Below are 57,671 nucleotides of genomic sequence, written 5' to 3'. Positions count from 1 at the left end.
CGATCGACTATGAGTCCGAGAAAGTCTTGCTGGACATTATCGCCGAGAAATATGACGCTTTGGCGGATACCGAGGATCCTAATATGCGTGCCCATTTGCAGCAAATCATTAACGACCTGAGCGTACGTGCCGCTGAGTATGTAATACCGAATGAGTTCGACCGGTTGATCTCTCGTTTCGGTGGTACGAAGTTGAATGCCGGGACTTCTTACGACTATACATTATATTTCAATACATTCTCTCCGCAATATATCTCCCAATGGGCCGAGATCAATAGTGAGCGTTTGGTAAATCCCGTATTTCGTCTTTTCCAGAGTGAGCTGGAGACGGTCTATGAGGAAAAGAACATGTATGGGGACACGATGGCTAGCGTCGCCATCGAGAAATTGACAGAGCGTTATTTCTATCCGCATCCGTATGCGTATCCGATTATCGGAAGTGCGGAGAACTTGAAGAATCCCCGTCTTTCGGAGATGCGCCGGTTCTTCGAGAAATACTATGTCGCTTCCAATATGGGATTGATCTTAAGCGGGGATTTCGATACGGAGGAGGTCTTGCCAATCTTGGAATCTACTTTTTCACGGATACGAAAAGGGAAGCCGCCCCACCGGGATATCGTTGCGCTTCCACCATTCGAGGGGCGGGAAAAAGTGAGCGTACGTATTCCTATGCCTTTCGTGAAAATTATGGCATTGGGATTCCGGGGAGTTCCTGCGAATCATCCGGATCAAGTTGCGCTCAATATCGCCGTATCTTTATTGAATAACTCCAATGGTACGGGATTTTTGGATAAGCTGACGGTAGATCATAAGGTGATGGGTGCGATGGCGGTTAACCAAAGTATGAATGAGGCTGGAATATTAGGTTTGTTGGTATTTCCGAAGTTCTTTTTCCAGACCTATGCGGCAGCCGAGAAATTAGTATGGAAACAAATCAACCGTATTAAGGAGGGGGATTTTAGCGATGAGATGTTCCAAAGCTTGAAATTGGAACAGAAACGTGAATATGCCTCCAAATTGGAAGACATAAACTCAAGGGCCGAGGTGATGATGCGTATTTTCTCTCAAGGGAAAAGCTGGCAGGATTATTTGGATGAGGTTACCCGTATCGATGCCTTGTCGAGAGAAGACGTGATTGAGGTCGCCAAGAAATATTTTACGGAGAATTATATGTACGTCACGAAGAAGACCGGACGCTATCCAAAAACGATCTTACCCAAGCCGGATTATTCACCGATTATACCGAAGAACTCCGATGCTTCCTCCGCTTATGTGGAACGTCTGGAAAAGATACCCGTACAAGAATTGAAACCGCATTTTCTCGATTTTGAGAAAGACGCCGAGGTCGTATCCTTGCGTCCGCTTGTCACGTTGTATAAGACTCATAATTCCGTAAATGATATATTCTCGCTGACACTATCTTATGGAGTGGGGCAGTTGGAGCTTCGTGATCTTGATAAATTGTCCGCTTATCTACCTTTCGTAGCGACGGAATCGATGTCTTTTGAGGTCTTTCGGGGTAAATTGCAGGAACTTGGTAGTACATTGACTTTTGATTCCACGGATTCTGAGTTTCTGGTGGTGGTGAATGGTTTTGATGGGCATTTTACCCAAACAATGGCTTTGGTCGGCGATTTCTTGCGGCACGCCAAGCCAGATGACAAGAAGTTACGGCAGATTGTGGACGAGGCGAAGGTAACGGAGAAATCGTTGTTCAATTCCAGCGAGAACGTAGCCGATATGCTGTTAGAGAAAGTCAAATTTGGGGAGCAATCCCGTTATTTGACCAAATTATCGTTCGCTGAAATCAAAAAACTAAAAGGAAAGATGTTGCTGGACACCTTCAGTAAGGTACGTTCGGTCGCTTGTAACCTGCATTATTGTGGTACATTGTCTACGGAGGAGGCCGCCCGGCAGATCAAGCAGCATTTACCCTTGGAGGAGGTAAGTATTCCATCGAACTCTCCCTATATCCGTGATCTTATGACGTATGATAAGCCGACTGTCTTTTTCATGGACATGGAGGATGTCACGCAAAGCATAATCTATGCCTATATGTATATCGATCCGTTGAAGGCTAAGGAAGATCGTCCTATTTCCCGGTTGTTTAGCGCTTATTTCGGAGGGGATATGTCATCCTTGATGTTTCAGGAGATCCGTGAGTTTCGTTCGTTCGCTTATCAAGTAAATGCCCGTTTGAAACATCCTCCTTTGAATCGATCGGAGAAGCCTGCTAGTTTCGTGATGAAATTGGCTACACAGACGGATAAGATGATCGATGCGATGGAAGTGTTGGAGAATCTGGTGCATGATATGCCGGAACGTCCGGAACGGGTGGAGTCGGTGAAGCAGACGATTCGTAATTGGGTGAATAATGAATATCCTACTAGTCGCTCCCTTTCCTTGAAGATCGCCGGTTTCCGGCGTGAAGGGTACGAGAGCGATCCGAACAAGGATTATCTGGAGGTTATCGATCGGATGACTATGGAGGATATCCTTCGTTTTTATAGGGAGAATATACAAGATCATTTAATGATATATGCGATAGTCGGTAATTCAAAGAGTATGGATATGGAGAAACTCTCTAAATTCGGACAGATCGTTAAGGTAACAAAGAAAGACATTTATAGGTAATGTATAGTAAGGAGGAACTGAAGAATCTCAAATTGGAGTTTTGGGAAAGCTTCGCCGCTTTTTGTGAGGTGCAACCCTATTTGCGGGGGCGTAAGAAAATTTGGACATTATATGATACGAAGGTAAAGGGCGTTGAGTTGAAATTCGACGCGAACCGCCAAGGGGCTTACGTTATTCTTGAGGTAAACCACCGTAGCGAGGATTTACGTCTGGAAATGTTTGAGCGCCTGACTTGGTATAAAGAGACGTTGGAACAGGATTTTCCCGAAGGCTTGATCTGGGATATTTGTTTTGTCCGTGAGAATGGCCGACAAGTGGCCCGTATCTATGTAGCAAAAGAAGGATTGGATTTGCATCGGAGAGCGCATTGGGGAGATTTTTTCACTTTTATGGCTAGCCAGATGTATTTGTTGGAACGAAATTTTATGGGTATAGCAGAATACTTAAGAGAATAATTACGAGATATGAATCTAAAGGTATTTATCGGAGCTTGCGTACTGTCCGGTCTGGTTGCTTGTAGCTCTGTTAAACAAGATGAGGCCGGTTTGTCCCGGCCCGGTGTGAGCCTTGAGCTAGCTCAATTCCGGAAGGAGCATTTCTCAAATGTCCGTTATAATCTTTTCTTCTCGATCCCGGAATCTCGTGACGAGGCGATCCGGGGAAAAGTGGAGCTATCCTTGCGATTAGACGAGAAACAGCCGCTTATTATTGATTTCCGCGGAGAACCGGAGCAAGTGACCTCCGTAACCTTGAACGGAGGAGATATTCCCTATGAAGTGAAAGATGAGCATATCGTGATTGCCTCAGATTGGGTAGCGGTGGGAGAGAACCGGGTAGCGATCACTTTTACTCCGGCGGATCAATCCTTGAATCGACGGGATGAGTTCCTGTATACGTTATTGGTTCCGGACCGGGCACGTACGGTATTCCCTTGTTTTGACCAGCCGGATATGAAGTCGTTTTTTACCTTGACCTTGGAAGTTCCTTCCACTTGGCAGGCCGTGGCGAATGGCGCTATCACACAAACGGATAGTACGAGCGTCTCCGGTCGGAATCGTATTTCTTTCAAGGAGACGGAACCGCTTAGTACCTACCTGTTCTCATTCGTGGCCGGTGAACTGACTCGGGAGGTTTATTCCCGGAACGGACGGGATATCTCTATTTATCATCGGGAGACGGATCCGAAAAAGATCGCTCAATGCCCAGCCATCGCCGACGAGGTGTTCGATGCGTTGGAATGGCAGGAAGACTTTACTGGTATTCCTTATCCTTTCGCTAAATATGACGTGATTATCTTACCCGGTTTCCAATATGGGGGTATGGAACATACGGGTGCTACTTTATATACGGATCGCCGGATGTTTCTGGATGAGCATCCTACCTTAAATGAGCGATTGAGTCGGAGTTCCTTGATCGCGCATGAAACCTCTCATATGTGGTTTGGCGATTATGTAACGATGAAATGGTTTGATGATGTATGGACAAAAGAGGTTTTCGCTAATTATTTCGCTTCCCGTATCGTAGAACCTTTATATCCGGACGTGAATCACCGGTTGAATTTTATTCGGGATTATATTCCCGCATCTTATTCGGAAGACCGTACGTCAGGTGCGAATCCGATCAAGCAAGATTTGGATAATTTGCGGAACGCCGGTTTGGTATATGGAAATATCATCTATGATAAATCTCCCGTGGTTATGGAAATGTTGGTACGTGTTCTGGGAGAAGAGGCTTTCCAGCAGGGAATCCGTGAGTACTTGACTACTTATGCGTATGGGAACGCTACGTGGGAGGGCTTGATCCGTATCTTGAATAAATATACGGAAGAGGATCTGGCCGCTTGGAGTGAGGTGTGGGTAAATCAGAAGGGTATGCCGGAGATTACGGCTTCGGTTAAGGACGGCGAGTTGGTCGTAGAGCAGCGTGATCCGTTGGGCCGGGGTTTAAAATGGCCGCAAGAATTAACCTATCGGGTGATCTGTGGAACGGATTCGGAAGAAATCCCGGTTTCTCTCGAAGGAAACTCTGATTCCTTCCGAATGAAATTAAGTTTTCTTCCGAATGGAAATTGTGTCATTCTTCCGAATATAAATGGGCGTGGTTATGGCTTCTTTAAAATAACAGAGGGGGAGTCTTCCGGTCTATGGTCTGTGCTTCGCTCATCGGAAGATGAGGTGTTGAAGGGATCTTTGCTGATTACCCTTTATGAGAATCTTCGTTGGAAAACGATTTCTCCGCAAGGGTTCCGTGAAGAGATGTTAGCGTATTTACCGAATGAGTCTAATTCTTTATTGTTCTCGATGGCTTTAAGCTATTTAGGAGATTGCCAGCGGATATTCCCGTCGGATTCTCGTCCGTTGGAACAGGTCTTGTGGAAGATCGTGACAACGAATCCCGTATCCCAACATCGCTTGCAGGCGTTTCGTTTGTATCGTTCGATAGCGGATTCAGAGGAGGCGGTACAACGTCTGTATACGTTATGGCAGGAACGGAAAGCTCCGAAAGATTGTACGTTGAGCGAGAGTGATTATATTGGCTTATCCTATATGTTGGCGATACATTTGCCGGAAAAAGCGGATAAGATTATCGCCACGCAATTGTCCCGCATACAGAATCCGGACCGGAAGAAGGAGTATCAATTTATCTCCCCATCCGTCTCGCCCCGCAAGGCGGAACGTGACAGTGTCTTCGCTTCCTTGTTGATCGCCGGGAATCGTAGGGTGGAGCCATGGGCCTCTTCCGCTCTCGCTAATTTGAACCATCGCCTACGAGAACAAGAGTCGGTCGCTTATATCCGTCCGGCCTTGGAAGCGATGCCGGAAGTACAGCGGACTGGCGATATCTTTTTCCCCACCGCTTGGGTTCGCTCCTTGCTTTCCGCCCATACATCGAAGGAAGCTCGGGAAGAAGTTGATGCGTTTTTTACCGCGCATCCGGACTTCCCCTTGATGCTTTCCAATAAGATTAAGCAGCAAGCGAGTCATTTGTATTAAAGTAAATCATTATCTTTGTCCTTGAGAACGAATTAATAAGAAAGGAGTATTTGTATGACGGCAATGGAACTAAAATGCCTAAAGATGGATTTGGTCGAAGAATTGTTAAGCATCGATGATAAAGACACGCTCAACCGTGTGAAGAACTATCTGAAAAAGCTGAACAATAAAATTAGGACAAAAGCCGAAGAGGAAGAAACGGAATATATTAGCAAGGAAGAAATCTTGGCAGGGATTGATGCCGGGCTGAAAGAGATGCAAGAGCGTAAGCGTAGTGGAAAAAGAGCGAAACACTTAGAAGAACTTATCAATGAATTATAGCATAGTATTTGACAAGTCGTTTGAAAAAGAGGTAAAACGCTTGAGCAAACGTTATCCTTCATTGAAATCGGATTTGATAGAGTTTCAGGAAGAGATCTATGCGAATCCCCAGATCGGGACCGATCTCGGCAACGGCCTTCGTAAAATCCGTATGCGTATCTCTTCCAAAGGACGAGGCAAAAGCGGTGGGGCAAGGGTTATCTCTTTTACGGTAGTGGTAGCCATCGATGAGACAGAGATCAACTTGCTCTACATCTACGACAAAGCAGAACGTGAATCTATAAGCTTGAAAGAGATAGAATAGTTGCTCCGTAAGAACGGATTGAAGTAATATAGATATTGTGATAATATTTTGTCAGAAATATTTGTTCTTTCAATTATTATTGTAACTTTGCGACGTAAATAACAAAAGAAATGAAAATAACGACTACATTACATCACCATCATCATTACAGCGGGCGATAGTTCGGTGGGCTGAATGGTATGTATGTACTCATGATAAAAAGATAAAGGCTTGCCGTTTTGCGGTAAGCCTTTTTTGTTGATATTTATAATATAAAAATAAGATATAGTTATGTTGAGAATTGCGGTACAATCGAAGGGCCGTCTGTACGACGAGACCATGATGTTGCTTGAAGAAGCGGGTATTAAACTAAACAGGGGTAAACGCATTCTGTTATTATCGGCAAAAGGTTTTCCGGTAGAGGTATTATTCCTTCGTGATGATGATATTCCTCAGTCTGTGGCTAACGGTGTGGCGGATATTGGTATTGTCGGAGAGAACGAGTACGTGGAGAAAGGGCAAGAGGCGAAATTGATCAAGCGTCTGGGCTTTAGCAAGTGCCGTCTATCCTTAGCGATCCCCAAAGATGAGGAATATAAGGGGGCTGAGTGGTTTGAGGGAAAAACGATCGCTACTTCCTATCCCGTGATCCTACGGTCTTTCTTAGAGGAGAGAGGCGTGAAGGCGGATATTCATGTAATCAGCGGCTCTGTGGAAATCGCCCCGGGCATTGGTTTGGCGGACGCTATCTTTGATATCGTAAGCTCCGGTAGTACTTTGGTAAGCAATCAATTGAGAGAAGTGGAGGTAGTCCTTCCTTGTGAGGCTTTATTGATCGCTAACAATAATCTATCCAAAGAGAAACTGGAGATCTTGGATGAGCTTCTATTCCGCTTTGAGGCGATTCAAGTCGCCGAGGGCAAGAAGTACGTGTTGCTGAACGCTCCGAAAGAAAAGCTGGATGAGATTATCGAGGTGCTTCCCGGTATGAAGAGCCCGACCATAACGCCTTTGGCAAACGATGAATGGGTCTCTGTTCAATCCGTGATCGCCGAGAAGCATTTCTGGGAAATTATTGGTAAACTAAAATCATTGGGGGCTGAAGGTATCTTAGTGCTTCCGATCGAGAAAATGATTGTATAATATGGAGATTATAAAATATCCCGGACGTGAGGAATGGAGCTCACTAATCAAACGTCCCGCATTAGATGTAACCACCTTGTTCGATACGGTCCGTACGGTATTGGACGAGGTACGCGAGCAGGGTGACACTGCCGTAAAAGCGTATGAGGAAAAGTTTGATAAAGTGCTCCTTTCTTCCCTTCAAGTCTCGGAAGAGGAGATGCGGGAAGCGGATGCCTTGGTCGCTGAGGACTTGAAACAGGCGATTCGTACGGCAAAGGCGAATATCGAGAAGTTCCACGCCTCACAACGTTTCGAGGGAAAGAAAGTGGAGACTACCCCGGGAGTCACTTGTTGGCAGAAAGCGGTAGCGATCGAGAAAGTCGGTTTATATATTCCGGGCGGAACGGCGCCTTTGTTTTCCACGGTATTGATGTTGGCAGTGCCCGCACGTATCGCCGGATGCAAGGAGATCGTATTATGTACGCCACCGAACCGGGAAGGGAAAGTACATCCCGCTATCCTGTTCGCCGCGGAGGTCGCGGGTGTAAGTAAGATATTCAAGGCTGGAGGAATCCAAGCGATAGCGGCGATGGCCTATGGGACGGAATCGGTCCCCAAGGTGTATAAGATCTTTGGCCCCGGTAATCAATACGTGACGGCGGCGAAGCAATTAGTAAGCCTGAAAGAGGTCGCTATCGATATGCCCGCCGGACCATCCGAGGTAGAGGTGATCGCAGACGAGACAGCAAATCCCGATTTTATCGCCGCCGATTTCCTCTCGCAGGCCGAGCATGGGGTGGATAGCCAAGCGATCCTCGTAACCGCTTCGGAAACGATCGTGGAACCCGTGGCCCGTGCCATCCAAGAGCAACTCGATCGTTTGCCCCGAAAGGAGATTACCGAGAAATCGTTAGCGCACAGCCGTATCATCGTATTGAAAGATTCGCGGGAAGTCGTGGACTTCACGAATCAATACGCTCCCGAGCACTTGATTATCCAAACAGCGGATTACACCGCTATCGCGGAGCGAATCGAGAACGCCGGCAGTGTCTTTATGGGTCCATATACTCCGGAAAGCGCTGGTGATTATGCTTCCGGCACGAATCATACCTTGCCGACCAACGGTTATGCCAAGGCATATAGCGGCGTAAACTTGGATAGTTTCATCAAGAAGATCACTTTCCAAGAGATCTCTTCCGATGGTATCCGTGCCTTGGGTAGCACGATCCAAACCATGGCGGCCAACGAGCATCTGGATGCTCACCGCAACGCAGTAACAATTAGATTGAACACGATATGAAAGACCTGAAAGATTTAGTAAGACCGAATGTCTGGAATTTGAAACCGTATTCATCCGCACGTGATGAGTTTCATGGGGATGCCTCCGTTTTTCTGGACGCGAATGAGAATCCGTGGAATGTGCCGTATAACCGTTATCCCGATCCCTTGCAGTGGAAATTGAAGGATCGTCTGGCCGTGCTGAAAGGCGTGGATCGTAACTCGATCTTTTTGGGCAATGGTAGTGACGAGGCCATCGATCTGGTGATCCGTGCCTTTTGCGAGCCGGGGTTGGATAGTGTGGTGACGATCTCGCCGTCGTATGGTATGTATGAGGTGGCAGCGAATGTAAATAACGTGGAATGTCGCAAGGTCTCTTTGGACGAGAATTTCGACTTGGACGCTGACCGAGTGTTGGAATCGGCGGACGAGTGGACTAAAGTGATCTTCCTATGTTCCCCGAATAACCCCAGTGGCAATAGCCTGGATCGTGGCTCGATCTATAAGATATTGAAGAATTATGAAGGAATCGTGGTGATTGATGAGGCTTATATCGACTTCTCCGCTTATCCCTCTTTCTTAAAGGAATTATCGGGATTCCCAAACCTGATCGTTCTTCAAACCTTGTCGAAAGCGTGGGGAGCGGCGGGTATTCGTTTGGGTATGGCATTTGCCTCTCCGGAGATTATCGGTGTCTTGAATAAGATCAAATATCCGTATAACGTCAACCAGCTTACACAGGAGAAAGCTTTGGAGCTCTTGAACGACGAGGCGACCATGAAGCACCAAGTGAACGAGATCCTCACGGAGCGTAACCGGTTGGAGAAGATCCTGTCCGAGCCTCCTTTCTCCTATCAAGTATATCCTTCGGACGCTAATTTCTTGTTGGTGAATGTCGCCAAGGCGGATGCCATGTATAATGGGCTCGTGAAGAAAGGGATCGTAGTGCGTAACCGTAGCAACGTGCAGAAATGCCGGGGTTGCCTTCGTATTACGATCGGTACGCCAAAAGAGAATGATAGCTTATTGAACGCGATGAAAAACATGAAATTATGAGCACGAGGAAAAGAGCGTTGTTTATCGATCGAGACGGCACGCTTGTAAAAGAGCCGCCCGTAGATTATCAATTGGATAGCTTGGATAAACTGGAGTTTGTCCCGAAGGTGATGCGTAACCTCTATTTTATTCGCGAGCGGTTGGATTTCGAGTTCGTGATGGTCTCCAACCAAGACGGGCTGGGTACGCCCTCTTTCCCGGAGGAGACTTTCTGGCCTGCCCATAACTTGATGCTAAAAACGCTGGAAGGCGAGGGGATCGTGTTTGATGATATATTGATCGATCCTTCCTTTCCCGAGGATAATTCCCCGAATCGTAAGCCTCGTACAGGAATGCTTACGAAATATATGACAGGTGAATACGATCTGGAGAATAGTTTCGTGATCGGGGACCGCCTTACGGATATGGAGTTGGCCCATAATCTGGGCGCTAAAGGTATCTGGTTGCGCCCGGAGGAGGGAGCAGAGAGTGAGTTGGCGGCTTACGCTACCTCATTGTCTCCCGCCTATATCACGGATGATTGGGATAAAATCACCGAGTATCTGTTTGCTGGTGAGCGTCGTGCGGTCGTACGGCGTGCCACGAAGGAGACGGATATTTATGTGGACTGGAATCTGGATGGAACCGGAAAGACATCGATCTCTACCGGGCTTGGTTTCTTCGATCATATGTTAGACCAGATCGGTAAGCATTCTGGTACGGACCTGACGGTACGGGTAAAAGGCGACCTGGAAGTCGACGAGCATCATACGATAGAGGACACGGCGATCGCCCTTGGCGAGGCCATGCTGAAAGCGCTGGGTGATAAGCGAGGGATCGAGCGTTATGGGTATTGCCTTCCGATGGACGATTGCTTGTGTAGCGTGGCGCTGGATTTCGGTGGCCGTCCTTGGTTGGTTTGGGACGCTGAGTTCCACCGTGAGAAAGTAGGGGATATGCCTACGGAGATGTTCCTCCATTTCTTCAAGAGCTTGAGCGACGCTGCCCGCATGAATTTGAATATCCGTGCCGAGGGTACGAACGAGCATCATAAGATAGAAGGTATCTTCAAGGCTTTGGCCCGCTCGATCAAGATGGCGATCCGACGAGATATTTATCGGTTTGAGCTACCGAGTACGAAAGGGCTCTTGTAATCTGTAAAAAACACTACTGTATTTGTGCACGAATACAGTAGTGTTTTAGTCTGAATACTATTGTGTTTATCCACAAACACTATAGTGTTTTCGACTCAGATTCTATGACATCAGATAAACCGATAAAAGCCTATAGAGGATATTCCTCGAAAGCATATAGAACCGTGGAGAGATACCTTTCTCCTGTGTCCGGAAGCAACGCCACGATCGTTTTTCCCTCATTCTCCGGAAGTTTAGCTAGTTCCACGGCGGCGTATACAGCGGCGCCGGAAGATATTCCTACCAGCAACCCTTCCTTCCCGGCCAGTTCCCGGCTGGTACGGATAGCGTCATCGTTCGTTACTTGCAGGATCTTGTCAACTACCTCCCCGTTGTAGGTCTTGGGGATAAAGCCGGCTCCGATGCCCTGTATCTTGTGCGGGCCGGGCTTGCCTCCGGAAAGTACCGGTGAATCGCTAGGCTCTACCGCTACGATTTGTACGTTCGGGTTGTGAGCTTTCAATCCGGCACCGACACCGCTGACCGTGCCTCCGGTTCCTACGCCGGCTACAAACAGATCGACTTTACCATCCGTATCACGCCAGATCTCTTCGGCGGTCGTACGGATATGTACGGCCGGGTTAGCGGGATTCTCGAATTGTTGTAGGATGATGGAACCGGGAGTCGCGTCACGCAGTTCCTCCGCTTTGGCGATGGCTCCTTTCATGCCTTCCGCCCCGGGGGTGAGGACGAGTCGGGCACCTAACGCTTTCAATAAATTACGACGCTCGGCACTCATGGTATCCGGCATGGTCAGGATTAATTTGTAGCCTTTCGAGGCGGAGACAAAAGCAAGTCCGACTCCGGTATTACCGCTGGTCGGTTCGATAATGGTAGCGCCGGGTTTCAACAAGCCTTTAGCCTCGGCGTCCTCGATCATCGCCAAGGCGATGCGGTCTTTTACGCTACCAGCCGGGTTGAAATATTCCAGCTTGCCGATTACTTGGGCTTTAAGGCCCTTGCTCGCGTTGAAATTAGAGAACTCCAACAGGGGAGTGTTGCCGACAAGGTCGGTCAGTTGTCTTGCTATTCTTGCCATATACAAATGAATTTTGTTGTTTCTGGATTCTTTTATTTATATGACAAAGATAGTGGATGGATTGTTTACGGCATATACCATAAACCGGGTATTTTTTTACCTCCTTCTATGCGTCACGCACAAAAGGAGGTTACAATCATAATTATATACAAGTCTGAAAGGACTATCTTTAATGTCTGCCTCCTCCTAAGGCTTGGTAGAGGTTTACGGTGGCTTGAAGCTCGTCAAAACGATCCGTTACTTGGGAGAGCTGGGCGCTGAGCAGGGTTTGCTGTGCCGTGAGCACTTCCAGATAAGTGGTGTTTCCATGCGTCATCAGCAATTGGGTGCTACGGACGGCATCTTCAAGCGATTCGATTTGGTGTGTACGCAAGTCGATCTTTCCCTTTGCGGTCTGGGCTTGGGTAAGTGCGTCGTTCACCTCTTTTCCGGCGTTGAGCACGGTTTGTTGGAAAGTGAGCTTGGCCTCTTCTTGCTGCGCTTTCGCTATTTTCAATTGGGCGATATTCGCTCCTTTGTTAAATAGCGGTTGCGTGAGGGAGCCGACCGCCGATAGTAATAGTTTACCCGGATTTACGATGTAACTACCTGCGCTGTTTGTCCACCCCGCGCTGCCGCTAAGACGTAGCGAGGGATAAAAATTGGAGCGTGCGGAGGCTGTCCCGTAGAACGCTTGCGCCAATGCGTACTCGGCGCTACGTACATCCGGACGGTTCGAGAGCATCTGTACCGGGATACCGATAGCCAGATCCGGGGTTAAGGATTGGTCTTCCAACCTTCCTCGCTCAATATCCTGAGGTGTCTCTCCCAATAAGACGGCAAGCGTATTCTCGGTCTCCCGGATGGTCTGTCCCAGATCTTTAACAGAGGTCTCGATGGAGTAGCAAGTAGCCTCGGTTTGCGATACGGCCGCCTCGGTAGTCATGCCGGCTGCCATTAATGCTTGGGTGGTACGAAGGCTTTCTAGCCATTTCACGGCGGTTTCTGTCGTGATCTCGTATTGCCGGTCCAGCATCAATAAGGTGTAATACAGGTTGGCGATATTGGCGATCAGTTGTGTTTGTACGGCTTGGCTATACGCTTGGCTTTGCGACAAGGCGGCTTTCGCTTGTCGTTTGGCGTTTGTCAGCCGGCCGAAGATATCGATCTCCCAACTGGCCGATACCGGGACGTTGTATGTCCACGACGCTTTCGCCTTATCAAAGCTACTTGTCGTGCCCTGTGGATCTAGGGAGAGCGACGGGAGGTCATTAACGCCGCCTCGGCTTCTTGTACCTTTAGATGGGCGATCCGCAGATCTGTATTATTGGCTAATCCTCGTTCGATCAAGGATTGCAAGGCCGGATCGGTGAATAGGTCCCGCCAACTGATATTCCCGATGGAGAAGGTATCTGCCGGGGCTATCTCCTCCCGATATAGATTCTCCGGGAGGGTGGCGACAGGCTCGTATTTCTTGTAAATGCCGCAGCTATTCAACGCTAGCGTCGCTACGGCAAAGAGTATGATGTTATTCTTCATATACATTATATATATACAACTGGATAGATTATTTCTTGCTATCTAAATATTCTTTTCTTTCTTCGGCGGCCTCTTTTACCTCTTCTTGCACCTGCCAATCAAGGGAACGCTCGAATTGGATCGGGCGTAGTTTCTCTTGCAGGTATTGGAACGTGATGAATAAGCAAGGCACGATAAATAACAAAGCCAATGTACCGATCAACATACCGCCAACGGCACCGGTTCCCAACGAGCGGTTTCCATTAGCGCCTACGCCGTTGGAAACGATCAATGGCAGCAAACCGAATATCATCGTAAGAGCGGTCATCAAGATCGGGCGCAGACGAACCTTTGCCGCGCTAAGAGCGGCTGAAGTCAGGCTCATACCGGACAGGCGGCGTTGGGTAGCGTACTCTGTCAATAAGATGGCGGTCTTCGCCAACAATCCGATCAACATGATCAAACCGGTTTGCAGATAAATGTTATTCTCCAATCCCATGAACTTAGCGAACAAGAAACTACCCATCAAACCCATCGGTACGGAAAGAATCACGGCGAAAGGAACAAGGAAACTCTCGTACAAGGCACTTAGGATCAAATAAATCATCAAGATACAGATACCGAAGATGATAATGGTCGTATTACTCTGCTGGTTCTCCTCACGGGTGATACTACCGAAGTCGTAGCCATACCCTTTCGGGAGCGAAGTGGCCGCTGTCTCTTTTACCGCCTTGATAGCATCCCCGGAGCTATATCCATTGGCCGGTACGGCATTGACGGCGATCGAATTATACATGTTGAAACGGGCTAGAGATTCGGCACCGTATACCTTGGTCAAGGTGATAAACTGACTAAGCGGTGCCATCTCGCCGTTCGACATGCGTACGAACGTATTATTCAAGGAGGCCTCATCCAGACGATATTTAGGATCGGACTGTATCATCACCTTATACACCTTCGAGAAACGGTTGATATTCGACACATATTGCCCTCCGTAATAACCGGAAAGGGTTGATAGAACAGCATCCGGAGTGATTCCGGCCCGTTTGCATTTCGCTGCGTCCACATCCACGCGCCATTGCGGGTACTTGATATCGAAGGTAGAGTAAGCCGTAGCGATCTCGGGCCGTTCACGCAAGGCGGCGAGATATTGCTGGGTCGTGTTAAAGAAGGTCGTTAAGTCTCCACCGGCCTTGTCTTGCGTATGCATTTCCAATGCGTTACCCATACCATATCCGGGGATCATGGCCGGGGCGATGGCGAAAATCGTAGCGTCCTTGATATCTGCCGTACGGCCATATACCTGTCCGATCACGGCTTGTACGTTATCTTCCTTGTCCGGGCGCTCATCCCAATGTTTTAGTTTCAAGATGAACATACCGAAAGAGCTACCTTGTCCGGCCAGCAAACCATAACCGGAAACCTTGGAATAAGATTGAAGCTGTGGAATCTGGTTGATCCGTTGCTCGATATTCGTCATGATCTTGTTAGTCGTAGCCAAGGAGCTTCCGGAGGCCGTACTTACGTTGACAAAGACCGTACCTTGATCCTCATCGGGCACCAAGCTGGATTTTGTCGTGTTCATCAAGACGATAAGTAATACGATGGAGCATGCCAACAGCGACCAAGCCAGCCATCTCCGTTTGATAAAGAACAATACCCCATGCTTATATTTCGCGATCATCGAATCGAACGCGGCGTTGAACGCCTTACGGAAGCGGGCGGCGAAGTTATTCTTTTGGGTGCCGTCCTCGTTGATGTAAGGCTTCAATAAGATAGCGCAAAGCGCCGGGCTTAACGTTAATGCGTTAATGGTAGAGATACCTACGGCCGCTGCCATCGTCAAGCCGAACTGCGTATAAAACGTACCGGACGTACCGCTCATAAACGATACCGGGATAAACACGCCCATAAATACCAATGAAGTAGAGACGATGGCGGATGTCAATCCTTTCATCGCGTCCATACTAGCCATATAAGAGGACTTATATCCAACGTCGAACCGAGCTTGGACTGCCTCGACGACAACGATCGCATCGTCCACCACCGTACCGATCACCAATACCAAAGCGAATAAAGTGATCAAGTTAATACTAAATCCGGCGACCGTCATAAAGGCGAACGTACCGATCAAGGAAACTACGATCGCTACCAACGGAACCAGTGTGGAACGGATATCCTGCAAGAAGACATATACCACAAGGATAACGAGGATAATGGCCTCTATCAAGGTTTTTACAACCTCATGGATCGAGGCGTACAAGAAATCATTCGTACTCATCAATTTTACGACCTCGATACCTTTCGGGAAGTCTTTCGAGGCTTCCTCAAGAAAATCGTCGATCTTATTATTCACCTCCGTGGCATTCGATCCGGCTGTCTGGAAAACCATACAGGAGATACCCGGCTTACCGTTTGTTTGCCCGATATAGGCATAACTCTCCTTTCCTAACTCAATGTCCGCTATCTCTTTTAGCTTCAATACCTCTCCATCCTCGGTGGAGCGGATCACGATCTCGCCGAATTCCTCCGGAGTAAGTAGGCGACCGCTATATTTCATGGTGTACTGATACGTCTCGTCCGAGTTCTCGCCTAAAGAACCCGTGGCGGACTCAATATTTTGCTCGGCCAACACGGAGGTCACGTCCGAGGGGATCAATTTGTATTGGGCCATAATGTCGGGCTTCATCCAGATACGCATACTGTAATCGCCACCCATAACCATCAACTCGCCGACTCCGGAGATACGGAGTATCTCTGGTTTTAGGTTGATGCTGATGTAATTACTGAGGAAGTTCTCGTCATAAGAACCGTCCGGGCTATAGAGCGAGAAGATCTGTAACATACTGGTCTGGCGCTTGGAAGTCGTGACACCTACTTGGGTAACCTCGGCCGGCAATTGTCCGGTCGCTTTCGATACACGGTTCTGTACGTTTACGGCAGCCATGTCCGGATCGGTTCCTTGCTGGAAATAGATCGTGATCGTGGCGGTACCGGAGTTGGTAGCCGTGGAGGTCATGTATGTCATATCTTCCACGCCGTTGATCGCCTCTTCCAAAGGAGCTACGACACTCTTCTGCATGGTCTCGGCATTCGCCCCGAAGTAAGTCGTACTGACCATAACGGTAGGAGGGGCGATATCCGGATATTGTTCTACGGGCAAGGTGAAAAGCCCGATGATACCCGCAACCATAATCGTGATGGAAATCACGGCGGACAGTACGGGGCGTTCTATAAATGTGCTAACTTTCATTGTTCTTAATTTTGTTTTACTTCAATCGGTGTTCCTTCACGCAATAAACCTACGCCTTCGGCTACGATCACGTCGCCGCTATTCAATCCGGCGTTTACGATATACTCTTGTCCTCCGTTCACACGGGTCACTTCTACGGGGGCGGATTGCGTCTTGCCGTCCACTACCTTGAAGACAAATACCCGGTCTTGGATCTCGAACGTGGCGGCTTGGGGAATTACGACGCAGTTATCGTATGTAACCGGAATGATCACATTCCCGGAGCCCCCGCTATTCAATAATTGCTCCTCGTTCGGGAATGCGGCACGCAAGCTGACCGTTCCGGTGTTTTGATCGATAACGCCGCTGATCGTCTCGATCTTTCCCGTTTGGGGATAAAGCGATTTATCGTTCAACTGAAGCTCGATCTCGGGCATATTCTCCAAGGCTTTGTCTTTCGAGCCGTATTGACGGGTCAAGGCCAATAGCTGGTTCTCGGTCATGGAGAAATACACATACATTTCGGAATTGTCCGATACCGTGGTGAGCGGTTTGGGTAGGCTTGCGCTTACTAATGCGCCTACACGATAAGGTAGGGTTCCGATGACGCCGTTCGAGGGGCTTTTCACTTCCGTGTAAGAAAGGTTGTTACGGGCGTTCACCTCTTGTGCCTCCGCTTGGGCTAATTGGGCTTTTGCCGAGAGTAGTGTGTTGTAGGCGGTCTTTAGGTCGAACTCGGAAACTACTTTGTTCTTATACAATTCTTGTTTACTCTCGTAGGTCAGTTGCGCTGTCGCTACAGATGCCTTAGCGGCCTCTACGTTCGCAATGGCGGTGTTTAAGGCCGCTTGATAAGGAACTTGATCAATAATAAATAGGACTTGTCCTTTTTTTACGCTCTCGCCTTCTGCTACGCAAAGCTTTGTAATAAAACCGGATACTTGCGGATAAATATCAATATCCTGTTTTCCTCGAATACTCGCCGAGTAATTATTGGACAAAGTCTTCTCCGAAGTGGATACAGTCATTGTCGCATACCCTGAACTTTGTTGGATTACAGGGCTTTGTTTACACCCAACAGCTACGATACACCATAAGGCGATCGCAGTCTTCATCAATCGATTTTGCTTTTTCATCTTAACTAATACCTATATTTTCGGATGCAAAGCTACTCGCTTATCGGCGAACCATTGTTTCCACAATGAGGCGATGATTGTTCATTTTGAGATGGAATGATCCGCTATGTGATAAGGAACCTTTATATTTGCGAACAAAAAAGTAACCGAATGAATCCATTTAAATTAAGAAAAGAAGAATCATTTACCATGGGGGAATCCAACTTAGAAAGCTTGTTGGATAGTCCTTATAAGATAGGGCAGGGAATGATTCTATATTGTTATAGCGGGACGGCAAATATCTCGGTAGATTTAAACAAGTGGGATATCGTGCAAAATACGATTATCTCGTTGATCCCGAAAACAATCTTGACATTGAACCAGAGTAGCGATAATTTCAAGGTACAGTATATCTCTTTTTCGACATCTATGTTTCAAGAGGCGGTGTTCCGCCTAGACCCTTCTTTTTTCCGCTTCATTAAAGATAATCCTTGCCATACCCATTCTTCGAGTGAGGGGGAAATCGTAAATGTCATAATTCGTTTGTTCTGGCTGATTTACTACGATCGGAATAACTTATATCGAGACATGATCGTGAAGAACCAGTTACAGTGCTTCTTCCTTAATATGTACGATAAGACTAGGCATGCGTTTCCCAGCCATCAGCGAAACGGTTATAATCGAGCGGAGGAGATCTTTCATAAATTTATCAATTGTATCCACACCCATTATCTCGACCAGAAAGATGTCTCTTTTTATGCGAACGAGCTTTGTATCTCTCCCCGTTATTTATCGACCATAGCTCGGCAAGTGACGGGCGAGTCAGCGAAGACCATTATAGACCGGCATATCATATTGGAGACAAAGGTATTGTTGCGTACCACGGAAATGACCGTACAGGAGATAACGAATCACTTGAACTTTCCTAGCCAATCCTATCTGGGACGGTATTTCAAGAAGCATACGGGGGAATCACCCATAGAGTATCGAATGAAAAGAAAGTGATGCTACTTACTGCAACCCGCATTGCGGTAAAATGGCTATGGAAGTTTGTTTTTATAAGACCGTGGAAGCTTTTTCCGTTTGCCTTTGATCGAACGTATCAGTAATTAGGGTAAGGGCACCATCTCCCGTCACGTTGCAAGCCGTACCGAAGCTGTCTTGCAAAGCGAATATCGTAAGCAATAATGCCGTTCCTGCCTCGTCGAAACCTAGAATAGCGATGATTAAGCCCAATGAGGCGAGCACCGTACCGCCCGGTACGCCGGGAGCACCGATCGCGAAGAAACCAAGCAAGATGATAAATACGAGCATCGTCGTGAAGTCCGGCATACTTCCATATAATATTTGTGAGACGGTCAATACGAAAAACACTTCCGTCAAGATAGAGCCACATAGATGGATGTTCGCGAACAGGGGGACAGTCACGTCGATTACTTCCTCTCGCAAAATCTTGCTTTTCTTGGCGCAGGTCAAGGCCGTGCCCAAGGTGGCGGCAGATGACATGGTGCCTAAGGCTGTCAAATAAGCGGGTCCGTAGTATTTCAATACGCCCCAGCTATTTTTCCGGGAGTAAATCGATGCGACTACATACAATAAGGTCAACCAGATGTAATGGCAAATGATGACAATCAACAGGACGGATAAAAAGATAGGCAACTGCTTCGTAATCGCCCCCTCATAACTGAGGACACAGAAATTCGCGGCGATGAAAAGCGGCAACACCGGCATCAAGACCCGTTCTACCAATTTAAGTACCATGTTCTGGAATACTTCCAGCAACCTCTCCATCTCCTCGGATTTAACCCATGCGGTAGAAAGTCCCAGCATCACGGCCAATACCAATGCCGACATAACGCTCATCACTGGCGGAATCTCTAGATTAAACAACATGGGAGGGATGTCTTTTAGACCTTCCGAGGCGGTTTGAATATGCAAATGCGGTATTAACTCGTAACCCACAACGGCGCCAAAGGTAGCGGCGCCAACCGATGACAGGTATGCGATACTAAAAGCGAATAATAAGACTTTGGATGCGTTGCTTTTTAAGCGGGCGATGGATGGTGCCACGAATCCTAGAATGATCAACGGAACCAAGAAGAAAATGATCTGTCCCGTAATTTGTTTTACGATCATGACCGCTTTTAACACAGGCTCGTTTACGACAAGCCCAACTAGAAGTCCGATCAAGACGGCCAGTATCAACCGTACGATCGTGTTGGAAAGAATCTTTTTTAGCATATTCGGATGTTTTTATTTTTCAATGACAGCAAATATAAGATAATTTCTTGTGTGAATGGGTGGGTGGACAATTTTCATTACTTTTGTTTGATGAAAATAAAATCGTATTTTATAAATAAGTAATATGAAAAACATGAAACAAGCTTTACTAGTGGCGGGCTGTTTATTGGCTACCACTACATTATTTGCCCAGACTGAGAAGGGGGACTGGGCTCAGTTTGGTCGTTATGCGGAGGCTAACAAGACCGTGAAAGTCCCTTCGAATGTAGTATTTATGGGGAACTCCATTACAGACGGATGGTGGCCGGCGGATTCGACCTTCTTTATCCGGAATAATTTCGTAGACCGTGGGATCAGCGGACAGACAACCTCGGAAATGTTAGTGCGTTTTCGCCAAGACGTTATTAATTTGAAGCCGAAAGCCGTGGTAATCTTGGCGGGAATCAATGATATCGCTCACAATAACGGTGTGATCGCCTTGGAAAACGTGTTTGGGAACTTGGTCTCTATGGCGGAATTGGCGAAGGCGAATCATATCAAGGTGATTTTCTGCTCCGTATTGCCGGCTTATGACTTTCCTTGGAGACCGGGCATGCAACCGGCCGATAAGGTTATCCAGCTCAATAAATGGATCAAGGAGTATGCGGATAAGAATGGTTTGACATACGTGGATTATCATTCCGCCATGAAAGATGAGCGAAACGGATTGCCTGCTAACCTGTCGAAAGATGGTGTGCATCCGACCTTGGAAGGTTATAAGATCATGGAGAAGATCGTATTGGAGGCCATTCATAAAACCGTAAAGTAAGCGGATGAGAAACTATTTATTGGCTTTATCTTGTTGTACGGCTTTATCTTGTTGTACGCAAGTGAAAGTTTCCGAGGTATATACGGCGGCGGCAGAGAACTCTTTACGTGCTCCTGCCGTTCCTTTGGTCACGATCGATCCCTATACAAGCGCATGGTCGTTTGCCGATCAATTGAATGATGAGTCGGTACGGCATTGGACCGGCCGTGATTATCCGCTTCTGGGCAGTATACGGGTAGATGGTAAATCATACCGTTTCATGGGAATGGACGATATACAGGTGACCTCGGTGATCGGTACGGCCTCGGATGGCCTATGGGAGGCCGATTATACGATGTCTCAGCCTGCCGGTGATTGGTTCGCCGAGGCTTATGATCCGAAAGGTTGGAAGCGGGGAAAAGCCGCTTTTGGAACGGAAGATAATCCCAATTGTTCCACGCCTTGGTCTACAGGAGATATCTGGGTACGTCGTACGTTTGACTGGCCTTCGGATGCGCGAAAGGATGCTCTTTACCTTCAATATTCGCACGATGATAATATCGAGGTGTATCTAAATGGAAAGCAAATCGCCGTGGCAGGGAATGGTCTGGACTATGATTTGCTGAAAGAGATACCGGAAGCGGTGGCGGAAAACTTGAAGCCTACGGGTAACGTGTTGGCCGCTCATTGCCGGAACAATGGGGGAGGCGCTTATGTGGATATGGGAATCATGCGGAAGGTGAAACGAGGAGATACGTTCGATGATAAAGCGATCCAGAAATCCGTGAACGTGATGCCTACGCAAACATTCTACACCTTTGAGTGCGGTGGTGTAAGTCTGGACTTGATTTTCACGGCTCCCTTCTTGCTGAATGATCTGGAGGCTATGACTTCTCCGTTTAATTATATAACCTATCAAGTCCGCTCCATCGACGGTAAAGATCACGACGTGCAATTATATATGGAAGCCACGCCGCAATGGGCCGTGAATACGATCGATCAAGAGGTGACTTTTGAGAAAACGGAAACCCCTAATTTAATTTACCTAAAGACAGGAACAATCGATCAAGAGGTTCTGGCGAAAACCGGGGATGATGTACGGATTGACTGGGGATATTTCTATTTGGCTATCCCAAAGAAACCGGGAGTCTCCGCAACGATCGACGAGTATTATGCTACGAAGAAAGCTTTCATGACTACTGGTAATTTACCGGCTGGATCGCAAAGTATCTCTTCGGATATGCGCAAGCAAATGACGGTTCTCGCTTATACGGACCCGATCGGCAAGGTCTCCAAGGAAACCGTCTCCGGACATTTGATGATCGGTTACGATGATTTATATTCGATCCAGTATTTCCAAGACAACCGGATGCCTTATTGGAAGCACGACGGAAAGGTGGATATTCATCAGGCGTTCGAGAAAGGGGAGGCTGCTTATGAGGATCTGATGCGGCGTTGCGGTTCCTTTGATTCTTCTTTGATGAGCAAGACGAGCGCCGTAGGAGGGAAGAAGTACGCCGAGTTATGCGCTATCGCATATCGGCAGGCGATCGCCGCCCATAAATTGGTGACTGATAAAGAAGGGACTCTCTTATTCCTCTCTAAAGAAAATTTCAGCAACGGTTCTATCGGAACGGTGGATATAACGTATCCTTCCGCTCCTTTATTCTTAGTGTACAATACGGATTTGTTGAAAGGAATGATGAACCCTATTTTCTATTATAGCGAGAGCGGACTGTGGAAGAAACCTTTCCCTTCTCACGACGTGGGTACATATCCGGTTGCGAACGGTCAGACCTACGGTGGCGATATGCCCGTGGAAGAAAGTGGTAATATGCTTGTGCTAGCGACTGCCATAGCGGTAGTGGATGGTAATGCCGATTATGCCGCCCAACATTGGGAGGTTTTGACTACATGGGCGAATTACTTGTTGAAGGAAGGCCTTGATCCGAAGAACCAACTTTGTACGGATGATTTCGCCGGGCATTTCGCCCATAACACGAATTTGTCCATCAAGGCAATTATGGGAGTTGCCGGCTACGGGAAATTGGCGGAGATGTTAGGCAAGACGGATATCGCTAGGCAATATACGGAAGCCGCCCGTGAGATGGCCGCTAAGTGGGTAAAAATGGCAGATGATGGCGATCATTACCGCTTGACTTTCGATAAGCCGGGTACTTGGAGCCAGAAATACAACTTGGTATGGGATCGCTTGCTGGGCTTGAATATCTTCCCGAAAGAGGTTGCCGCTATGGAAATGGCTTATTACAAGACAAAGCAAAATAAATACGGTTTGCCGTTGGATAACCGGAAGGATTATACGAAGTCCGACTGGATTTTATGGTCCGCTTGTTTGACCGGATCGATGGAGGATTTTAATACGTTGATGATTCCGGTCTGGAACTATGCCAACGAGACGACTTCACGTGTTCCTCTAAGCGATTGGCATTTTACTTCTGATGGTACGCAACGAGGTTTTCAAGCCCGTTCGGTTGTCGGGGGATATTTTATGAAGATGCTGGAAAAGAAGCTAGGAAAATAATGTTATTCTAAGAAACGGAAGGGGGATGGCCTCCTTCCGTTTCTTAGTTTTGCGCATATGGATATTCACTGGGGGCGATGCCTGTGATCTTCTTAAATATAAGGCTGAAATACTGTACGTTCGGATAACCTAGTTGCCGTGCTACCAGAGCGGGAGTATTACCGTTTTTCAGTAGCATTATCTTAGCCACACTCAACCGTTTGAACTGAAAATATTCCTCCAGCGTTTTGCCGGTCTCGAATCTTAACAGGTCGTTGAAGTAAGCGACAGAAAGATTCAGTTCTGCCGTATAATATTCGATGGTGGGTAGCTGGCCGTTCTCTAATTTGCCGGAAATGATATACTCGTCGAGGAGCCTTTCCAATTTCTCCAAGATAGCCTTGTTCTTATTCTCCCGGGTAATGAACTGTCGCTCATAATAGCGTGTACAATAATCCAATAATAATTCAATGTGGCGGGATAGAATGGTACCACTGTGTGTATCGATGGCATGGTGAAGCTCGTCCTCGATGTTTTCCAGACAACACGTAACTTTGGCTGTCTCACGTTGGGAGAGATGTAGCGCCTCTTCCTTATTATAAGCGAAGAAGGTATAGTTCTTAATATGGTTGTCCAATGACGTGCGGAACAATAGGTCGGGATGGAACGCTAAAAGGTACCCTTTGTCGGGTAACGTATTATTCTCGCTCATACGGAAAATCTCACCGGGAGTAAGGAATACCATCGTAGCGTTGGAATAATCGTAATACTTACGTCCGCAACAATGGCAACCGTCCGGGCAGTCTTCTATCAAGAGTATTGCGTAGAACTCGAACTTTACGGCCTCTTGCTCTAGGTTCGGGCTCTCTAGATTGATGAGGCTTACTTGTGGGTGCAGCGTCTTGCATCCCAAGCACCGGTTACATTCATATACGGTCTTAATATCTAACATCTTCTTGAACGCCTTCTATAGATTCGTTGATAGACCGATCTGCGCACGGTATTCACTTGGCGTGTATCCTACCCGTTTCTTGAATAGCCGACAGAAGTGCTGCGGATATTGGAAACCGAGGGAATATGCGATTTGGCTGACTGTGTCCGCCGTGTCGGAGATACGTTCTTTGGCTAGCTCGATTACTTTCTCTTGGATGTATTCCTGCGGTGATTTGCCGGTTTCCTTCTTGAACATGTCACCGAAATAGTTCGATGAGAGGCAAAGCTTGTCGGCAAAGTATTTCACCGTAGGCAATCCGTCCTGTTCGGCGAGTGCACTTTCGAAATACTCATCCAATAGATTTTCGAAACGTGTCAGCACATCCCGGTTTGTCTTGCCTCGGGTGATGAACTGCCTTTCATAAAAACGCATACAATAATTAAGTAGCAGTTCGATATGGTTTACAAGTAAGGTTTTACTATGTTTATCCACGCCATGTTCCAGTTCCATACGGATAATCTTCAGGCAATCCATCACGATAGATCTTTCTTCTTCCGAGAGATGCAACGCCTCGTTTACCTCGTAAGAAAAGAACGTATATTTCTTGATACTCTTTCCGAGTGACGTTCCACGCAGTAAATCGGGATGAAAAAGAATACCATGTGCGTTTACTTGGACTTTATCGGTGGTCGGGTTTGTTTCCGCTGTTTGCCCGGGGGCGAAGCAAACGATCGTGCCTTCTTGGTAATCGTATGTCTGGCGTCCGTATTTGATATCGCAGGCTTTCTCTAGTTTTAGATACAGCGCATAGATGCCGTAATTGAAGCGGATGAGATCTACACTACTCGTCGCTTTATTCAAATCTATGACACTGACAAGCGGATTTAGGGTTTCGAGGCCATATAGTTTGTTATATAGGTCTACACTATCTAAGTTAAGTATCTTATCCATAGCCGTACGTATTTAATCAATAATTCTGTACGCGAAAATAGAAGATAATTCATATATAGTTATAACCCTAATTACGGATTATATAACCATTGTTACGGATTATGTGTATTTACAGGTTTTCTGGCTGATTCCGCAAAACCTGTAATTGAGGTCATGACATCCGTAATTTGTCTACAAAGGGATGCTATTTGAGCCTCTATCTTTGCCATCGTAAACATAAACAAGGAACGACATGAAGAAGTCATTAAGAGAATTATGTACGGCAATAGCCATATGCTTTTGCGCTACGGGAAATCTGTTCGCTACAGACAATCAATTTAATACCGATCATACAATGGACAAGAATTTGAATCTAACTAAGGAGTGGGATAAAGTATTCCCACAGAGTGACAAGGTGAGCCATAGTAAAGTTACTTTTCGTAATCGCTATGGCATTACGCTTGCCGCCGATATGTACAAACCCAAGCATGCGGATGGAAAATTGCCTGCTATCGCTATTAGCGGTCCGTTCGGTGCCGTGAAGGAACAATCCTCGGGTTTATATGCGCAGGAATTGGCGGAACGTGGATTTCTGACGATCGCTTTCGATCCGTCATATACAGGCGAGAGTGGCGGAGAGCCTCGTTATGTAGCTTCTCCCGACATCAATACGGAAGATTTCTGTGCGGCCGTCGATTTCCTTTCGACACGTGATGATGTGGATGCGGAACATATCGGTATCCTCGGTATCTGCGGATGGGGAGGCATGGCTCTTAATGCGGCGGCTATCGATACTCGTATCAAAGCGACCGTTACCTCTACGATGTACGATATGAGCCGTGTGAACGCTAATGGCTATTTTGATGCGATGGATACCGACGCACGTTATGAATTGCGCAAGCAACTCAATGAACAGCGTACCGCTGACGCAAAGTACGGCTCATATGCCCTTGCGGGAGGCTTACCCGATACGTTACCCGACGATGCGCCTCAATTCTTGAAAGACTACTACGCTTATTACAAGACGAAGCGTGGTTACCACAAGCGTTCGCTCAACTCGAATGGCGGATGGAACAAGACCTCGGCTTTATCTTTCATCAATATGCCTATACTCTCGTATAGTGACGAGATTCGTAGCGCCGTATTGATTATTCATGGAGAGAAAGCGCATTCACGTTACTTCAGCGAGGATGCTTTCAAGAAACTGAAAGGTGATAACAAGGAATTGCTAATTATACCCGGAGCGAATCATGTGGATTTGTACGATCAGATGAATGTCATTCCCTTCGATAAGATTGAACGGTTCTTTGTAGAAAACTTCAAATAATATCCATTATGCAACAGATAAAGAATATGGAATTTAGTGGTGAGCGCCCTTTGTTCGCCTCTCACGATTTACAATTAGACAATGTCGTTATTCATGCCGGGGAGTCGGCATTGAAAGAGTGTAGCAATATCATAGCCGTAGGCTGTCGTTTTGAGGGTAAATATCCGTTTTGGCACGTGGATGGCTTCACCATCAAGAATAGCCTGTTTACCGAAGGTGGACGTGCCGCGTTATGGTACTCCCAAAATCTAGTGATGACGGATACACGGGTGGAAGCCCCAAAGATGTTTCGGGAGATGGACGGTATCAGACTGGAAAACGTACAACTACCCAATGCTCAAGAAACCCTTTGGCATTGCCGGAACGTGGAATTGATAAATGTGCAAATAGATCATGCTGATTATTTATTTATGCACGGCGAGAACATTAAAATCCGGAACTACGCTCAAAATGGAAACTACTCGTTCCAGTATTGTAAGAACGTGGAAATCCGTAATGCGGTCATCAATTCGAAAGACGCTTTCTGGAATACGGAGAATGTTACCGTATACGATTCCGAGATTAACGGCGAGTACTTGGGGTGGCACTCGAAGAACCTGCGTTTGGTAAATTGCAAGATCTCGGGTACGCAGCCGCTTTGTTACGCCCACGATCTTATGATGGAGAACTGTACGATGGCAGATGATTGCGATCTAGCCTTTGAATACAGTTCCGTGCAGGCGACTATCAACAGCTCGATCCGTAGCGTGAAGAATCCCCGTACGGGAAGTATCACCGCCGAAAGTTATGGTGAGGTAATCCTCGACGAGAACATCAAGGCTCCGGGTAATTGCCAACTGAGGCTATGGAATGAACGTACTTGCTTTTCCGCATAAAGAATATGAGATATAACTTCGATGAAATAGTGCCTCGTACCGGTACGAACTCTTATAAATGGGATAGTGCCGTGGGCACGGATGTACTACCGATGTGGGTGGCCGATATGGATTTCCGTACGGCACCCGTTATTATCGAAGCTTTACGGCAACGTGTAGAACATGGTATTTTCGGTTATACCCAAGTGCCGGATGCATATTACGAAGCGGTGACAGGTTGGTTTGAACGTCGGCATGGATGGCAAATACGGAAAGAATGGATGATTTATACCTCCGGTGTTGTTCCGGCTATTTCCGCCGTTATCAAAGCGTTGACCGAGCCGGGTGATAAAGTACTGGTGCAGACTCCGGTTTATAACTGTTTTTTCTCATCCATCCGCAATAACGGATGTGAGATTATCCGCAACCCTTTGTCTTATGCCCATGATACATTCACGATTGATTATGAGGATTTGGAGAGAAAAGCCGCTGATCCGAGGGTAAAGGCCATGTTGTTGTGTAATCCTCATAATCCCGCTGGAAGGGTATGGACACGTGAGGAATTAAGTCATATCGGCGAGATATGTGTATCCGTAATGGTTTAACAGTCGTATCGGATGATATACATTGCGAACTCGTATTTCCGGAATATACTTTTACGCCGTTCGCATCTATCTCGGAAGAATTCCTACGGCATTCCGTAACATGCCTGTCACCTAGTAAGGCTTTCAATATAGCTGGATTACAGATCGCCAATATCGTGTGTTCCGATGAGAACCTACGTCGGAAGATAGACCGGGCAATCAATATCAACGAGGTATGCGATGTGAATCCTTTTGGTGTAATAGCTACCATAGCGGCCTATAATGAGGGAGAGGAATGGCTGTCGCAACTGATCGATTATTTATGGCAGAATTACTTATACATGAAAGATTTTTGCGGGAAATATCTGCTGGACTTCCCGATAACCTTGTTGGAAGGCACTTATCTAGTATGGATGGATTGCCGTAAGTTAGGTAAATCATCGGAAGAATTGGAGCACTTGCTGATCGAGAAAGCGAAGCTATGGCTCAATGCCGGAACGATGTATGGAGCAGAAGGCGAAGGTTTCATGCGTTGGAATATCGCTTGTCCACGTTCCTCGCTGATAAAGGGACTGGAACGGTTTAGGAATTTTGTAGGTAGTGGCTGTTAAAGAATAGTGATGATAGAAAACGAGAGAAGGGGAAAACAACAATTGCTTTCCCCTTCTTTCATATATCTCTCGCTAGATAAAAGATTCGTTTTACTCGATCTCGATGCTATGTTTTACCGGAGTAAGAATGAACGTGAACTCATAGTCGCCGTAAGGAATTTGATATTCCGGGAGTGCGATAGTTCCCCAGCTATTTACACAGCCCAATCCCATCTGCACCTTATCGAGACAAAGGTTTGTCAAGTCAGCTTCCTCTACTTCGGGAGAGTGTCTTTGATCCTTCCGGGCACCGTCGTCCAAAGACTCGATCGTATAATGTAAAGCGGAAGCAGAGAATGGGGCAGAGGCTACAACCTCGATACCGTTGCCAGCCTCGTTCAGCATTTTCCACCAGCGGATATCCGATTTCGTTCCATTCTCTTGCGGACGGATATACGAATAGAACTGCTCATCTACGGTCTGGCGGTAAATAGCCAAGTCAGCGTTACCCTTGCGGTCGATATAATTCTCCACGGGACCACGGCCGTAGTATTCGATATTCTCGAAAGATCTCGGCATCGGCATTTGCATACCGAAGCGGAACATGGGGGATACCTTGGCATTCTTGTCTGCTGTCATTTTCTGGGTAACCTTGATCGCACCCTTGTTATTGATCACGTACGTCAAGTTCAACTTGGCGGATACGGTCGGCATATCGTAAACGGCCTCTACGATCACTTGCTTGTTCTCCATCCGTTGGTTAAGAGAAGTCAGCTTCATTTCCGGATTCTTCCATGCGGCGTACTTCTTCTGTAGGCCAGCTCCGAAATCATTGTCTGTCGGCGCACGCCAGAAGTTAGGAGTCAAAGCCTCTCCTTCCTTGATCATGTCTTGGCCGTTTACCTCGTATTTGATCAGGTAACCATTCTCACGGTTGAATTCGGTACGGAAACCACAACCTTCCACGATCAGGTAATTGGCGTCGTTATCTTGTACGGCTGGAGCCTTGGTTTCGATATTGGTTGTTTCCACGTTTTTCAAATCCATAGATGGAGCCTTGTACGGGTTCAACGTCAGCTGATCCTTGGCCACGGTATGTCCGGCGGGTAATAAGCCCTCACGGTTCTTCAGTTTATAAGATACATTCAGCAACCATTCCGTGCATTGGCAAGTCTCGCCTAGATCCAATCGGATCGTTGATGTTTGTTGGGGAGCTACTTTCAGGTCATCGACACGTCCGCTACGAACAACCTTGCCACCTTTCAGCATTTCCCATTCCAGATAATAAGCGGAAAGGTCACGGAAGAAATTCTCGTTGTACACCTTGATCTCACCTTTCGACAGATCGCCGGGGGTTGTCCAGATATCTTGGTAATAATACCCCACCTCGTACATATGCGGGTTCGGAACACGATCCGGGCTGATCAAGCCGTTATCGCAGAAGTTATTATCGCTAGCGTCGAACTTATTGAAATCGCCGCCATAAGCATAGATCATTTTCCCGTTCTTGCCGGTCCAGCGTACGGATTGATCCACGAAGTCCCAGATGAAGCCTCCTTGATATTTCGGGTATTTACGGATCAAATCCCAATATTCCTTGAAACCACCTTGAGAGTTACCCATGGCATGGGCGTACTCACATTGTATCAAAGGCTTTTGCATGGAGTTGTCCTCGCAGTATTTAGCGCAATCCTCGTAGTTGTAATACATCGGGCAGAAGATATCTGTCTTTCCGGTCTTTCCGGCCTGCTCGTATTGTACGGCACGGCTGGGATCCTCGTTTTTGATCCAATCGTAAGCGGCCTCGAAGTTAGGACCGTATCCCGCCTCGTTACCCAAGGACCAGAAGATTATACTCGGATGGTTGAAACCACGTTGGACGTTACGTTGGTTACGTTCCAGATGCGCTTTCTTATAAGATGGGTTCTTGGCTAACGTTTCCTCGCCGTATCCCATTCCGTGAGACTCTACATTGGCCTCGGCTACGACATAGATACCGTATTTATCGCAAAGATCGTACCAGAAGTTATCATCCGGGTAGTGGCAGGTACGAACGGCGTTCAAGTTGAATTTCTTCATGATCTGTATGTCCTGTATCATGCGTTCACGTGAAACGACATAACCGCCATCGGGATCCATCTCGTGACGGTCGGCACCCTTGAAAAGAACCGGTTGCCCATTCACGAGTATCTGGGCGTTCTTTAATTCGATCTTACGGAAACCTACTTTTACAGGGATTACTTCGATTGTTTTGCCTCCCTCTTTTAAAGTAGTCCGTAAAGTATATAGATAAGGAGTCTCTGCGGTCCATTTGTGGGGAGAGGAGACTTCTATCGTCGTGCTGACCTTTCCGGAAGCGTTCAAGGATTGGGTAGCGACAGCTTTATTCTGGGCATCCAATAGTTCAAGCTCTACCGTACCTTTACCCTTCATGGTCAGGTTGACAGCCAACGAGCCATTTTGGTATTGAGCGTCCAGATCCGGAGTCACACGTATATCGGCGATCTGTTGCTTTGGGTTACGGGCGTATAAATAACAATCACGTCCGACACCGCTGTAACGGAAGAAATCTTGGTCTTCCAGATAAGTGCCATCACACCAGCGGAATACTTGGAAAGCGATCAGGTTTTTTTGTCCGGGTTTCAAGTAAGGAGTTAAGTTAAACTCCGCTTCCAGCTTGCTATCTTCGCTATAGCCTACGTACTTCCCGTTTACCCACAAATACATATTGGAGGTAACGGAGCCGAAATGGGCGATGATCTCTTTTCCGTTCCAGCCGGCAGGAACCATGATCTCACGGCGGTAGGAACCCACATGGTTATTAACGGTAGGGACCTCGGGGGGGGTGTTCTTAAATTGCTCACGCCAAGCGTAACCAACGTTTACGTAGAGAGGATCTCCATATCCGTTCAGTTCCCATACACCGGGCACAGGCATATTGTTCCATCCTTTGTCGTTGTAATCGGTCCGCCAGAAATCGGTAGGACGAGCGTCAGCGTTCTTTACCCAAAAGAATTTCCAAGGACCGTTCAAGGTCATGAAGTTCTGGGATTGTTCCTTGGCGTCCTTCGCTGCCACCTCGGCGGTCTCGTAGGCGAAGAAATTGGCGTGCATCGGGGCACGGTTTACGGCGTTGACCTCGGGATCTCGCCACTCATTCGACTGGGCTACCGCTGTGAAAGCCAAAGCGGCAAACAGTCCGGTCATAAGTTGTCTTTTCATGCTATTATATTTTTAATCTGCTTTACGGAATTGCAAAACTAAGAATAAAATTCCGGGTATGGCAATAATTCCGGCGGAAACTAACAGGGCGACATGCAAAGAATAGAAATCATTTAGCCAACCTATAAATGGGGCGATGGCAGCGAATATCAAGCGGATCACAAAGTTACGGATCGACAAGACCGTAGCCCGCATCTCCGAGAAGGTCATTTGATTAATGTAACCTTTCAAGATCGGTGTGGCGAAGCCCCGGACTATATAGAAAATGAACAAGATCGCTAATCCCCAATAAGTAAGGTTATAAGCGAGCGATATATATCCACCGATGATTACAAGTAGTATAAACGTGTTTGATTTACGCATCCCGAAATACCGCTCTACCCGATCAGAATAGAGGGCGGACAATCCCACCGTCAGATTGAGCACGGTCCAAATGACACCGTAATAGGAGGTCGGGGTTTCCAACTTCATCAATACGGGCTGCACGAACCATGCCATCGTTAATGTAGCGGCTCCGATGATACCGGAGAACATGATGTTATAGCATAGCCTACGGTTCGTAACCAAGGAATATTTCAAAATGCGGAGAATCTCGGAAACCGGGTTCTGCACCTTACTCTTAGTATTGAATTCCTGCAAGGCGAACGCTGCCGGAATGCCGATAAAGGCGACAAACGCTTGGGCGTAAAACGGCAATCGCAAGGAATAAGCGGCCAGCAATCCACCGAATATCCCGGCGATGGCCTCGGCGAAATTACCGATCATCGTGATACGTCCCTCGTACCGCAAGTAAAGTTCTTCTTTTTTATATCGTACGGTTGTATCGTAGAGCAGCGCCGAATCCGCTCCGTTTACCAAGGTTTGCCCGGTTCCCAACAGGATCTCGGCGAATAGAAATGCCGTGAAAGTGGAGGTGAAAGAATAACATAGGTACCCACCAAAGAACAGTATACAACCTAGAATCAAGCATTTCTTACGTCCCCATACGTCCGCTAGGTAGCCCGAGGGAATCTCCAAAGCGACAGCGGCGACCGAGTAGACACTCTTCAAAATAAATACGTCTTGCAATCCTAACCCATGATCCTCATAGAAAAGGACAATGATAGGCATTACGAGCGAGAACCATTTGGATAACTTGATCAGATAGAGAGCGAGTATATTTTGTTTCATATTTTTCAACGGGATTGCCCTGTCGTTTTTATTTAGACACGCGAATGTATGAATTCTTTGCCAATAGCCTGAACTTTTTTAGGAAGCTTCTGTTCTTTTTGAAAAAGGAAAAATATGGTATTCAATCAACTTGATATTCATTTACTGATTACGGCCATTTGTGTGATATCATCCGCCTTGATATGCTATACGATCGGGGTCTGGGGCGAGCGTTTCCAAGGACAGTTAAAAGCGTGGCATCTTTGGTTTTTTGTATTAGGACTTTATGCGGACGCTATTGGAACGGGCTTGATGGAGCATATCGCCCAACTGACCCATTTGCATGATACGGTACATACTGTAACGGGAATTATCGCTATTTGCTTGATGCTGATCCATGCGATCTGGGCGATTTGGACTTACTTTAAAGGTTCGTTAAAAGCCAAGCAGCATTTCAACAGATTTAGCATTGTTGTGTGGTTCATCTGGTTAATTCCTTATTGCATCGGTATCTACATGGGGATGTCTCTCCATAAATAGAGGCCATCGCTCATATATCTTGAGAAATAAATCGTACATTTGGTGATATGTTTACTATATGCCATATCCCGGAAAAAGGTTTTGCCGATAAATACGCCCGTATCACCTCGGAAGGGGTCGTGAAGTGTCTATTTAGCTTCATAATGTAAGGGATGTAGAGGATTTCCCCCCGGCGGAATATCCCGAGACCGTAAATAAGGATGAACTGGGGAACTTAGGTTTATCTCAGGAAGAGGAGACTGCGATTGTCGCTTTTTTACGAACATTGACGGATTGCATCAAATAAAAATCAGTCTTTCCAAAAACTTTCTCCAGCCCTTGATAGTTTTCTTAATAAAATAAAAAGAAGAGTTTAAACTATGGCGAAGAAAGTTGCGGACCAGTTAGTGGATACGCTGGAAAAAGCAGGCGTACGACGTATATACGCCGTGACAGGCGATAGCCTGAATGAGGTAAACGAGGCTGTTCGGAAAAACGGCAGATTGCGGTGGATTCATGTCCGTCATGAGGAGACGGGAGCTTATGCCGCTGCGGCGGAGGCTCAATTGACAGGCGAGTTGGCTTGTTGTGCAGGTAGTAGTGGCCCCGGGCATGTACATTTAATTAATGGGCTGTATGATGCCCAACGATCCGGAGCCCCGGTCTTGGCGATCGCTTCCACGATCCCTTCCCGGGAGTTTGGTACAGAATATTTCCAAGAGACAAATACGATCAAATTGTTCGATGATTGTAGCTATTATAATCAGGTAGCCACTACACCGGAACAATTTCCCCGGATGCTTCAAGGCGCTATGCAAGCGGCGATCTCATCACGTGGGGTCGGGGTGATCGGACTTCCCGGTGACTTGGCGGCAGAGAATGCTACAGCGGGTTTGTCCTCTACCTTTTCTTTTCCTACGCGACAACGGGTTTGTCCCGCCGAACAGGAAATCCGGGAATTAGCGGATTTGTTGAATAATGCGAAGAAAGTGACACTTTATTGTGGAATAGGGGCGAAAGATGCCCATTCGGAATTGGTGCAGTTGGCTAAATTACTGAATGCTCCGGTAGCCTATTCTTTCAAGGGTAAGATGGAGATCCAATACGATAATCCGAACGAGGTGGGGATGACCGGTCTATTGGGCATGCCTTCCGGCTATTATAGTATGCACGAGGCAGAGGTGTTGGTGTTGTTGGGAACCGATTTTCCATACGAGGCATTCATGCCAGAGAGCAACACGATCGTACAGGTGGATATCAATCCGAATCGTCTGGGGCGTCGTGCCAAGATACAAATGGGGCTTTGTGGCGATGTGAAGGATACTTTGGATGAGTTGATTCCGTTGATTCACCAGAAAGAAGATGATAGTTTCTTGCGGGAACAGTTGGCTAAATATGAGAAAGTTCGGGAAAATCTCCGTTCTGCCGCCACTGTCCGGGGGAAAGAAGAGAAGATACAGCCAGAGTACGTGATCTCGGTCGTAGACGAGCTTAGCTCGGACGACGCCATATTTACCGTGGATACGGGTATGACTTGTGTATGGGGTGCCCGCTATTTGCAAGCTACGGGTATGCGGAAGATGTTGGGATCATTCAATCATGGCTCGATGGCGAACGCCATGCCGCAAGCGATAGGGGCGGCATTGGCTTATCCCGGCAGGCAAGTCGTGGCGTTGTGTGGTGATGGAGGTATCTCAATGTTGTTGGGCGACCTTGCTACGATCGTGCAATACCATTTGCCGATTAAATTAATCGTGTTTAATAACCGTTCCCTAGGAATGGTAAAACTTGAGATGGAGGTGGCCGGACTGCCGGATTGGCAGACCACGATGCTGAACCCGGATTTCGCCCGGGTCGCCCTTTCAATGGGAATGGCGGGCTACAACGTGATCAACCCCGACGATGTATTCCCCACCTTGCAGAAAGTGTTTAACGCTGACGGACCGGCCTTGGTTAACATCATGACCGATCCGAACGCATTAGCGATGCCTCCCAAGATTGAGTTCTCCCAAATGCTTGGTTTTGCCCAGACCATGTATAAGTTAATGATGGAGGGGCGAAGCAAGGAGGTCTTGGATACCATCGATACGAATCTAAAACATTGGAAAGAGGTGTTTTAAACTCTCAAAAGAGCTGGATAACCGCTTTAGATTTTGCGCTTTGAATGGCAGCGTCCAATATCCGTACTACCATTAGGTTATTCTCCAACGAGGAAAGGTCCGTGGGAGGTACGTCAATCTCTTTACGGACGGCGGCTTTCAAGAAATAAAAGGAATCATTATAAGGAGCGTTCAAGGAAGGTGCTATTTCTTGGCGCTCCTTTCCGTTGGTATAAATTCGCATTTCCTTAGGTGTATCTTGGTAAATATATCCTTTGTCGCCATAGATATGCATATCTTTTCTACCCATCGGCCAACACCATGATCCCATGATCTGGACGGTCGCGGAAGGATATTCCACGATAATAGTCGCGTCATCGTCTACCTTGGGATAAAGATTCGGTTTATTCTGCCGTAGTACGGCGTATACGCTAAGAGGCTTTTCATCTTTCATGAGACGGGTGGCTAAGTTGGCTCCGTAACATCCAAAATCGATAACCGCCCCGCCGCCATTCAGCACGGGGTCGGTTAACCAGTCCGTGAACTCTTTTCCGCAGTTGATCTCGAAGGGACCTTGATGCCCGTCGTATACGTTGATACGATCGATCTTCCCGATAGCACCGCTGTCGATAAGGCGGAATGCCTCATGGTTGGTATTATACCACGTAGTCTCGTAGTTGGTAAGTAACAAGATATTTTTCTCACGGGCGAGCGATGCCATTCGGGTAGCATGTTCGTTATTGACGGCCAATGGCTTTTCTACCATAACATGTATGCCTCTCGGCGCGCAAGCCTCTACCACACGAAGATGGTCGTAGATCGGCTCGTATACGATGACCGCCTCCGGATGGGTCTTGTCCAGCATCTCGCCAAGGTCCGCATAGAACAGGTTTGGATCTAGCTTATCCCGCAGACCGTTATGTTCCCGTAAGTAATCATCTTTCTCGGCGACTCCTACAATCTTGAAATCGCCTCTATCCAAACGGCTTATCACCTCCCATAGATGTCCGTGGGATACCCCTGCCACGGCCAGTCGCAAAGGCTCTCCATCTTGCCCTTTCGCCGTGAGAGTTAAGAACGTAAATGTACATAACATAAGTAAGTAACGTGTGATCTTGTGTATATTCATGATATTATCTATATATAGTTTTTACAAAGATATACGATTATTTCTTACCTTTGCAACCCATTACTTATTCAGATTAAGGAAAACAGTATAATTTAGAAATATAAAGAAATGGCAAAAGAGCTGAAAGAACTTACACCGAGAAGTGTAAACTATTCGCAGTGGTACCAAGATTTGGTAATTAAGGCAGATTTGGCGGAGAATTCCGCCGTGCGTGGTTGTATGGTGATCAAGCCTTACGGATACGCTATCTGGGAGAAGATGCAACGTATCTTAGACGATATGTTCAAGGAAACCGGTCATGTGAACGCTTATTTCCCCTTGCTGATCCCGAAGTCTTTCTTAAGCAAAGAAGCTGAGCACGTAGAAGGGTTCGCCAAGGAGTGCGCCGTGGTTACTCACTATCGTTTGAAGACAAATCATGACGGTACGGGGGTTGTCGTAGATCCGGCAGCTAAACTGGAAGAGGAATTGATCATTCGCCCGACTTCGGAGACCATTATATGGAATACATACCGTAACTGGATTCAGTCTTACCGTGACCTGCCTATCTTGTGCAACCAATGGGCGAACGTGATGCGCTGGGAGATGCGTACTCGCTTGTTCCTTCGTACGGCTGAGTTCTTGTGGCAGGAAGGCCATACCGCTCACGCTACTCGTGAAGAAGCGGAGATAGAAGCTAAGAAGATGCAAGACGTTTATGCGAACTTCGCAGAGAATTATATGGCAATGCCGGTAATAAAGGGCGTGAAGTCTGAGAGCGAGCGTTTTGCCGGTGCTTTGGATACCTATACGATCGAGGCGATGATGCAGGATGGAAAAGCTTTGCAGGCGGGAACTTCCCATTTCTTGGGGCAGAACTTCGGTAAGGCTTTCGACGTTACTTTCATCGACAAGAACGGTAAGAGCGACTATGCTTGGGCTACTTCTTGGGGTGTTTCCACACGTTTGATCGGAGCGTTGATTATGTCTCACTCTGATGATAACGGTTTGGTATTGCCTCCACATTTGGCTCCGATACAGGTTGTGATCGTACCGATCTACCGTAGCGCTGAGCAATTGACGCAGATCAGCGAGAAGGTCGCTGGTATCGTGGCTAATTTGAAAGCGTTAGGCATTTCCGTGAAATATGATGACGCTGATAACAAGAAGCCGGGCTGGAAGTTCGCTGAGTACGAGTTAAAAGGTGTTCCCGTGCGTTTGGCTATGGGTGGTCGTGATTTGGAGAATAATACGATCGAAGTAATGCGCCGTGATACTTTGGAGAAGGAGACGATGACTTGTGATGGCATTGAGGAATACGTGAAGAATCTGTTGGAGGAAATCCAAGCGAATATCTTCAAGAAAGCGTACGATCACCGTGAGGCTAACATCATAAACGTAGATACGTATGAGGAATTTAAGGAGAAGATCGAGGATGGCGTCTTCATCATGGCCCACTGGGATGGAACCCCGGAAACAGAAGAATTGATCAAGAACGAGACGAAAGCTACGATCCGCTGTATTCCTTTAGCTGGTGATAAGACTCCGGGTAAGTGCATGGTGACAGGTAAACCGTCGGCTTGCCGGGTACTGTTCGCCAGAGCTTATTGATCGCCCCCCGGTTTCGGGGCGAGAGTGGTTATAAAAAAGGTACGCCTTACTGAATGTGTGAGGCGTACCTTTTTTTATTTAAATTGTTTTACTGTCTATTAACTCAATCCCTCAATCATGCCATCCACGATATCGATCTTTCGGGCTTGCGGCTCTTTAGGGAGCCCCGGCATACGCATGATCTCGCCCATGACGACAACGATCATCTCGGCTCCGTTATTGATGATTACATCTCGTACTTTTAGTTCGAAATCCTTGGCGACCCCATAAGCTTTCGGATCGGAAGAGAATGAATATTGAGTCTTGGCGATACAGATCGGATAATGGGAAATACCCAAGCTTTCGATCTGACGCAATTTTTTATCGGCCAAAGTCGTATAAACAATCGAAGAGGCTCCGTATATCTTCTGGGCCACTTTTTGTACCTTCGTACGGATCGGATCATTCAGATCATATGTATATTGTAAAGGAGCGGAAGGATGATTTTCGATCGTATCAACCACTAAGCGGGCAAGCTCCGTACCCCCTTCACCTCCTTCGGAGAAAACGTTATTCATGGCGAATCCAACCCCTTTTTCCTTGCAATGCTCAGCCACTAAAGCGATCTCCTCGTCCGTATCGGTAGCGAAACGGTTGAAAGTCACGATTACTTGCTGTCCGAAGCTCTTCATATTCTCAATGTGTTTATCTAAGTTAGCGAATCCGTTCTTTAATCCTTCGATATTCGGTTCCTTGATTTCTTTTTCAGGAACGCCACCATGAAGTTTTAAGCTCTGGGCAGTCGCTACGATGACTGTCAGTTTCGGTGAAAGCCCCGCTTTTCTACATTTGATATTAAAGAATTTCTCCGCGCCCAGATCAGCGCCGAAACCAGCCTCCGTAATCACATAATCTCCATAAGTAAGAGCCATTTGGGTGGCCAATATGGAATTACATCCATGGGCGATATTAGCGAAAGGACCTCCATGTACAAATGCGGGAGTATTCTCCGTTGTTTGTACTAGGTTCGGCAGTAATGCGTCTTTTAGCAATACGGTAATAGCTCCGGCTATGCCAAGATCATTTACCGTGAAAGGCTTATCTTCGTTTGTATAACCCAATAAAATATTTCCGACACGTCGTTTCAAATCCTCTATATCCGTAGCCAAGCAAAGGATCGCCATGATCTCTGAAGCGGGAGTGATGTCAAATCCGGTCTCGGTAGGGACACCGTTCACCGAGCCGCCTAGACCCGATACGATGTTACGTAAGCTACGGTCGTTTACGTCAAGAACCCGTTTCCATTTGATCTCCTTCAATCCCTCGCAAGTGTTGCGAGTCTGATAAATATAGTTATCCAATAAAGCGGTAATCATATTGTGGGCGGAAGTAACCGCATGAAAATCCCCTGTAAAATGCAAGTTGATGTTTTCCATGGGAAGCACTTGGGCATATCCACCTCCGGCAGCACCACCTTTCATGCCGAAACACGGGCCAAGAGACGGCTCACGTAAAGCGACCACCGCTTTCTTCCCTATTTTATTCAGCCCTAAAGCCAGACCGATCGAAACCGTAGTCTTTCCGATTCCCGCTTTAGTGGGAGTGATAGCGGTCACTAAAATTAAATTATGCTGGTCCATTTGCTTTTTATCGATCAAATGGATAGGAACCTTGGCAATATACCTGCCATAATTTTGTACTTCCTCACGAGGGATACCTAACGTTGTCGCAACTTCCTTAATTTTACGCAAGTCTGTTTCTCTTGCTATCTCAATGTCCGATTTCATGTGCTTTATGTAAGTTTATATAGTTTGAACAAAGTAAATCTAATTTATTATAATAACAAAATGATACGGAACAAGGTTTTCCCCCTTTATGGAATAATAAGATTGTGTTATTTTGATATTTTTGTGCGAAGATGGCGATGATCTTGCTTTTTGTGATAGCTGTTAGGCTTGAAATTGAACTTTTTGTAAAGTGAACTTTGCAAAAATCATACGTTTTGCTTGTCGCACTCTTAAAGAATTATAAAATAGTCTTTAAAATTATCCATCTATGATAATTTGATTAATTTTATGGTGTCACAACGATAAAAAGAAAGCTAAAATGGTTTGAGTGTGATAAATTGAAATAGATAAGAGATTAATAACATTAGCAATATAATATGTAAATTTAAGGTTATGTCAACAGTAAGATTTAGTCAGGTTACATTTGCTACTAAATCGTGGGTAGCAGAAGCATGGGAAAAGATGGTAGTGGAATTGTTTAGCGGCCGTGTCGTAGCGGAAGTCAAACAATTGGATGAAGTATGTGAATCAAAGTGGGAAGTAGAATTGAAGAAGCTTCAAAACGAGGTTCATTCTTTATGTCATCATGCGATCCATCAATTGCTCCCGATAGCCGGCTCTTATCAACAGGCATTACTGGATGACGTTGCCCAAGCCTATACGGTATACGCTCCGGAAGAAGCAGAGTCTATCTTCAACCGGGGAAACCAAGCGATCGAGGATATCAAGGACATGTATCGGGTATTCGCTACAACGCTTGTAAAATGCGTGAGGCGAACCGTAAAGTAAGCGAGTTGGAAGATATGCACGCAAAAGCGATCATGTATCATAATTCAGTGAAACCTTATATGGATACACTTCGTTTCCATATCGATCAGCTTAAGCATATATTGCATGTAGCGTAATAAGATGGGCTGTCCGGGTTTGGTTACTCTCCGGGCAGCCTTCTTCTTTTAGCGAGGTTGGATAATCAGTAGGGAGAAATAGGGGAAATCCTTGGAATGTATAGTGGTGATATCAGTAGTATAATATTCTTTTCCTGTTCCAACATTCTCGAAATAATGAAAAACCGCCTTATCCGCATACTGCCGGATACAAGTATGAATAGCCTCTTGGCAACCCGGTAATTTCATGATGACGATGATCATTCCATTTTCTATTTTTGCCGAAAGTTCATCGAACGACGCAGTCCCGGGGATTACGTTAATTTGCTCCTCTTGTTTTACGATATGTATCCCGGCCAAGGCACCTGCCGCTATAAATGCCGGAATTCCTGCGATTCGATCGACCGGGATTCCTGCTTCCTCGAATTTATCGTATACATATTGTATAGATGAATAAAAACCAGCGTCTCCCTCGGCGACGATCACGATTTGTTTTCCTTTCAAATATTCAGCTTGGGCATCCAGAAACAATTCGTTATAAGCGTTTAACGCATCTGTCCGTTCCTTACTCATTGGCAAAATAAACGGATGGATCAAGGATTCGTCTACCTCAATAGCTTTCAATATATCCGTCGCCCGAGATATGATTCCATGCTTGCCTTGTGTAGCAGGACAATAGATAATATCAGCCTTTTGTAATGTTTTAAGCCCTTTCAGCGTAATTAATTCCGGATCACCGGGACCTAATGAGACGAAGTGAATAGGATGATTCATGTGTATCTGTTTTTATTTGAAACGCAAAAGTCCTTAAAATTGCGGATGTATACAAATATTCTTACTACTTTTGTCGCTGTAATAGGCTCCGCTTATCTCTTTTTCCGGGAGGCGGATTAAAAGGGAACCGGGTGAGAATCCCGGACAGACCACGCTGCTGTGAACTTCTAAACATTCGGACAATACCTTGGCCACTGGTTTCGTAATCGGGAAGGCGTCCAGAATGGAAGTAAGTCAGAAGACCTGCCGGTTCATAAATAAATGTTGCTGTCCCGTGGAGCAGGACGAGAGTAACTGTCAATGATCAACTGTCAATTAAACAAGGATTATGAATAAGTTTATAGCGGGTGGATGCTTGCTTTTATCGGTATTGACTTTATCATGTACTTCAGGTATCCGTGAAAAAGGAGAAATAGGGAAGACGGCTTCCGTAGAGCAATCCGCATTCTCGCAAGAGCAGGTTAAGCCTTTATACGCCCAAGGATTCAAGCTTACCTATGCGGATCAATATGTCTTGGCTGATATTCAAGATCCTCAAAACGAGGAAAGCACCACGTTTCATTATGCGTTCGTAAAAAGAGGTTCGAAACCCACGGGGATTCCCGTTGATTATACGATGATAGAGCTTCCTATCCGAAGTGTTATCTGTATGACTTCCCTGCAATTATCGAATTTTATTAAATTGGGTGCCTTGGATAAGGTCGTTGGGATTACCAGTACACGGCATTTGTTCAATAAAGAGATGAACGAACGCCTGAAAGAAGGTAAAACCGCAAAGATCGGTATAGAGGGAAATTTCGATAACGAGGTTATCATGAGTATGAATCCTGATTTGATCCTTGTATCGCCATTCAAGCGGGGAGGCTATGAGACGCTGAAAGACGTGGGTATCCCCTTGATTCCCCATTTGGGTTATAAGGAGACTACGCCATTGGGACAAGCTGAATGGATCAAGTTCATAGGCTTGTTGTTAGGGGTAGAGAAAGAGGGCAATGAGCGTTTTGCCGCCATTGAGAAGAGGTATAATGAATTAAAGGAACTTACGGCGGATGGCAAGGTTAAAAAATGTCCGATCGTTTTTAGTGGCGAGTTACGGGGTGGAAACTGGTATGCCGTAGGAGGAAAGAGTTTCTTGGCACAGCTTTTCAAGGATGCCGGCGCTGATTATTTCTTGAAAGACGATGAGCGATCCGGTGGTGTTACATTAGACTTCGAGACGGTCTATAACCAAGCGGACGATGCTGATTTCTGGCGTATCGTGAATAGTTTCCCGGGAACGTTTAGCTATGAGGCATTGAAAGAGCAAGATCCTCGTTATGCGGATTTCCGTGCGTTCCGGGAGAAAGGGATTATCTATTGTAATATGAAGAACACGCCGTTTTATGAGAGTATGCCGACAGAACCGGAGATCGTCCTAGCGGATTTGCTTCATATCTTTCATCCGGATTTATTACCGGATCATGAGCCGGTCTATTATTCTCGACTTAAATAAGGAACGCTGATGAAACATTCAAATACCCTATGGATGCTGGCGATTGTCACGGCTATTTTTGTTCTAATCTTTTTGAATTTGGTGTTGGGGTCAGTCTCTATTCCTCTTCAATCGGTTTGGCATATTATCTGGAATTCAGGAAATGAGCCTATTACATGGCAGAATATTATCTGGAAATCCCGACTACCACAGGCATTGACAGCGTTGGTAGCGGGAGCAGGCTTATCCATCAGCGGCTTACAGATGCAAACCGTTTTCCGTAATCCATTGGCCGGACCTTCGGTCTTAGGTATCAGTTCGGGAGCGAGCATGGGTGTCGCTTTCGTGGTGTTGTTAAGCGGTAGTTTAGGGGGCGTTGCCTTGAGTAAACTTGGTTTTATGGGGGAGATCGCCTTATCGATAGCGGCCGTGATCGGTTCCTTATCCGTGATGGCGCTGATCGTGTATGTTTCCCAAAAGGTAAAAGGAAATGTCACGTTGTTGATTATCGGTGTGATGATCGGTTACGTGGCAAACGCCGTGATCGGTGTACTTAAATTCTTTAGCGTCGAGGAGGATATCCGTGCATACGTGATTTGGGGATTGGGTAGTTTCGCCCGTGTTTCCGGTAATCAGATGACGTTGTTCGTGATTCTTATGACAGTCTTGATCCCTCTCTCGTTCCTGCTTATCAAGACCATGAACTTGATGCTTCTTGGGGATAGCTACGCACGCAATTTGGGACTTAATATCAAGCGGGCCCGTTTGTTGGTTATCACCTCGGCCGGGGTCCTTACGGCGATTGTCACGGCTTATTGCGGACCTATTATCTTCTTGGGGCTAGCCGTTCCGCATTTATGCCGGGCCATATTTCAAACTTCCGACCATCGGATTTTAATGCCTGCGGTCTTATTCGCCGGTGCGGCGTTGGCGTTGATCTGTAATTTGATCGCCCGTATGCCGGGGTTCGAGGGAGCGTTACCTGTCAACTCGGTAACCGCTTTAGTAGGTGCTCCTGTAGTGGCCTCGGTATTATTTAGAAAACGAAAGAATGAATTGAACGAGTAAGATGAAACAAGATACGATTCATATTAACGGACTTTCGATCGGTTACCATTCTAAGAGTAGTACAAAGCTGGTAGCTAAAGGTATACACTCTACGATCTATAGTGGTGAATTAACCTGTTTGCTGGGTGCTAACGGGGTGGGGAAGTCTACTTTATTGCGCACGTTATCGGCTTTCCAACCTAAATTAGATGGGGAAATATTGGTCCTAGGAAAAGATATAGATGCTTATTCCGATAAGGAATTGAGCACCACGATCGGTGTCGTGCTGACCGATAAATGTGAGATCCGGAATATGTTGGTACGGGAATTGGTCGGGATGGGACGTAGCCCGTATACCGGCTTCTGGGGCAAGTTGAGCAAGGATGATAAGCGGATCGTGGAAGAATCCATCGCCCTTGTCCGCATTGAGGAACTAGCATCCCGCATGGTCCATACCTTATCGGATGGAGAACGCCAGAAAGTGATGATCGCTAAGGCGCTCGCTCAGGAGACTCCGGTTATTTACTTGGATGAACCTACCGCATTCCTTGATTTTCCTAGCAAGGTAGAGATTATGCAATTACTCCATCATCTAACCCGGAAAACGAATAAGACGATATTTATGTCCACTCACGATTTGGAACTGGCTCTCCAGATATCGGATAAGATCTGGTTAATGGACAAAGCGAATGGTATCTCTACCGGTACCCCCGAGGATTTGGCATTGAGTGGTCATTTAAGCAATTTCTTCGCCCGGAAAGGGATTGTTTTCGATAAGGATACCGGATTATTCCGTATAGATAATCAATTCTCCCGACAGATCCGCCTCGTTGGACATGGCCAGAAATACGCTATGGTGCGTAAAGCGCTCCAGCGAAACGGAATTTTGGCGAATCGGGAAGTGGAATCGAATATCTGGATTGAGACTGGCGATTTAAAGACCACCCACTTTATCATCCATGAGACTTCCGGCGGTACCTATATCACCCAAACGATAGAAGAATTACTTGCCTATTTTGATACTGAAAAATCATAACTATGAAATTTTCAATTCATAACTATGTTTTTCTTCATTCATAGTTATGAATTTTTTCCATTCAAATCCATTGTTTTAAAGTAAGCTAGCTTCGTCGGCTTTCCTGTAATTGCTTGAAAGATACGTACAACTTTAATTCCACCATTCCTGTCACTTCTACGTACAGGTGTTGGTTCAAGAAAATGGTTGGGGTTACACCTAATGAATATAGACAAAATCGAAACAATTAGACATTTAATTCAACGTCATGTAACAATATGAAGTTTGCATGTATGGATCTTTACACGGTTCTTCCGTCGGGAATCGTGCTAGCTCGTGCGTGCCTTTCCGGACAGTAAGTCCTAAATGTTAAATGAGTAGTGAGATGTAAAGAGACAAACGGTAAAAAAAACGATAATGTAAAATGAATCGAAAAATAGAAGTGATTGAGAATAAAGAAGTAGGGAGAAAAAAAATGTCTCTTTCTTACGCAGAAAGAGACAACTTTCAGAATGACGGGTAAATATCCGTTTTCGGGTGTAAAAGTAGCTCAAATTGCTGATAAAGGCAAGGAGAGTGCTTAAATCTTTTATCAAAATTAAAAAAGACAAACAATAGCGAGCCGTCAAGCGTGACGTGCCTTGTCCTATTAACATTTCCAAGGGATTGAAAAACAGCGGATAGGAGCGTTTATCCTCCTGTTGTCTCTTTCTGCGTAAGAAAGAGACAACGTGATTCAAGCAAAAAAATGTGAAATGTAGTAGTGAAAAAGCACGTGCAGTTATGGAGGAAATAGGTGTAAAATTACAAAAAGCAGTATTGATGATGATGTCAATAGTATGGGTGTTAGGAATGTCAAGTTGTGAGGATCGTCTCGATTCACCCTGCCCGTCTACGGGTGAGGGCAAGACGGTGGAGGTATCGCTATGCGTGGGATTGGCAGACTGGGAAGATGCGGCGGCATTGAGTACGAGATCTATCCACACGGAGGCTAATGAAGGCTTTGGCTTTGATGTGCGTCTGTTCTCCGGTCAAAACATGGGCACGAAGGCTATAACGGTTCCTGAAGATCCCTTGGCTACGGCCAAACCCGATAAGTTATATGGTTTGGAGATCTGGCAATACGACCGGGCGGGAAATTGCATCAATAACAGCACGCAAAACCTGGGTAATAAATCCATAGGGGAATCCTTCACCGTGCCTTTGGTAGATCCTGCGACACTGTCAACCCCCGAGACCGAATGCCAATTGCTGATCGTCGCCCGTGGATATAATGGCTCGAAAAACACGATTGAGTCCCTTAAGGGCAAGAGGCTGTCGGATATTCAGGACATGATGCTGGATTCTTCGGTAATAAACTCGATAACGACAAAGGATCAAATAAAAGTGATGCCCTATCTCTTGCTTCTCCCTCATGTCTGTATAGTGAAGGAGGGCGAGACGTATAGGATACAGAACCCGGAGGGACAGGATATCCGCGTCTTATTACGCCGTTTGGCTTCCCGGCTGACGATCACATGGGAAAACGTCTCGAAAAACACGGGATATGTCTTGAAACAAGTTATGCTTCAATCCATACCTGCCAATTACCGATTATTGCGTCATCCGGAGGACAAGGCGACATATCCCTCTTTACTGGATCAATACTCTACCTTGCAGGTTCCCGATGTAGAGGAGTCGGGCAGCTATACTTGCTGGATCCCCAGTGTGCTACGAGGCGAAAGCCCGAATGCCACGTCCCTCTATTATCGCACGAAAGCGAACGCTCCGAAAGGTAGTGTTTACGTTACGCTGGTATCACAAGATCCTGTGAATATCAAGAAAAAATTGAGTTACCGTGTCTATTTGGGAGGAAGTTCAAGTCATGATTTCAATCTGTACGACAATACGAACTATGTTTACGGGATTAAGATGTCACACTCGGAGCTTCCGGTGGATGACAAACGCATTACCATCGTGAATCCGATCGGGGCTTCCGAGAATAACAATAACTTGGTTCCCACGGCCAACTGTTTCATGATTGTTCCGGGAGGCGCCTTTTGTTTCGATCCCTATAAATATACGGTCGATGGGACGGCGGATCAAGAGAATTCCACACTGAAAGGGTGGGCTGACACGGAGGGGGGTATCACTTCCGTGGAACTTTTATGGCAGACCTTGGAAAGCGGAGATTTGGGAGATCCGGTAATGGGTATCGTAAATACCGAAGAGGATCATACGAATATTGTGGACATAAAGAGAGACGACGGTCAGGATATAACGAAGAACCCCTTGTCTGGCCAGGGGCAAGGACGGATCTATTGCCGTGTCGCCCCTAACACGACCGGAGGTAGCGGCTTGATAGCGGCGAGAAACGACAAAGGCGATATTCTCTGGAGTTGGCACGTATGGGTGACAGATTATCATCCGGACGCTACCGGGGATGCCTCGGTAGACGAGCCGGAGACAAAACGTAAGCAAAAATATACGTATGGGAATCATCCGAATCAATATCCTATCATGGATCGTAATCTGGGCGCTTTAGCCGGATATACCACGATACCCGCAGAAGAGGAGGATAGGTCGAAGGCACATGGTTTCCATTATCAATGGGGTAGAAAGGACCCTTTCCCCAGTAGTTATACTACAAAGTACGTGTCCAAAATAGAGCGTATAGATTTGACTAAACCCGTGAAAAATATATTGAATTTATATAGGCCGGATGGTGTTACTTATTATTCACGTAAGATAGTACCTTCTGCCACGACTTTTAGGGAAGCCTATAAAGACCCGTCATCTATTTATAAGCCAAGTGGCAATAACGCTGATAATCTTTCCTGGATCACGAATCTAAATGATGTAAAACAAGCTTGGGGTGGTAGTTCGGTGAAGACCGTTCACGACCCATGTCCGGCCGGCTGGCGGGTGACAAAAGTGGAGAACTATTATCCCTTATTCAATGATGTCAACCATAGCGCTACAGGTCCTAGCCTGTATTTGATGAATATGCAAAACAATGGCGAAAAGACAGATGGGGGTATCGTTGTCTATTTTGATAAAGAGCAGAGGAGGACGACCTATATCCGATATACCGGTTATTGGTATTTGAGCGATCAGTATCTTGGGATTGGTGAGAACACGTTGCTTTGGTGCCGAAACGACGTTGCAAGCAAAGCTGGCGCTAAACATTTCAGAAGAGATTATAATCTGACTGCTAAATATGGAACCTTGCCCACTTCCGGACATTTACGTGAGGCCATACCTCTTCGTTGCATCCAGGAACGGGCGAATTGATACGACGAACCATAAAGGCTCCCCCCCTTGTGCCTTGCCGTAAACGCTTGGGGAAACGTTCTTTGACATGATGAGATTAATAAGGAAAAGTGATAATCGCTGTTGTCATATAAATTGTTATATTTGTATTCACAACTCAAAATAGGGATACTTATGGAAACGAGAAGACTACCGATCGGCATCAGCGATTACAAGAAAATGATAGATGAGGGCTATTACTATGTGGATAAGACCGATTTTATCCGTCAGATAATAGAAGAAGGCGCTTTGATCACGCTTCTTCCCCGTCCGCGTCGCTTCGGCAAGACGCTGAACCTTTCGATGCTGCGGTACTTCTTCGAGAAGACGGATGGTAACGTGTTCCGTCCGTTGTTCGACGGCAAGCGTATCCGGGAGTGGAAGGATTTCGATAAGCATCAAGGTCAATACCCTGTGATCATGTTGACGTTGAAGGACTGCAAGGCGGATACGTTCGAGGATACGTTGGTCAGAATAGGCTATGAGTTGAAAAACGAGTTTACTTGCCATGCTTACTTGCTCGATTCTCCTAAGATGCGGCCTAATTACTTGGATGACTTTATGGCACTTTATGAGGGCAAGGCTTCCCGGGGACAATTAGAGGGTTCGATCCGCTTGCTATCCGAACTGTTGACGCTCCATTGGGGCATGCCCCCTCTGGTATTGCTCGATGAGTATGATACTCCGATCCATGTGGCTTTCGACAAGGGCTTTTATGATCGTATGATCGTCTTCATGCGCAACTTCATGTCGATGGTCTTCAAGGACAATACGTCTATCTTCCGGGGGGTGATCACGGGTATCCTCCGTGTAAGCAAGGAGTCGATCTTTAGCGGGCTGAACAATATCGACGTGGATACCTTGCTGGATCGTCCGATGTGTACGGCGTTTGGCTTCACGCAAGTGGATGTCGACACGCTGCTCGACTCATACTCGTTGGGTGATCAGAAGTCAGAGGTCAAGCACTGGTATAACGGTTACCTGTTTGGGAATGAGGTGGTCTATAATCCATGGTCTGTATTGAACTATATAAATAAAGGTGGTGTCTTTGCCCCTTACTGGGTGAATACGGGCTCAGACGTGTTGCTTCGTCATTTGATAGCGGAGGGCCCCTCCCAAGTACGGAAGGGAATCGAGACGCTTGTCCAAGGGGGTAGCCTGTCTAGTGTGATTAACGACAAGCTGGCTTTCCCGGACCTATTGTCTAGTGCGTCCAACATTTGGTCTTTCATGCTGTTCAGCGGCTATCTGAAAGCGTCGGAGGGGAGAATGACCGCGGATCACTTGATGTCGTACACCTTGGGGGTGCCGAACACGGAGGTTTCCACGGTTTTTTCTACGATCATCCGGGGCTGGATCAACGACGGCCCGGTGAAGAACGACCGCTTGGAGATGATGCTGCAGGCTTTGGACGAGAACGATATCGAGGCGTTCGAGGAGATCTTGAATGAGTTCGTTGTAAATACGCTCTCCTATTACGACACGAACGGCCGTGATCCGGAGAAGGTCTACCAAGCTTTCTTGTTGGGAATGCTGGTAAGTCACGGCTCGTATAAGGTGAGCAGCAACCGTGAGTCCGGTTTAGGCAGATATGACATCTTGATGTGCCCTGTTGACGTTAGCCGTCGTGGATACATCATGGAGCTGAAACGCCTTCGAATGAGCAGCACGGTCGAGACGACGTTGGATACGGCTTTGCAGCAAATAAAAGACAAGCGATACGCCGCCACGCTCCATGCGGCCGGTGTGCGTGATATTCTGGAGATGGCCATCACCTTCGATGGCAAGCGTGTGTGGGTGAAGACCTCCGAGTAAAATAACACTCCTTATCCTTATTAATCCCGTCATGCGATGATATAATTGTTGTCGCGTGCGTGAAGTTACACGGTACCCCCGTCGGGTATCGTGCGGTTTCGTGCGTGCCTTTCCGGACAGTAAGTCCGAAATGTTAAATGAGTAGTGATTTGTAAAGAGACAAAAAGCGAAATGCATGAAAATGTAAAAAAGGAAATAAAATGGAAGATATTGAGAATGAGGGGATGAGAGAAAAAAAGTTGTCCCTTTCTTACGCAGAAAGAGACAACTTTCAGAATGACGGATAAATATCCGTTTTCGGGTGTAAAAGTAGCTCAAATTGCTGATAAAGGCAAGGTGAGTGCTTAAATCTTTTGTCAAAATTAAAAAAGACAAACAATAACGAGCCGTCAAGCGTGACGTGCCTTGTCCTATTAACATTTCAAAGGGCTTGAAAAACAGCGGATAAATAGATATTTCTCTTTATTGTCTCTTTCTGCGTAAGAAAGAGACAGGTGCTTTCAAGTAAAAATATGTGAAATGTAGTAGTGAAAAAGCACGTGAAACGATGGAGGTCATAGGAATAAAATTACAAAAAGCAGTATTGATGATGATGTCAATGGTATCAATGTTAGGAGTGTCAAGTTGTGAGGATCGTCTCGATTCACCCCGCCCGTCTACGGGTGTAGGCAAGACGGTGGAGGTATCCTTATGTGTGGGTATCGCCGACGAGGTGGATGCGGCGTCACTGAATGCCGGATCATCCGGGACGAAGAGCGTAGGGGCGAGGAATAACGGGGCCTTCGACGTTCGTCTGGTGCCTGCCGCTGTCCGGACAAAGGCGGATGCCTTGGCCAGTGCCAAGCCGGACCAACTCCAGAACTTGCAGATCTTGCAGTATGATTCCAACAGGAATTTCAAGAAGCTAACCCCTACGGTCAGCCAAGCCACTGGCTCAACATTGACCGTAGACTTGGTTGCTTGCGAGAACTGCCAGCTTATCATCGTGGCCCGTGGCTCCTCGAACGCCATATCCGAATTTTCCGGTAGCCCTAGCTGGAGCGACCTTCAAGGAAGGCTTGCCAATGCCGCTACCATCAATGGGATAGTGGATGATGACATCAACGCCATGCCCTACTTCATCCATTTGACAGACGTTAGGGTGACGAATGAGGGCAAGATCATCATCCAAAGTGCGGACGGTAGCGATGCCCGTATCCTCTTGAAGCGCCTCGCCGTGCGGCTCACGGTGAACTGGAAGTTCGCTGAGGGATTGCGTACCGACTATACCTTGAAGGAGGTAAAACTCTGCCAAGTTCCCACCGTGTACTATCTTTTGCCCCAGACAGAGACCGACAGTCTTTTCGAGGGCGCTCTTTATCCCAGCTCCTTGTTGGAATACAGGGACTTGTACCGCTTGAAAGGTACCGATGCCAAAAACGAAGGCTCGTTAGTTACTTGGATGCCCGCTAACGCGAAAGGCAGGTCCCGTAGCGTGACCTCCGAGTATTACCGCACGAAAGAATACGCCCATGCCTCGGCTACCTATATGGAGTTCGTGGTGGACAGCAAAGACGGCTCGGAACGTATGTATTACCGTGCCTATCTGGGAGGTAAGGATGTGTCGGATTTCAACCTTCTGGAGAACACGAACTACAACTATACGATAAATATCCGAAACACCGACTACCGTGGCGATCCCCGTATCCGGTTGCTTGACCAGACCCCTGTGATCAGCACGAACCTCGTCCAGACATCAAACTGCTTCATGATGCGTCCCGGTACGAATATCTGCTTCAACCCTTATCGGCACGAGGCAGGTACGGGTGGCGATAATACCTACCTGTCCGATAAGACGATCGGTAGCGTCCGTGTCTTGTGGCAGAGCAAGGACGCCGGAACCTCGGGTGATTTGGTGATGGGTTACGCCGTCAGCAATGAGGCAGGTAGCTATAACCATCAGAATCTGGTGAACTATACGAATATCGGCGATAGGGCAAATGCCCTTGTTCATGTGAAGGTGCCGGTCACGCAAGGCGGCAACGCCGTGATCACGGCGTATGCGTCGGATGGTACCACGATCCTTTGGAGCTGGCATGTGTGGGTAACGGACTATGTACCAGTTCCTCTGTCTGGAGACATCACGTCCTCAAACCGTGAGTCGGCTATCAAGACGGCCCGGAACGCTACGGCGGGCGGTACGGTGCATACCTATAGGGGTACCTCATGGACACAAGAAAATGGCGTTTTCTTCAAGAAGGTGATCATGGATCGTAACCTAGGGGCTATCCGTAGTACGTTTTCAACGGATGACGACCTAGATGCGGCCCGTGCCTATGGTAATCTTTATCAATGGGGGCGTAAGGACCCTTTGCCCGGTTCGGCCGATGGTACGTCCAAAGAAGTAGGTATCATATATGATGGAGATGGCGTGGCTCTTCCTAAGATAAAGGTTTTATCGGGAGGGAATCTTGAGAATTGCGTGAAAAATCCGTTAGTTTTTTATAGCAGGATGGTCTTGGACGATAATTCATGGGGACCGGTCGCCAAGACCATTTATGACCCTTGTCCGAAAGGCTGGAAGGTTCCTGATTTTCATACAGTGAACAGCGTAAATGATATGTTCCAAGGATTTGGATATGGAGCGAGCAACTTGATGATCTATTTTAAAGGCACTTGGTATAGCTCGGGGTTAAGTTCCCAGAATGACAATGGCTCAAGAAACGGCTTCCTGTATATGTATCCCGGAGAGTCCGCTCCGAATAGCTTCACCGATAAATCGGTATGGTTTCCCTCCACAAGATTGAGGGAGCTTGCCGGTGGATTAAGGACTAGCAATCCGAGCATGACCATGTATTCGGCGCATGGCGCTGGCAAAACGGGTTGGTATACGGAGATCAAGGCGTTTCAATTACACATAACGAATAGTGCCAATGCGGATAAAGGTTACGGCATGTCCGTCCGTTGCGTGCAAGCAAACTGACATGTAAAGAATACAAACAAATAAGATCACACATTACGAATTATAAACAACTTAAAAACAAACCAATCATGGCAAACGAGTATTACTGGAAAGTATGGCTTCGGCCGAATTTGTTAACCAAGGATGACGACAACGACTACGTAGCGGAGGTATTGACACAAAAAGACACCCTGCACAACGAGAATATAGCCAACGCCATCATCAAGGAAGGCTCCGAGATCAAGTATGACACCTTGCTGTCCATTATCAAGCAACGCGACCGCATCGTGCGGGAGCACCTCATGATGGGCTACAGCCTACTCACCGAGGTGTGCCAGTACACGCCCCGTATCACGGGCCCTTGGGGAGGCGAGACGGCGAAGTTCGATCCCGCTATCCATAAGCTGACGCTCGATATCGTGCCCTCCGCCGAGATGCGTGATGCGTTGAGCAAGGTGGGCGTGGAGGTTCTCGGAGCCAAGTCTGAGGTAGGGCGCATCGGCATGGTGACCGATACCTTCACGGGATTGTCCAACGGCTCTATTACCCCGAACGAGGACATACTGATCGAGGGCGACCGTATCCGTATTAACGGGGCGGATAGCTCGGTAGGTATCTTTTTCGTGTCGGAAGACGGCGAGAAGGTTACGCCCGTGACCCGCCGCCTCACGCAAAACGACCCCAGCCGTATCATCGCCCGCGTACCGGCCTTGACCGACGGCAAGTACAGGCTGCGCATCGTGACGCAGTTCTCGAAAGGCGTCACCTTGCTCAAGTCTCCCCGCACGATCGAGTACAAGCTGCCGCTCACCGTGGGCGCCGGGGCAGGCGACTCCGAGAGCCCGGATGAGATTTGATCCGGGGGAGGCATCATCCCTAACACTAGGGAGGCATCGTCCCTAACGCTGGGGAGGCGTCATCCCTAACGCTAGGGAGACACCCTCCCCGACGGCAGGGAACCGGCTCGTACAGAGGGAAAGGAAAAACTATAGATAAACTAGTATATGAGATTAAGACATTTATCGGAAAAAACAGCTTTTTTATTACTCGGCTTCCTCGTCTTGGGAGCTTGCGGTAAGGACGATCCGGAACCACCCGTTCCCGGTTCCGGCGAGGGATTGTTGCGGGTATCCGTGCGACATACGGGCGATACTCCCTTGGCCGTTTTCACTTATAAGGCGGATGGTTCCCGCGTGGCGGGGAAGGAAGAGCCCGCCAGAACGCCGTCTACGTGGTCGTGGAGCGAGCGGCTCGTGGTGGGGGAGTACGCCCTGCTGGTCGCGGGCGCCGACCCCGCCGAAGTCCGGTTGGGCGATACGGAGAATCTGGGGAAAGCCTATGCCGCCGCCCTTCCCTCGGGAAGCGACAGCGTGCTGGTATCGCTGGATAGCCCTCTTTACGTGGAGAGCGTGACGGGGATTAAGGTGACCGATGGCGATGAGACCGCAATCTCATCGACCCCTAAGGATATCCGCCGGATCTTGCGCCTTACCATCGACGCAGGGAAAGGCTTCGGCGGGGCGAAGGTGGAGGGCCGTCTGGACGGGATAGCCTCGTCGGTGCGCCTGTCCGACCGGATAGCGACAGGAGTGGGTGTGCTCGACCTTGATTTCCGTGCCTCGGCTACGGGCGTAGCGGGCGTTTACCAAGCCGTGGCGGGTATCTTGGGTACGGTGACGCTGGACGGCTCGGACCGGAGCAACGTCTGCACGCTCTCGTTCGAGACCGCCGGCGGCGAGCGTTTCAGTTACGAGGAGAACCTAACTGCGAGCCTGCATGAGGCCATGTCCTCGGGCCGTGATACGCTGGATCTCTCCTTGAAGGTAAGCCCCGCCGTCCCGATCCGCCTTTACACCGGCATCCAGACCCGTGCCGCCGTGGACGTTTTCGACTCCACGCCCGTATCCATCGCCGTAGGCACTTCCGCCGGCGATTACACGGAGCATTGGACGGGGACGGCTACGGAGGGCGATATCCTCTTGGACCCGGAGCGCTACTATCCCACGGACGGCTCCGCGCTTTTCATCCGCAGCTATCACCCCGCCGCCCCCCACGTGAACGGCGAGGTACGGTACGAGCTGACGGGGCAGGAAGACTTGATGCTGACCGATGAGCGGAGCGGCTCCCTGTCCCGCCGTTTCGACGCTACGGAAACGCCCTTGATCCATAAGCACCTGCTGACGCAACTCAGCTTCCGCCTACGTGTCAAGGGAGCGCCGGACGGGTATAGCGTACATGCCGTCAAGCTGAACGGGCTAGCCTCGGTAGCTAAGGTGTCCTTGTCGGATGGAGAGGTGGTCCCGGTCGGGGAGACCAGCTCGGTGATCATCTATTCTTCCGATGACGGGAATGGTATCCCCGTGGTGGATGGCGTAGTGACGCTCCCCGGATTCGTGCTGGTGCAGCCCAAGGCCTCCTTGACGCTTGACATGACGCTCGCGCCGGAAGGTGATCCCGCCTCCGGGCAGGATTTCAAGGATCTCCCCGTCTCGTTCGGCGGCGAGGGCAACGAGAGTGGAGGGGCTTACGATATCGAGATCTCGCTTGAGATACCCGTTGATCCAGAGGAACCGGACGATCCCGATACTCCCGAGGAACCCAAGGAGCCGGATCCCTTCGAGGAGTACCAAGTAAAGATAACGGCAACCGTCACCCCGTGGAAACCGGGCAATGGCGGCAACGCCGATTTATAGACCAGATTATTTAATTCATATTTTTTATTAATACTTTAAAATTACAAGACAAATGAAAAAGATTTTGACAATGGCGGCTGTGGCCCTGTTAGCGGCAAGCTGCTCGAACGACAAGGATGTGATCACTCCCGATTTGGGTACGGCGAACGCTCCGGTAGCGATCAAATTGACACAAAGCGTGGAAGGTCTCACGACTAAAGCCCCGATCACGAATGGATCGCAGGTGGAAGGTATCGTGGTGATGGTGGACGTGACTTCCGGACACGAGCATGATTGGGGTAGCTTTAATCCGGTTTACAAGAATGTGATCAATGAAACTACAAAGGCATTGGAAACACGTGCCAACGTAGCTGGCGCTGTATTTACGGCTGGGACAGAAACGGATATTACCTTGACTCCCACCTTGTATTATGATAATGCGCAGGCGAGTCCTAAAAACTCCCATATTACGGCGGTCGTTCCTTCCGGAACAATCGAGTCCTCAAAAGTGGTTTTCGGCAAGGTGGACGGCTTGCAGGATGTCATGACGATCGGTGCGGATCAAGATGCCGGAACTGCAGCGTCACCAAATCAGGATGGATGTAAGTTGACGTTTTCACACAAGACCACCCAATTGGTTTTCGCCGCTAGTTACACTAGTGTGGCTGATAACAAAGGAGAATGGGCCGGAAAGGACGTATCCATCAAGAGCATCAAGGTTTTGGGCACGCAATTGCCCCAATCCGTGAACCTGACAAATGGTGACGTGAATTGGGCTACTGCCTCCGATTTCTCTGTTCCCAATATCACAACAACCACCCTTTCCACGACAGCTTCTACGATTAGCCCGGCGGTAATGGTCGCTCCGTCTAACGATATCAAGCTGAACGTAACGATCAACGTAGGCGGTACGGATCGTACCTTCTTGAATGTCCCGGTGATGGACTCAAAGAATGCAGGTGAAAAGTTGAATGCCCAAGAAGGCTATGCCCATACGGTTACGTTGAACATTACCGAGCCAGACAAACCTACAGGAGATAATGTGAAGGCACTGGAAGTGAAAGCCACTGTCAACGAATGGAAACAGGGTAACGGCGGAACCGTTGACTTGAAATAATCCTAAATATCCCTCAACCATCATGAGACAACTCTCTACATACATATTGTCGATGATAGTCATGGGATCGTTGGCCGCTTGCTCGGACAATGGTGAGGCGGGAGGTGAGATACCTTCCGCCGATCCTCCGATCGAGCTTCGGGCGACGTACCCGGACACGTCCATAAGCACGAAAGCGGAAGTGGGAGAGGCGGAGGCGTTCAAGACCACCCTCTTTTGCGTGACCCGTCTCGACGCCATCACAGGTGTTCCCGACTATACGAGTCTTGCCGATCGTTTCTCCACCCCCGTATCCGACGTGACCACAAGTTGGGCCGATGCCGTATTCTACGAGGAATGGGTAGAGCGGACGGCTGATGTGGCGGTAGGCGGGAGTATCTCATGGGATGCCTCTCGTAAGCACCATTATCCCCGCATGGGAGCGAACGTGTATCTGGTCGGCGTATCTCCCGTGGCGGGCGATAACTCGTACGATGCCACCGAGGGTACCGTAAGCTATACCCTTGACGGGCATATGGACTTGATGTACGCCGGCCCCTTGGCGGGTAATAAGTGGGATGGCAACCGTTTTACGGGCAATACCGTCGCCGGGGTCGAGGCGAATCGCTCATTGAATTACGCCCACTTGCTTACCCAGCTGGTATTCAAGGCAAAGAAG

40 protein-coding genes, 3 pseudogenes and 1 riboswitch (2 of these 44 cut by a window edge) are annotated in these 57,671 nt (G+C 47.5%); of the genes and pseudogenes, 31 read left to right on the top strand and 12 right to left on the bottom strand.

Features of this window, described 5'->3' with window-relative positions; all coding sequences use genetic code 11:
* From D7V92_RS04895 to hisB, 9 genes are all read left to right on the top strand, one after another.
* Window positions 1–2,633: the 3' portion of a pitrilysin family protein gene (locus tag D7V92_RS04895; protein WP_121772407.1), read on the top strand. 217 nt of this gene lie to the left of the window's left edge; only the last 2,633 of its 2,850 coding nucleotides appear in the window; the start codon falls outside the window, past its left edge; its stop codon occupies window positions 2,631–2,633.
* Window positions 2,633–3,088 (top strand): DUF4268 domain-containing protein, encoded by a 456-nt coding sequence (locus D7V92_RS04890; protein ID WP_005857205.1) that lies wholly within the window; start codon window positions 2,633–2,635, stop codon window positions 3,086–3,088. Before D7V92_RS04895 ends, D7V92_RS04890 begins: the two co-directional genes overlap by 1 nt.
* A 9-nt stretch (window positions 3,089–3,097) precedes the next feature.
* The gene (locus tag D7V92_RS04885) at window positions 3,098–5,626 is read left to right on the top strand and encodes a M1 family aminopeptidase (protein ID WP_121772406.1); all 2,529 of its coding nucleotides are present in this window, start codon (window positions 3,098–3,100) and stop codon (window positions 5,624–5,626) included.
* Between the two features lie 54 nt (window positions 5,627–5,680).
* Window positions 5,681–5,947: a hypothetical protein gene (locus tag D7V92_RS04880; RefSeq protein ID WP_036615828.1), complete on the top strand. Its 267-nt coding sequence runs from the start codon at window positions 5,681–5,683 to the stop codon at window positions 5,945–5,947.
* Window positions 5,937–6,251, top strand: coding sequence for a type II toxin-antitoxin system RelE/ParE family toxin (locus tag D7V92_RS04875; RefSeq protein WP_121772405.1), 315 nt, complete (start codon window positions 5,937–5,939; stop codon window positions 6,249–6,251). Before D7V92_RS04880 ends, D7V92_RS04875 begins: the two co-directional genes overlap by 11 nt.
* 270 nt (window positions 6,252–6,521) lie before the next feature.
* On the top strand, window positions 6,522–7,373 hold the full coding sequence (hisG, locus tag D7V92_RS04870; RefSeq protein ID WP_005857196.1) for an ATP phosphoribosyltransferase: 852 nt from the start codon (window positions 6,522–6,524) through the stop codon (window positions 7,371–7,373).
* 1 nt (window position 7,374) lies between these two features.
* Window positions 7,375–8,655 carry a histidinol dehydrogenase gene (gene hisD, locus D7V92_RS04865; protein ID WP_121772404.1) on the top strand — a complete coding sequence of 427 codons (1,281 nt, stop codon included), beginning with the start codon at window positions 7,375–7,377 and terminating at the stop codon, window positions 8,653–8,655.
* Window positions 8,652–9,689: a histidinol-phosphate transaminase gene (gene hisC, locus D7V92_RS04860; protein WP_022192692.1), complete on the top strand. Its 1,038-nt coding sequence runs from the start codon at window positions 8,652–8,654 to the stop codon at window positions 9,687–9,689. The genes hisD and hisC overlap by 4 nt, the downstream gene beginning before the upstream one ends.
* Complete coding sequence (gene hisB, locus D7V92_RS04855; RefSeq protein ID WP_121772403.1) at window positions 9,686–10,822, top strand: bifunctional histidinol-phosphatase/imidazoleglycerol-phosphate dehydratase HisB; 1,137 nt, start codon at window positions 9,686–9,688, stop codon at window positions 10,820–10,822. Before hisC ends, hisB begins: the two co-directional genes overlap by 4 nt.
* A gap of 130 nt (window positions 10,823–10,952) precedes the next feature.
* Here the strand turns inward: hisB and cysK are convergent, their stop codons facing one another.
* From cysK to D7V92_RS04835, 4 genes and pseudogenes are all read right to left on the bottom strand, one after another.
* Window positions 10,953–11,900 carry a cysteine synthase A gene (cysK, locus tag D7V92_RS04850; RefSeq protein WP_005862606.1) on the bottom strand — a complete coding sequence of 316 codons (948 nt, stop codon included), beginning with the start codon at window positions 11,898–11,900 and terminating at the stop codon, window positions 10,953–10,955.
* 169 nt (window positions 11,901–12,069) lie between these two features.
* Window positions 12,070–13,418 (bottom strand): annotated as a pseudogene (locus tag D7V92_RS04845) (efflux transporter outer membrane subunit).
* Window positions 13,419–13,446: 28 nt separating this feature from the next.
* The gene (locus tag D7V92_RS04840) at window positions 13,447–16,650 is read right to left on the bottom strand and encodes an efflux RND transporter permease subunit (protein ID WP_121772402.1); all 3,204 of its coding nucleotides are present in this window, start codon (window positions 16,648–16,650) and stop codon (window positions 13,447–13,449) included.
* A 5-nt stretch (window positions 16,651–16,655) separates the two neighbouring features.
* Window positions 16,656–17,765 (bottom strand): efflux RND transporter periplasmic adaptor subunit, encoded by a 1,110-nt coding sequence (locus D7V92_RS04835; RefSeq protein ID WP_057326550.1) that lies wholly within the window; start codon window positions 17,763–17,765, stop codon window positions 16,656–16,658.
* Between the two features lie 150 nt (window positions 17,766–17,915).
* On the opposite strand from D7V92_RS04835, the gene D7V92_RS04830 reads away from it, so the two are divergent.
* Window positions 17,916–18,749, top strand: a complete 834-nt coding sequence (locus tag D7V92_RS04830) for a helix-turn-helix domain-containing protein (protein ID WP_057326551.1) — start codon at window positions 17,916–17,918, stop codon at window positions 18,747–18,749.
* A 51-nt stretch (window positions 18,750–18,800) separates the two neighbouring features.
* On the opposite strand, the gene D7V92_RS04825 is transcribed toward D7V92_RS04830, so the two are convergent.
* On the bottom strand, window positions 18,801–19,985 hold the full coding sequence (locus tag D7V92_RS04825; protein WP_121772401.1) for a dicarboxylate/amino acid:cation symporter: 1,185 nt from the start codon (window positions 19,983–19,985) through the stop codon (window positions 18,801–18,803).
* A 124-nt stretch (window positions 19,986–20,109) separates the two neighbouring features.
* On the opposite strand from D7V92_RS04825, the gene D7V92_RS04820 reads away from it, so the two are divergent.
* Both D7V92_RS04820 and D7V92_RS04815 read left to right on the top strand, forming a co-directional pair.
* Complete coding sequence (locus D7V92_RS04820; protein ID WP_005857175.1) at window positions 20,110–20,793, top strand: SGNH/GDSL hydrolase family protein; 684 nt, start codon at window positions 20,110–20,112, stop codon at window positions 20,791–20,793.
* A gap of 4 nt (window positions 20,794–20,797) precedes the next feature.
* The gene (locus tag D7V92_RS04815) at window positions 20,798–23,314 is read left to right on the top strand and encodes a glutaminase domain-containing protein (RefSeq protein ID WP_121772400.1); all 2,517 of its coding nucleotides are present in this window, start codon (window positions 20,798–20,800) and stop codon (window positions 23,312–23,314) included.
* A gap of 43 nt (window positions 23,315–23,357) precedes the next feature.
* Here D7V92_RS04815 and D7V92_RS04810 read toward each other — a convergent pair whose 3' ends face one another.
* Both D7V92_RS04810 and D7V92_RS04805 read right to left on the bottom strand, forming a co-directional pair.
* Window positions 23,358–24,245 (bottom strand): AraC family transcriptional regulator, encoded by an 888-nt coding sequence (locus D7V92_RS04810; protein WP_044545058.1) that lies wholly within the window; start codon window positions 24,243–24,245, stop codon window positions 23,358–23,360.
* Between the two features lie 15 nt (window positions 24,246–24,260).
* The gene (locus tag D7V92_RS04805) at window positions 24,261–25,178 is read right to left on the bottom strand and encodes an AraC family transcriptional regulator (RefSeq protein WP_036615856.1); all 918 of its coding nucleotides are present in this window, start codon (window positions 25,176–25,178) and stop codon (window positions 24,261–24,263) included.
* A 232-nt stretch (window positions 25,179–25,410) separates the two neighbouring features.
* Between D7V92_RS04805 and D7V92_RS04800 the strand changes: the two genes are divergently transcribed.
* The 3 genes and pseudogenes from D7V92_RS04800 to D7V92_RS04790 all read left to right on the top strand — a co-directional run bounded on the left by D7V92_RS04800 (window position 25,411) and on the right by D7V92_RS04790 (window position 28,533).
* Window positions 25,411–26,484 carry an alpha/beta hydrolase gene (locus tag D7V92_RS04800; protein ID WP_087344547.1) on the top strand — a complete coding sequence of 358 codons (1,074 nt, stop codon included), beginning with the start codon at window positions 25,411–25,413 and terminating at the stop codon, window positions 26,482–26,484.
* An 8-nt stretch (window positions 26,485–26,492) separates the two neighbouring features.
* Window positions 26,493–27,359: a DUF3737 family protein gene (locus D7V92_RS04795; RefSeq protein WP_005862587.1), complete on the top strand. Its 867-nt coding sequence runs from the start codon at window positions 26,493–26,495 to the stop codon at window positions 27,357–27,359.
* A gap of 5 nt (window positions 27,360–27,364) precedes the next feature.
* Window positions 27,365–28,533: pseudogene (locus tag D7V92_RS04790) on the top strand (MalY/PatB family protein).
* A gap of 90 nt (window positions 28,534–28,623) precedes the next feature.
* Here the strand turns inward: D7V92_RS04790 and D7V92_RS04785 are convergent.
* Complete coding sequence (locus D7V92_RS04785) at window positions 28,624–31,734, bottom strand: glycoside hydrolase family 2 TIM barrel-domain containing protein (protein WP_121772399.1); 3,111 nt, start codon at window positions 31,732–31,734, stop codon at window positions 28,624–28,626.
* A 12-nt stretch (window positions 31,735–31,746) separates the two neighbouring features.
* On the bottom strand, window positions 31,747–32,904 hold the full coding sequence (locus D7V92_RS04780) for an MFS transporter (protein WP_036615868.1): 1,158 nt from the start codon (window positions 32,902–32,904) through the stop codon (window positions 31,747–31,749).
* 114 nt (window positions 32,905–33,018) lie between these two features.
* Here D7V92_RS04780 and D7V92_RS04775 point away from each other — a divergent pair, with 114 nt between their 5' ends.
* From D7V92_RS04775 to D7V92_RS04765, 3 genes and pseudogenes are all read left to right on the top strand, one after another.
* Window positions 33,019–33,423, top strand: a complete 405-nt coding sequence (locus tag D7V92_RS04775) for an HsmA family protein (protein ID WP_005857157.1) — start codon at window positions 33,019–33,021, stop codon at window positions 33,421–33,423.
* Between the two features lie 139 nt (window positions 33,424–33,562).
* Window positions 33,563–33,709 (top strand): annotated as a pseudogene (locus tag D7V92_RS04770) (cytochrome-c peroxidase); the annotation flags it as partial.
* Window positions 33,710–33,782: 73 nt separating this feature from the next.
* A complete protein-coding gene (locus D7V92_RS04765) occupies window positions 33,783–35,522 on the top strand; it encodes a thiamine pyrophosphate-dependent enzyme (protein WP_005862577.1) in 1,740 nt (579 codons plus the stop codon).
* A 4-nt stretch (window positions 35,523–35,526) separates the two neighbouring features.
* Here the strand turns inward: D7V92_RS04765 and D7V92_RS04760 are convergent, their stop codons facing one another.
* A complete protein-coding gene (locus D7V92_RS04760) occupies window positions 35,527–36,630 on the bottom strand; it encodes a Gfo/Idh/MocA family protein (RefSeq protein ID WP_005862575.1) in 1,104 nt (367 codons plus the stop codon).
* A gap of 108 nt (window positions 36,631–36,738) precedes the next feature.
* On the opposite strand from D7V92_RS04760, the gene proS reads away from it, so the two are divergent.
* On the top strand, window positions 36,739–38,220 hold the full coding sequence (gene proS, locus D7V92_RS04755; protein ID WP_121772398.1) for a proline--tRNA ligase: 1,482 nt from the start codon (window positions 36,739–36,741) through the stop codon (window positions 38,218–38,220).
* A gap of 98 nt (window positions 38,221–38,318) precedes the next feature.
* On the opposite strand, the gene D7V92_RS04750 is transcribed toward proS, so the two are convergent.
* A complete protein-coding gene (locus D7V92_RS04750) occupies window positions 38,319–39,986 on the bottom strand; it encodes a formate--tetrahydrofolate ligase (protein ID WP_121772397.1) in 1,668 nt (555 codons plus the stop codon).
* Window positions 39,987–40,379: 393 nt separating this feature from the next.
* On the opposite strand from D7V92_RS04750, the gene D7V92_RS04745 reads away from it, so the two are divergent.
* Together D7V92_RS04745 and D7V92_RS22415 are read left to right on the top strand one after the other, a co-directional pair.
* Complete coding sequence (locus tag D7V92_RS04745; RefSeq protein ID WP_233572799.1) at window positions 40,380–40,775, top strand: hypothetical protein; 396 nt, start codon at window positions 40,380–40,382, stop codon at window positions 40,773–40,775.
* Complete coding sequence (locus D7V92_RS22415; RefSeq protein ID WP_233572798.1) at window positions 40,751–40,891, top strand: hypothetical protein; 141 nt, start codon at window positions 40,751–40,753, stop codon at window positions 40,889–40,891. Before D7V92_RS04745 ends, D7V92_RS22415 begins: the two co-directional genes overlap by 25 nt.
* Before the next feature lie 48 nt (window positions 40,892–40,939).
* Here D7V92_RS22415 and D7V92_RS04740 read toward each other — a convergent pair whose 3' ends face one another.
* On the bottom strand, window positions 40,940–41,644 hold the full coding sequence (locus D7V92_RS04740) for a precorrin-2 C(20)-methyltransferase (RefSeq protein WP_044546061.1): 705 nt from the start codon (window positions 41,642–41,644) through the stop codon (window positions 40,940–40,942).
* A gap of 66 nt (window positions 41,645–41,710) precedes the next feature.
* Window positions 41,711–41,910: riboswitch (cobalamin riboswitch) on the top strand.
* 62 nt (window positions 41,911–41,972) lie between these two features.
* Here D7V92_RS04740 and D7V92_RS04735 point away from each other — a divergent pair.
* From D7V92_RS04735 to D7V92_RS04690, 10 genes are all read left to right on the top strand, one after another.
* The gene (locus D7V92_RS04735) at window positions 41,973–43,136 is read left to right on the top strand and encodes an ABC transporter substrate-binding protein (protein ID WP_008772223.1); all 1,164 of its coding nucleotides are present in this window, start codon (window positions 41,973–41,975) and stop codon (window positions 43,134–43,136) included.
* 9 nt (window positions 43,137–43,145) lie between these two features.
* Window positions 43,146–44,183 carry an iron ABC transporter permease gene (locus D7V92_RS04730; protein WP_121772396.1) on the top strand — a complete coding sequence of 346 codons (1,038 nt, stop codon included), beginning with the start codon at window positions 43,146–43,148 and terminating at the stop codon, window positions 44,181–44,183.
* Window position 44,184: 1 nt separating this feature from the next.
* Complete coding sequence (locus tag D7V92_RS04725; protein WP_008779842.1) at window positions 44,185–45,198, top strand: ABC transporter ATP-binding protein; 1,014 nt, start codon at window positions 44,185–44,187, stop codon at window positions 45,196–45,198.
* Window positions 45,199–45,999: 801 nt separating this feature from the next.
* Window positions 46,000–48,450 (top strand): DUF4906 domain-containing protein, encoded by a 2,451-nt coding sequence (locus tag D7V92_RS04720; RefSeq protein WP_233572797.1) that lies wholly within the window; start codon window positions 46,000–46,002, stop codon window positions 48,448–48,450.
* 153 nt (window positions 48,451–48,603) lie between these two features.
* Window positions 48,604–50,283, top strand: a complete 1,680-nt coding sequence (locus D7V92_RS04715) for an AAA family ATPase (RefSeq protein WP_121772395.1) — start codon at window positions 48,604–48,606, stop codon at window positions 50,281–50,283.
* Window positions 50,284–50,830: 547 nt separating this feature from the next.
* Window positions 50,831–53,245, top strand: coding sequence for a DUF4906 domain-containing protein (locus D7V92_RS04710; RefSeq protein ID WP_050758709.1), 2,415 nt, complete (start codon window positions 50,831–50,833; stop codon window positions 53,243–53,245).
* A gap of 68 nt (window positions 53,246–53,313) precedes the next feature.
* On the top strand, window positions 53,314–54,081 hold the full coding sequence (locus tag D7V92_RS04705; protein WP_008772216.1) for a DNA-binding domain-containing protein: 768 nt from the start codon (window positions 53,314–53,316) through the stop codon (window positions 54,079–54,081).
* Window positions 54,082–54,228: 147 nt separating this feature from the next.
* Window positions 54,229–55,917 carry a fimbrillin family protein gene (locus D7V92_RS04700; RefSeq protein ID WP_121772394.1) on the top strand — a complete coding sequence of 563 codons (1,689 nt, stop codon included), beginning with the start codon at window positions 54,229–54,231 and terminating at the stop codon, window positions 55,915–55,917.
* 52 nt (window positions 55,918–55,969) lie between these two features.
* Window positions 55,970–57,013: a fimbrillin family protein gene (locus D7V92_RS04695; RefSeq protein ID WP_036611995.1), complete on the top strand. Its 1,044-nt coding sequence runs from the start codon at window positions 55,970–55,972 to the stop codon at window positions 57,011–57,013.
* 22 nt (window positions 57,014–57,035) lie between these two features.
* Window positions 57,036–57,671, top strand: partial view of a fimbrillin family protein gene (locus D7V92_RS04690; protein ID WP_121772393.1) — the 5' portion only. The gene runs 423 nt beyond the window's last position; the window shows 636 of its 1,059 coding nt (coding positions 1–636); the start codon lies at window positions 57,036–57,038; its stop codon lies beyond the right edge, outside the window.

Source organism: Parabacteroides sp. CH2-D42-20 (assembly GCF_003670185.1).
Lineage (GTDB): Bacteria > Bacteroidota > Bacteroidia > Bacteroidales > Tannerellaceae > Parabacteroides > Parabacteroides distasonis.
This window is presented reverse-complemented; position numbering and strand designations above follow the sequence as displayed.

What these genes read in the sequence shown, in the direction of transcription:
- D7V92_RS04890 (WP_005857205.1), top strand. Translation starts at nt 2,633, where the DNA reads ATGTATAGTAAGGAGGAACTGAAGAATCTCAAATTGGAGTTTTGGGAA.
- D7V92_RS04885 (WP_121772406.1), top strand. Translation starts at nt 3,098, where the DNA reads ATGAATCTAAAGGTATTTATCGGAGCTTGCGTACTGTCCGGTCTGGTT.
- D7V92_RS04880 (WP_036615828.1), top strand. Translation starts at nt 5,681, where the DNA reads ATGACGGCAATGGAACTAAAATGCCTAAAGATGGATTTGGTCGAAGAA.
- D7V92_RS04875 (WP_121772405.1), top strand. Translation starts at nt 5,937, where the DNA reads ATGAATTATAGCATAGTATTTGACAAGTCGTTTGAAAAAGAGGTAAAA.
- hisG (WP_005857196.1), top strand. Translation starts at nt 6,522, where the DNA reads ATGTTGAGAATTGCGGTACAATCGAAGGGCCGTCTGTACGACGAGACC.
- hisD (WP_121772404.1), top strand. Translation starts at nt 7,375, where the DNA reads ATGGAGATTATAAAATATCCCGGACGTGAGGAATGGAGCTCACTAATC.
- hisC (WP_022192692.1), top strand. Translation starts at nt 8,652, where the DNA reads ATGAAAGACCTGAAAGATTTAGTAAGACCGAATGTCTGGAATTTGAAA.
- hisB (WP_121772403.1), top strand. Translation starts at nt 9,686, where the DNA reads ATGAGCACGAGGAAAAGAGCGTTGTTTATCGATCGAGACGGCACGCTT.
- cysK (WP_005862606.1), bottom strand. Translation starts at nt 11,900, where the DNA reads ATGGCAAGAATAGCAAGACAACTGACCGACCTTGTCGGCAACACTCCC.
- D7V92_RS04840 (WP_121772402.1), bottom strand. Translation starts at nt 16,650, where the DNA reads ATGAAAGTTAGCACATTTATAGAACGCCCCGTACTGTCCGCCGTGATT.
- D7V92_RS04835 (WP_057326550.1), bottom strand. Translation starts at nt 17,765, where the DNA reads ATGAAAAAGCAAAATCGATTGATGAAGACTGCGATCGCCTTATGGTGT.
- D7V92_RS04830 (WP_057326551.1), top strand. Translation starts at nt 17,916, where the DNA reads ATGAATCCATTTAAATTAAGAAAAGAAGAATCATTTACCATGGGGGAA.
- D7V92_RS04825 (WP_121772401.1), bottom strand. Translation starts at nt 19,985, where the DNA reads ATGCTAAAAAAGATTCTTTCCAACACGATCGTACGGTTGATACTGGCC.
- D7V92_RS04820 (WP_005857175.1), top strand. Translation starts at nt 20,110, where the DNA reads ATGAAAAACATGAAACAAGCTTTACTAGTGGCGGGCTGTTTATTGGCT.
- D7V92_RS04815 (WP_121772400.1), top strand. Translation starts at nt 20,798, where the DNA reads ATGAGAAACTATTTATTGGCTTTATCTTGTTGTACGGCTTTATCTTGT.
- D7V92_RS04810 (WP_044545058.1), bottom strand. Translation starts at nt 24,245, where the DNA reads ATGTTAGATATTAAGACCGTATATGAATGTAACCGGTGCTTGGGATGC.
- D7V92_RS04805 (WP_036615856.1), bottom strand. Translation starts at nt 25,178, where the DNA reads ATGGATAAGATACTTAACTTAGATAGTGTAGACCTATATAACAAACTA.
- D7V92_RS04800 (WP_087344547.1), top strand. Translation starts at nt 25,411, where the DNA reads ATGAAGAAGTCATTAAGAGAATTATGTACGGCAATAGCCATATGCTTT.
- D7V92_RS04795 (WP_005862587.1), top strand. Translation starts at nt 26,493, where the DNA reads ATGCAACAGATAAAGAATATGGAATTTAGTGGTGAGCGCCCTTTGTTC.
- D7V92_RS04785 (WP_121772399.1), bottom strand. Translation starts at nt 31,734, where the DNA reads ATGAAAAGACAACTTATGACCGGACTGTTTGCCGCTTTGGCTTTCACA.
- D7V92_RS04780 (WP_036615868.1), bottom strand. Translation starts at nt 32,904, where the DNA reads ATGAAACAAAATATACTCGCTCTCTATCTGATCAAGTTATCCAAATGG.
- D7V92_RS04775 (WP_005857157.1), top strand. Translation starts at nt 33,019, where the DNA reads ATGGTATTCAATCAACTTGATATTCATTTACTGATTACGGCCATTTGT.
- D7V92_RS04765 (WP_005862577.1), top strand. Translation starts at nt 33,783, where the DNA reads ATGGCGAAGAAAGTTGCGGACCAGTTAGTGGATACGCTGGAAAAAGCA.
- D7V92_RS04760 (WP_005862575.1), bottom strand. Translation starts at nt 36,630, where the DNA reads ATGAATATACACAAGATCACACGTTACTTACTTATGTTATGTACATTT.
- proS (WP_121772398.1), top strand. Translation starts at nt 36,739, where the DNA reads ATGGCAAAAGAGCTGAAAGAACTTACACCGAGAAGTGTAAACTATTCG.
- D7V92_RS04750 (WP_121772397.1), bottom strand. Translation starts at nt 39,986, where the DNA reads ATGAAATCGGACATTGAGATAGCAAGAGAAACAGACTTGCGTAAAATT.
- D7V92_RS04745 (WP_233572799.1), top strand. Translation starts at nt 40,380, where the DNA reads ATGTCAACAGTAAGATTTAGTCAGGTTACATTTGCTACTAAATCGTGG.
- D7V92_RS22415 (WP_233572798.1), top strand. Translation starts at nt 40,751, where the DNA reads ATGCGTGAGGCGAACCGTAAAGTAAGCGAGTTGGAAGATATGCACGCA.
- D7V92_RS04740 (WP_044546061.1), bottom strand. Translation starts at nt 41,644, where the DNA reads ATGAATCATCCTATTCACTTCGTCTCATTAGGTCCCGGTGATCCGGAA.
- D7V92_RS04735 (WP_008772223.1), top strand. Translation starts at nt 41,973, where the DNA reads ATGAATAAGTTTATAGCGGGTGGATGCTTGCTTTTATCGGTATTGACT.
- D7V92_RS04730 (WP_121772396.1), top strand. Translation starts at nt 43,146, where the DNA reads ATGAAACATTCAAATACCCTATGGATGCTGGCGATTGTCACGGCTATT.
- D7V92_RS04725 (WP_008779842.1), top strand. Translation starts at nt 44,185, where the DNA reads ATGAAACAAGATACGATTCATATTAACGGACTTTCGATCGGTTACCAT.
- D7V92_RS04720 (WP_233572797.1), top strand. Translation starts at nt 46,000, where the DNA reads ATGATGATGTCAATAGTATGGGTGTTAGGAATGTCAAGTTGTGAGGAT.
- D7V92_RS04715 (WP_121772395.1), top strand. Translation starts at nt 48,604, where the DNA reads ATGGAAACGAGAAGACTACCGATCGGCATCAGCGATTACAAGAAAATG.
- D7V92_RS04710 (WP_050758709.1), top strand. Translation starts at nt 50,831, where the DNA reads ATGGAGGTCATAGGAATAAAATTACAAAAAGCAGTATTGATGATGATG.
- D7V92_RS04705 (WP_008772216.1), top strand. Translation starts at nt 53,314, where the DNA reads ATGGCAAACGAGTATTACTGGAAAGTATGGCTTCGGCCGAATTTGTTA.
- D7V92_RS04700 (WP_121772394.1), top strand. Translation starts at nt 54,229, where the DNA reads ATGAGATTAAGACATTTATCGGAAAAAACAGCTTTTTTATTACTCGGC.
- D7V92_RS04695 (WP_036611995.1), top strand. Translation starts at nt 55,970, where the DNA reads ATGAAAAAGATTTTGACAATGGCGGCTGTGGCCCTGTTAGCGGCAAGC.